Source organism: Lysinibacillus sp. COL-1 (genome assembly GCF_059814265.1).
The window spans coordinates 2,474,747-2,532,417 of record NZ_JCAWSJ010000004.1; the positions used below are offsets into that span (position 1 = coordinate 2,474,747).

General features: G+C 36.6%; 45 protein-coding genes (1 of these 45 cut by a window edge). 14 read left to right on the plus strand and 31 right to left on the minus strand.

What is annotated here, in order from left to right; all coding sequences use genetic code 11:
• Positions 1-165: 165 nt before the first annotated feature.
• Positions 166-1,107, minus strand: a complete 942-nt coding sequence (locus tag AC6BKE_RS20665; protein WP_058844179.1) for an LCP family glycopolymer transferase — start codon at positions 1,105-1,107, stop codon at positions 166-168.
• A gap of 296 nt (positions 1,108-1,403) precedes the next feature.
• On the opposite strand from AC6BKE_RS20665, the gene AC6BKE_RS20670 reads away from it, so the two are divergent.
• Positions 1,404-2,492, plus strand: a complete 1,089-nt coding sequence (locus AC6BKE_RS20670; protein WP_499857899.1) for a M24 family metallopeptidase — start codon at positions 1,404-1,406, stop codon at positions 2,490-2,492.
• A gap of 14 nt (positions 2,493-2,506) precedes the next feature.
• Positions 2,507-3,709 carry an aminotransferase class V-fold PLP-dependent enzyme gene (locus AC6BKE_RS20675; protein WP_058844177.1) on the plus strand — a complete coding sequence of 401 codons (1,203 nt, stop codon included), beginning with the start codon at positions 2,507-2,509 and terminating at the stop codon, positions 3,707-3,709.
• Between the two features lie 23 nt (positions 3,710-3,732).
• Here the strand turns inward: AC6BKE_RS20675 and AC6BKE_RS20680 are convergent, their stop codons facing one another.
• The 5 genes from AC6BKE_RS20680 to AC6BKE_RS20700 all read right to left on the minus strand — a co-directional run bounded on the left by AC6BKE_RS20680 (position 3,733) and on the right by AC6BKE_RS20700 (position 9,960).
• Entirely contained in the window at positions 3,733-4,506 is a 774-nt protein-coding gene (locus tag AC6BKE_RS20680) for an IclR family transcriptional regulator (protein WP_058844176.1), read from the minus strand.
• Between the two features lie 396 nt (positions 4,507-4,902).
• Complete coding sequence (locus tag AC6BKE_RS20685; protein ID WP_036120548.1) at positions 4,903-5,337, minus strand: MarR family winged helix-turn-helix transcriptional regulator; 435 nt, start codon at positions 5,335-5,337, stop codon at positions 4,903-4,905.
• A 25-nt stretch (positions 5,338-5,362) separates the two neighbouring features.
• Positions 5,363-6,118, minus strand: a complete 756-nt coding sequence (locus AC6BKE_RS20690) for an SDR family NAD(P)-dependent oxidoreductase (RefSeq protein ID WP_499857902.1) — start codon at positions 6,116-6,118, stop codon at positions 5,363-5,365.
• 369 nt (positions 6,119-6,487) lie between these two features.
• The gene (locus AC6BKE_RS20695; protein WP_271910116.1) at positions 6,488-8,221 is read right to left on the minus strand and encodes an ABC transporter ATP-binding protein; all 1,734 of its coding nucleotides are present in this window, start codon (positions 8,219-8,221) and stop codon (positions 6,488-6,490) included.
• Positions 8,218-9,960 (minus strand): ABC transporter ATP-binding protein, encoded by a 1,743-nt coding sequence (locus AC6BKE_RS20700; RefSeq protein WP_499857905.1) that lies wholly within the window; start codon positions 9,958-9,960, stop codon positions 8,218-8,220. Before AC6BKE_RS20700 ends, AC6BKE_RS20695 begins: the two co-directional genes overlap by 4 nt.
• Positions 9,961-10,679: 719 nt before the next feature.
• On the opposite strand from AC6BKE_RS20700, the gene crcB (AC6BKE_RS20705) reads away from it, so the two are divergent.
• Genes crcB (AC6BKE_RS20705) through AC6BKE_RS20715 form a run of 3 tightly spaced genes read left to right on the plus strand, consistent with a single transcriptional unit; the run spans position 10,680 to position 11,730 of the window.
• On the plus strand, positions 10,680-11,042 hold the full coding sequence (gene crcB / locus AC6BKE_RS20705; RefSeq protein WP_342543938.1) for a fluoride efflux transporter CrcB: 363 nt from the start codon (positions 10,680-10,682) through the stop codon (positions 11,040-11,042).
• Positions 11,039-11,368: a fluoride efflux transporter CrcB gene (gene crcB / locus AC6BKE_RS20710; protein ID WP_499857906.1), complete on the plus strand. Its 330-nt coding sequence runs from the start codon at positions 11,039-11,041 to the stop codon at positions 11,366-11,368. The genes crcB (AC6BKE_RS20705) and crcB (AC6BKE_RS20710) overlap by 4 nt, the downstream gene beginning before the upstream one ends.
• Positions 11,369-11,382: 14 nt before the next feature.
• Positions 11,383-11,730: a hypothetical protein gene (locus AC6BKE_RS20715; protein ID WP_036120563.1), complete on the plus strand. Its 348-nt coding sequence runs from the start codon at positions 11,383-11,385 to the stop codon at positions 11,728-11,730.
• 324 nt (positions 11,731-12,054) lie between these two features.
• Here the strand turns inward: AC6BKE_RS20715 and AC6BKE_RS20720 are convergent, their stop codons facing one another.
• The 12 genes from AC6BKE_RS20720 to AC6BKE_RS20775 form a co-directional block, all read right to left on the minus strand.
• Positions 12,055-12,810: a class I SAM-dependent methyltransferase gene (locus AC6BKE_RS20720; protein WP_342543939.1), complete on the minus strand. Its 756-nt coding sequence runs from the start codon at positions 12,808-12,810 to the stop codon at positions 12,055-12,057.
• 21 nt (positions 12,811-12,831) lie between these two features.
• On the minus strand, positions 12,832-14,217 hold the full coding sequence (gene kamA / locus AC6BKE_RS20725) for a lysine 2,3-aminomutase (RefSeq protein ID WP_499857908.1): 1,386 nt from the start codon (positions 14,215-14,217) through the stop codon (positions 12,832-12,834).
• The gene (locus AC6BKE_RS20730) at positions 14,207-14,995 is read right to left on the minus strand and encodes a thioesterase II family protein (RefSeq protein ID WP_499858330.1); all 789 of its coding nucleotides are present in this window, start codon (positions 14,993-14,995) and stop codon (positions 14,207-14,209) included. The genes kamA and AC6BKE_RS20730 overlap by 11 nt, the downstream gene beginning before the upstream one ends.
• A 2-nt stretch (positions 14,996-14,997) precedes the next feature.
• Positions 14,998-18,195 carry a condensation domain-containing protein gene (locus AC6BKE_RS20735; RefSeq protein ID WP_499857910.1) on the minus strand — a complete coding sequence of 1,066 codons (3,198 nt, stop codon included), beginning with the start codon at positions 18,193-18,195 and terminating at the stop codon, positions 14,998-15,000.
• 22 nt (positions 18,196-18,217) lie between these two features.
• Complete coding sequence (locus tag AC6BKE_RS20740; RefSeq protein ID WP_499857913.1) at positions 18,218-23,074, minus strand: amino acid adenylation domain-containing protein; 4,857 nt, start codon at positions 23,072-23,074, stop codon at positions 18,218-18,220.
• 22 nt (positions 23,075-23,096) lie between these two features.
• A complete protein-coding gene (gene fabD, locus AC6BKE_RS20745; RefSeq protein WP_342503701.1) occupies positions 23,097-24,350 on the minus strand; it encodes an ACP S-malonyltransferase in 1,254 nt (417 codons plus the stop codon).
• Positions 24,351-24,391: 41 nt separating this feature from the next.
• Complete coding sequence (locus tag AC6BKE_RS20750; RefSeq protein WP_499857914.1) at positions 24,392-28,240, minus strand: beta-ketoacyl synthase N-terminal-like domain-containing protein; 3,849 nt, start codon at positions 28,238-28,240, stop codon at positions 24,392-24,394.
• On the minus strand, positions 28,218-29,531 hold the full coding sequence (locus AC6BKE_RS20755) for an MFS transporter (protein WP_058844580.1): 1,314 nt from the start codon (positions 29,529-29,531) through the stop codon (positions 28,218-28,220). Before AC6BKE_RS20755 ends, AC6BKE_RS20750 begins: the two co-directional genes overlap by 23 nt.
• Positions 29,528-36,928 carry a condensation domain-containing protein gene (locus AC6BKE_RS20760; RefSeq protein WP_499857915.1) on the minus strand — a complete coding sequence of 2,467 codons (7,401 nt, stop codon included), beginning with the start codon at positions 36,926-36,928 and terminating at the stop codon, positions 29,528-29,530. Before AC6BKE_RS20760 ends, AC6BKE_RS20755 begins: the two co-directional genes overlap by 4 nt.
• A complete protein-coding gene (locus tag AC6BKE_RS20765) occupies positions 36,921-37,643 on the minus strand; it encodes a 4'-phosphopantetheinyl transferase family protein (RefSeq protein ID WP_340809148.1) in 723 nt (240 codons plus the stop codon). Before AC6BKE_RS20765 ends, AC6BKE_RS20760 begins: the two co-directional genes overlap by 8 nt.
• 489 nt (positions 37,644-38,132) lie before the next feature.
• Complete coding sequence (locus AC6BKE_RS20770; protein ID WP_036120593.1) at positions 38,133-38,711, minus strand: trimeric intracellular cation channel family protein; 579 nt, start codon at positions 38,709-38,711, stop codon at positions 38,133-38,135.
• Positions 38,712-38,962: 251 nt separating this feature from the next.
• Positions 38,963-39,883 (minus strand): substrate-binding domain-containing protein, encoded by a 921-nt coding sequence (locus AC6BKE_RS20775; protein ID WP_036120596.1) that lies wholly within the window; start codon positions 39,881-39,883, stop codon positions 38,963-38,965.
• Positions 39,884-40,045: 162 nt separating this feature from the next.
• Here AC6BKE_RS20775 and modA point away from each other — a divergent pair, with 162 nt between their 5' ends.
• Together modA and modB are read left to right on the plus strand one after the other, a co-directional pair.
• Complete coding sequence (gene modA, locus AC6BKE_RS20780) at positions 40,046-40,831, plus strand: molybdate ABC transporter substrate-binding protein (RefSeq protein ID WP_271910125.1); 786 nt, start codon at positions 40,046-40,048, stop codon at positions 40,829-40,831.
• 3 nt (positions 40,832-40,834) lie between these two features.
• Positions 40,835-41,491: a molybdate ABC transporter permease subunit gene (gene modB / locus AC6BKE_RS20785; RefSeq protein ID WP_036120602.1), complete on the plus strand. Its 657-nt coding sequence runs from the start codon at positions 40,835-40,837 to the stop codon at positions 41,489-41,491.
• A gap of 36 nt (positions 41,492-41,527) precedes the next feature.
• On the opposite strand, the gene moaD is transcribed toward modB, so the two are convergent.
• From moaD to AC6BKE_RS20810, 5 genes are read right to left on the minus strand one after another with little or no spacing between them, the layout of a single operon-like run.
• Complete coding sequence (gene moaD / locus AC6BKE_RS20790) at positions 41,528-41,761, minus strand: molybdopterin converting factor subunit 1 (RefSeq protein WP_141903735.1); 234 nt, start codon at positions 41,759-41,761, stop codon at positions 41,528-41,530.
• The gene (locus AC6BKE_RS20795; RefSeq protein ID WP_058844577.1) at positions 41,754-42,233 is read right to left on the minus strand and encodes a molybdenum cofactor biosynthesis protein MoaE; all 480 of its coding nucleotides are present in this window, start codon (positions 42,231-42,233) and stop codon (positions 41,754-41,756) included. The genes moaD and AC6BKE_RS20795 overlap by 8 nt, the downstream gene beginning before the upstream one ends.
• Positions 42,230-42,748: a molybdopterin-guanine dinucleotide biosynthesis protein B gene (gene mobB, locus AC6BKE_RS20800; RefSeq protein WP_036120624.1), complete on the minus strand. Its 519-nt coding sequence runs from the start codon at positions 42,746-42,748 to the stop codon at positions 42,230-42,232. Before mobB ends, AC6BKE_RS20795 begins: the two co-directional genes overlap by 4 nt.
• Entirely contained in the window at positions 42,718-44,004 is a 1,287-nt protein-coding gene (locus tag AC6BKE_RS20805) for a molybdopterin molybdotransferase MoeA (protein ID WP_499858332.1), read from the minus strand. The genes mobB and AC6BKE_RS20805 overlap by 31 nt, the downstream gene beginning before the upstream one ends.
• Positions 44,005-44,020: 16 nt before the next feature.
• The gene (locus AC6BKE_RS20810; RefSeq protein ID WP_499857918.1) at positions 44,021-45,037 is read right to left on the minus strand and encodes a thiazole biosynthesis adenylyltransferase ThiF; all 1,017 of its coding nucleotides are present in this window, start codon (positions 45,035-45,037) and stop codon (positions 44,021-44,023) included.
• A gap of 108 nt (positions 45,038-45,145) precedes the next feature.
• Between AC6BKE_RS20810 and AC6BKE_RS20815 the strand changes: the two genes are divergently transcribed.
• Genes AC6BKE_RS20815 through moaC form a run of 3 tightly spaced genes read left to right on the plus strand, consistent with a single transcriptional unit; the run spans position 45,146 to position 46,702 of the window.
• A complete protein-coding gene (locus AC6BKE_RS20815) occupies positions 45,146-45,640 on the plus strand; it encodes a MogA/MoaB family molybdenum cofactor biosynthesis protein (protein WP_036120634.1) in 495 nt (164 codons plus the stop codon).
• Positions 45,637-46,227 (plus strand): molybdenum cofactor guanylyltransferase, encoded by a 591-nt coding sequence (mobA, locus tag AC6BKE_RS20820; RefSeq protein WP_036120637.1) that lies wholly within the window; start codon positions 45,637-45,639, stop codon positions 46,225-46,227. Before AC6BKE_RS20815 ends, mobA begins: the two co-directional genes overlap by 4 nt.
• Positions 46,220-46,702, plus strand: coding sequence for a cyclic pyranopterin monophosphate synthase MoaC (gene moaC / locus AC6BKE_RS20825; protein WP_036120641.1), 483 nt, complete (start codon positions 46,220-46,222; stop codon positions 46,700-46,702). Before mobA ends, moaC begins: the two co-directional genes overlap by 8 nt.
• A gap of 49 nt (positions 46,703-46,751) precedes the next feature.
• Here the strand turns inward: moaC and moaA are convergent, their stop codons facing one another.
• From moaA to AC6BKE_RS20840, 3 genes are read right to left on the minus strand one after another with little or no spacing between them, the layout of a single operon-like run.
• Positions 46,752-47,768 carry a GTP 3',8-cyclase MoaA gene (gene moaA, locus AC6BKE_RS20830; protein WP_036120644.1) on the minus strand — a complete coding sequence of 339 codons (1,017 nt, stop codon included), beginning with the start codon at positions 47,766-47,768 and terminating at the stop codon, positions 46,752-46,754.
• Positions 47,769-48,587 carry a formate dehydrogenase accessory sulfurtransferase FdhD gene (fdhD, locus tag AC6BKE_RS20835; RefSeq protein WP_036120647.1) on the minus strand — a complete coding sequence of 273 codons (819 nt, stop codon included), beginning with the start codon at positions 48,585-48,587 and terminating at the stop codon, positions 47,769-47,771. It abuts the gene before it with no gap.
• Between the two features lie 12 nt (positions 48,588-48,599).
• Complete coding sequence (locus tag AC6BKE_RS20840; RefSeq protein WP_036120650.1) at positions 48,600-48,947, minus strand: Na-translocating system protein MpsC family protein; 348 nt, start codon at positions 48,945-48,947, stop codon at positions 48,600-48,602.
• 575 nt (positions 48,948-49,522) lie between these two features.
• On the opposite strand from AC6BKE_RS20840, the gene fdhF reads away from it, so the two are divergent.
• From fdhF to AC6BKE_RS20855, 3 genes are read left to right on the plus strand one after another with little or no spacing between them, the layout of a single operon-like run.
• Entirely contained in the window at positions 49,523-52,459 is a 2,937-nt protein-coding gene (gene fdhF / locus AC6BKE_RS20845; RefSeq protein ID WP_036120653.1) for a formate dehydrogenase subunit alpha, read from the plus strand.
• 4 nt (positions 52,460-52,463) lie between these two features.
• Positions 52,464-52,943 carry a helical membrane plugin domain-containing protein gene (locus AC6BKE_RS20850; RefSeq protein ID WP_058844573.1) on the plus strand — a complete coding sequence of 160 codons (480 nt, stop codon included), beginning with the start codon at positions 52,464-52,466 and terminating at the stop codon, positions 52,941-52,943.
• A 12-nt stretch (positions 52,944-52,955) separates the two neighbouring features.
• A complete protein-coding gene (locus AC6BKE_RS20855) occupies positions 52,956-54,002 on the plus strand; it encodes an Mrp/NBP35 family ATP-binding protein (RefSeq protein ID WP_058844572.1) in 1,047 nt (348 codons plus the stop codon).
• Between the two features lie 48 nt (positions 54,003-54,050).
• On the opposite strand, the gene AC6BKE_RS20860 is transcribed toward AC6BKE_RS20855, so the two are convergent.
• From AC6BKE_RS20860 to AC6BKE_RS20875, 4 genes are all read right to left on the minus strand, one after another.
• Positions 54,051-54,341, minus strand: coding sequence for a hypothetical protein (locus AC6BKE_RS20860; protein ID WP_036126901.1), 291 nt, complete (start codon positions 54,339-54,341; stop codon positions 54,051-54,053).
• A 136-nt stretch (positions 54,342-54,477) separates the two neighbouring features.
• The gene (locus AC6BKE_RS20865) at positions 54,478-55,584 is read right to left on the minus strand and encodes a PA2928 family protein (protein ID WP_036126903.1); all 1,107 of its coding nucleotides are present in this window, start codon (positions 55,582-55,584) and stop codon (positions 54,478-54,480) included.
• Positions 55,585-55,607: 23 nt separating this feature from the next.
• On the minus strand, positions 55,608-56,438 hold the full coding sequence (locus tag AC6BKE_RS20870; RefSeq protein WP_036126905.1) for a CbrC family protein: 831 nt from the start codon (positions 56,436-56,438) through the stop codon (positions 55,608-55,610).
• A 30-nt stretch (positions 56,439-56,468) separates the two neighbouring features.
• Positions 56,469-56,777: an antibiotic biosynthesis monooxygenase family protein gene (locus tag AC6BKE_RS20875; protein ID WP_089932612.1), complete on the minus strand. Its 309-nt coding sequence runs from the start codon at positions 56,775-56,777 to the stop codon at positions 56,469-56,471.
• An 87-nt stretch (positions 56,778-56,864) separates the two neighbouring features.
• Between AC6BKE_RS20875 and AC6BKE_RS20880 the strand changes: the two genes are divergently transcribed.
• On the plus strand, positions 56,865-57,551 hold the full coding sequence (locus AC6BKE_RS20880; RefSeq protein ID WP_089932610.1) for an ArsR/SmtB family transcription factor: 687 nt from the start codon (positions 56,865-56,867) through the stop codon (positions 57,549-57,551).
• Positions 57,552-57,579: 28 nt separating this feature from the next.
• Here AC6BKE_RS20880 and AC6BKE_RS20885 read toward each other — a convergent pair whose 3' ends face one another.
• On the minus strand, positions 57,580-57,671 hold the 3' portion of the coding sequence (locus tag AC6BKE_RS20885; RefSeq protein ID WP_036126914.1) for a DMT family transporter. The gene runs 775 nt beyond the window's last position; the window shows 92 of its 867 coding nt (coding positions 776-867); its start codon lies beyond the right edge, outside the window; the stop codon is at positions 57,580-57,582.

A 57,671-nucleotide genomic window follows, 5' to 3' on the forward strand; every position in this document is an offset into this window, starting at 1 on the left:
AACACAATACTTGTAGGCCTCTTATCGCTGATTGGACTGGATTTTTTCGCACTTTACGTTTAGGTACATAGCTTTGCATGCAATGATTCAGTGCTGTATACCTAAGCACCTGGGTCCTCCCATTCATTCATCTCCCTCCCTTCATGGCCCAAAGTTATAGCTAACTTACTTACTTTTTTGTAAATGATTTTTTAAATCCGTTTGTATTTCTTCAAGCTCTACCTCATTCGGAATGTAGTACCAAATATGGTTAATCCTTTGACCATCCCCCTCGTCAAATGACAACTGTTCAATATCTGCATCCATCTTTTTATAAAGACCTTGCAGCTGAATAAGATCTTTGACAGAAAAGTTCATACGCACATTATCACCTAGAACATTCAGCATATCTGTTGCTTTTAATAACGTAGATGGTGTAGAAGCTTTTTTCATTACAGCTTCAATAATTTGGCGCTGACGAATTTGGCGACCAAAATCACCGCGCGGATCTTCGTAACGAATACGTGAAAAAATCAGTGCCTCATTACCGTCTAACGTAATTTCTCCCTCTGGGAAATGATATTCATCAAAAGTTAAATCCATATCATTATTGATGGTTACGCCCCCAAGCGTGTCAATAATTTGTAGAAAACCCTCCATATTAATAAACACATAATAATCAATAGGTATATTTAGAAAATTTTCCACTGTATCTACAGCCATCGGAACGCCACCAAAGGCATAGGCATGATTAATTTTATCAACGGTATCATGACCAATAATTTCTGTACGTGTATCACGGGGAATACTAAGCATTTTCATTGTCTGTTTTTCAGGATTCACAGTAATCACAATCATAGTATCGGAACGGCCGCTATCATCTTTTCGTTCATCGACCCCAAGCATGAGAACCGAGAATGGTTCTTTTTTGATCACTGTTTTTTCTTCGAGTTGTGCAGCATCCGTTGTTTGAATAAGTGGTGTATTTATTTTATTCATAGTTTTTTGGATGGTAAAGTAAGCAGCACCTATAAAAATTAAAAATATTGCTAGTAGGCTACCGACTATCCACAGCCATAATTTTTTCTTGCTCTTTTTCTCTTTTGAGCGTTTCATATTTTTTTCCATACATTAGTCCTTTCTTGCTTAACAATTTTGCCCCTCTTTTTGACGTATTAAGTTGGAAAAAAGTTTATCTAGTCTACTTATATGCATAATGGACGAAAAAAAGACGTACACTAGTATTTACTAAATTAACAGCATACTATTCCCTCATTTGTAAATTCCCTTCCTATTAGAGCCACCTATTAGGCTGACGTCCACTTTATTTATTGAAAATTCATTATTATTAATATATAATTTTAAGATACACTGTATCTATAATAGAAACAATTAATGTAACTTATTTTAGGAGGAATGACCCTATGTTTCAAAATAGAAGAGAGAAACTAGTTTCCTATATGCAGCAACAGCAAATTGATGTGGCGATCCTTGTACCTGGGTCGAATATGTCTTATTTTACAGGTCTCCAGTTAAAGCAAAGTGAGCGCTTAACGTTAGTGGCTATCACGGCTAACGATCAATTATATTTTCTAGTACCACAAGTAGAACTAACAAAAGTTGATACGGAGTGTGCGAATGCTATCGTATCTTATTCAGATGAAGAGGGACCGACACAGGCCATCTGGCAATTAAAAAAAGAGCTGGGAGCGTCGCAAACACTTGGTGTGGAATTTGACACGATGCACGTAAAGGATCAAAAAGCAATCGAACACCTTACATATAACAATTTATGTGACATCGGTGAATCCATTCGTGAACTCCGTATGAAAAAAGAGCATCATGAAATAGCCTTGATGCGACAGGCTGTACAAATTGCAGAAGAAAGTCTTGAAGCAACATTGCCAACGATACGAGCTGGTGTTTCAGAAATGGAAGTCGCTGCACAATTAGAATATGAAATGAGACGACGTGGTTCAGAGGGAACACCTTTTGGAACCATTGTGGCATCAGGTTACCGAGGAGCGCTTCCCCACGGCAGAGCAAGCATGAAAAAAATAGAGACAGGCGAATTGATCGTCATAGACTTTGGGGCCATTTATAAGGGCTATGTGGCAGATATGACTAGAACGGTAGCTTTAGGGGAGATTTCTCCAACTTTAAAAACGATTTACAGCATTGTTAAACAAGCCAATGAAACGGCAATAGAAGCGATCAAACCAGGCATGACAGCACATGACATTGATGCTATAGCAAGAGGCATTATTCACGCCGCAGGCTATGGTGACAATTTCACACACCGACTTGGCCATGGTATTGGTTTAAGTGCACATGAGGAACCTTATATCATGCAGCATAATCAGCTAGTATTAAAACCTGGTATGGCATTTACAGTGGAGCCAGGTATCTACGTTCAGGATGTCGGCGGTGTTCGTATCGAGGATAATTTAATTGTTACAGAAAATGGTTATAAGAATTTAATGACCTATTCGAAAGAATTAATCATTTTATAAGGCTGGTGCGCACAATGTTAAATATGATGAAAATACAAAAAGATATGCCGCTACTAGAGCACTATATTTATTTAAACACGGCTGCTGCTTCTGCCATGCCCCAGCCAGTAGTGGATGTAATGACTAGCTATCTTCAAAAACAAGCGAGTATTGGTCCCTACTTACCCTCTTTTCGTCAAGAAATATATGCACAGGTAGAGCGTATACGAGAGAAAAGCGCATTATTTATCGGCGCCAAAAAAGAAGAAATTGCCTTTGTGCCAAACGGTTCAATGGCTATTAATTATATAGCAGGGGGCTTGCAATGGGAACAAGGTGATGAGGTCATTGTGCTCGATACAGAAATGTTAAGTAACTATGTGCCTTGGCTTGCCCTTCAGCAACAAGGTGTTCAGTTAAAAGTTTTGAAAACTAATGCGGAGTATCTAGTAGATTTACAAGAGCTGGAGCAACTCATCACGCCACACACAAGATTGATTGCCTTTGCCCATATGTCCAATGCTGCTGGTGCACTCCAGCCCGCCAAGGAAATTTGTCAGCTGGCACAGCAACACCATGTATTAACATTGATTAATGCCAATCAAACTGTTGGTTTAACACCGATACATGTTGCAGAGCTTGGCTGTGACTTTTTAGTTGCCTGTGGCCGAAAATGGTTGCGCGGCCCTGAGGGTTCAGGTATTTTATATGTGCGCCAAGCGCTTATCCCAGCACTCACACCTATTATGATTGGCTGGGGTAGTACCCAGTGGGATTATCAAAACGATGAGTATTCTTTTTTAGTAACAGCGAAACGTTTTGAGCCAGGCTGTCCAATCATCCCAAGTATTTTGGGATTGGGAGCAGCGATTGACTATGCCAACGCTATTGGTATTCACTCTATTTATGAAAGAGTACAACAATTAACGAACTATTTAGTGGAACAGCTCTCAACCATCCCAGGTATTGTGTTATATGGTCCGCAAAATAGTGCACATCGATTATCCATTACGCCGTTTAATATAGAAGGGATTTCTCCAGATGAGCTAACGAATGAATTAGCAGAACGTGGGGTCATTATTGAGGCTGGCACATTTATGGCCAATGCCATTATGGAACGTAATCAGATTAGTCAAATGGCTCGTTTTTCCCCACATTATTTTAATACGTTTGAAGAAATAGACACGGCTGTATCGTTCATGAAGGAAATCAGAGCAAAGGCCCAAGATAGATATTAACTATCTTGAGCCTTGTTTCAAGCTTATTCATGATACAGCTTAAAGCTATACTGATCGAAATAACGTTGAATATTCATCGCTCCATATTGAAGAACATTCACCATTTCAGGTAACTTTTCCTCTGTTGGTTTACGATAAATAGGTCCTGCAATCGTTAAAGAAGCAATTACTTCTTTTTTGCTGTTAAAAAGAGGTACACCAAGCCCAAAAACAGAATGAGCATATTCCCCCGTCGAGAAGCACCAGCCTTGTTGTTGAATTTTTTCTAAATCGGCTATCATTTCTGCGGGGTCAGTAATCGTTTCTGGGGTTAATCTTTTCATACCATGCTCCATAATCTCCTTCTTCCGATCCTCAGGTAGATAGGCCATGATGACTTTACAAGAAGCCCCAATATGTAGTGGTGTTCGTGTGCCCATTGACACCGAAAACTTAATTGTTTGAGAGCCTTCAGCTATTTCCACGGTGACGCCATCTTTGCCATCTAGCCAAGTTAGAAATACCGACTCTTTAATGGTTTCTGCAAGATTTTTCATAATTGGCAAAACAAAATCAGAAAGATTTAATTTATCTTTCACCATCTGACCATACTCTAAAAAACGAAGCCCTAATTCATATTTTTTTGTCTCAGGATTTTGAATCAGAAATCCATGACTCTCGAATGTAACTAAAATTCGATAAATAATAGAATGACTAATATTCATCTCCTTTGCTAATTCACGCACACCCCATGTAGGATTTTCTTTATTAAAATATTTTAAAACCTCTAATGAGTTATCCAATGTTTTTAATGTCATTTCACACCTCGATTGTCTCTATAATAGAACCGTATCTTGATTATAAAATGAAGCTGGACAATTTTCAATAAATTCAACTATTTTACAATTAGATTTTAAACAAAATATTGAGTTCGGGCACCCTATCTGTTTAGAGTGATTCTATTCGGGCAAATGGTGCGCTCTATCCTTCGGTTTGGATATCCTCTCCGTTCAAAGCCATTCTATCGGGCAAAAGATGAGTTCTATCCACCAGTTTTCTTGTTTTATCCTTCACATATTGAGTTCTATCCTTCACTTTGAGTATTCTATCCGTTCAAAGCCATAGACTTCTACCACCTATGACATTAATATAAATATCCAGCAAAAAAATCAACTCACCTCTATAAAATTTCTTAGAGGTGAGTTGATAATTAGCTAGTCATTTTTCTGTTGAATTCCCTGTACTAATTTCTCTTGAATCAGCAAATATTGGGCAATTTCCTTGTCATCTAATACTTCAAAAAGCTGTACAAAGACCTCTTTCCCGATGGATTGAGCCTTCGCCAAAGCTACTTTCCCCTCTTCCGTAATTTGCAAGCGAATGGTGCGACGGTCAGATGGATCATAAAGTCTTTCCGCTAATCCAAGCTTAACCAATTTTTCTGCAATGCTTGTCATAGCACCTTTCGTATAGCCAATGGTTTCAGCTAATTCTGCTTGTTTTTGAGGGCCTTTAACATGTAGCTCGTTTAACACTAAAATCGGTGAAATTCCTAAAGGATATGGAAACGCTTTTGTAAAGCGTATAATATTGGCATTATTCACCTGTTCAATCATATGAATGAGTTTAAAAATATTTGTCTGTTTCAAAAAAATCCTCCTCGAACGCCGAGAACTAATGAAGCATTAGTGAACCTCCATCCACCATAATCGTTTGACCCGTGATGTATCGGGAATCGTCAGAAGCTAAGAAAACAGCTACTCGACCGATATCTTGCTCAATATCACCAAAACGACCAAGTGGAATTTTACTTCTAACCGCTTCATAATATTCTGGTTGTGCTTTTGCCCATGCCTGTACACCTGGTGAATCCGCAAGTGGACTAATGATATTGACATTGATACCAAAACGTCCCCATTCATTTGCGGCAACACGAGAAATACCGCGGATTGCTTCCTTAGCTGCGGCATAAGCTGCCTGTGTCTCATGGCCTTGAATACCTGCCCCAGATGCAAAGTTAATAATATTGCCCTTCGTTTCTTTTAAATGTGGGAGTGCTGCTTGCATTAAATAGAAGGTTGGATAAAAACCTGTCCCAAACGATAAATCAAGATCTGCCTGTGTTGTTTCTTCGATTGTAACTTGTTTCGCAGCATGAGCGTTATTAACTAGCACATCTAGTTTACCGTATTTTTCTACGACTGTATCAATAATTTTTGGTAATTGATCGCGTTCCATTAAATTCGTCTGCAAAAACATAGATTTTGGTGAGATTTCTTGCAATTCTTTTGCCATTACCTCACCCGCCTCTGCATTTAAATCAACAATTGTAACGACAGCCCCTTCCTTTGCCATTGCTTTTGCCATCCCACTACCGATACCGCCTGCTCCCCCAGTAATGATAACCACTTTGTCTTGTAGTTTACCCATCGCTAACACATCTCCTTTTCTTTCATTCCTAAATAGTTTAACATTAAACTATTTAATTTTAAACTAAATTGCTTTACCTTTATCCGTCACTACTATCACTTTATAATCATTCAACTAGCTATTATTTTTTGTTAAACGAATAAAAAGAAAAGCCTATTTTGGAGAAAGGTTAATCCAAAATAGGCTTTTCAAAATTCAATTAACCCTGTCTGCATTCAACGCCGACTATCCAATAAAATTTTTATTGTAAAACCATTTAAATGCTTTTTAAGTTATCTATTTTCAATCAGATATTACGACACTTTTAATGTATGTATATCCTTGTAATGACAAAGCCCCACTTTTATGAAGTGGGGCTTTCCATAGATTTTATTGTAAGGAATTCGCTTGCATTTGATACATTTTGTTATAAATACCGCCAAGTGCTAGCAGTTCATCATGCGTGCCATTCTCTATAATTTGTCCTCGATCAAGTACAAGGATACGATCGGCATTTTTAATCGTAGACAGTCGATGGGCAATAATAAATGTTGTTCGTCCTTTTTTCAGGACATCCATTGCATGCTGAATAATTTCTTCCGTTTCCGTATCAATATTCGATGTCGCTTCATCTAAAATTAAAATCGCTGGATCGAAGGCAAGTGCCCGCGCAAACGAAATCAGCTGACGTTGCCCTGAAGATAACGTACTACCCTTCTCAATCACTGGCTCATCATAACCATTAGGTAAGTTCGATAAAACCCGTTCGCCTCCTACAGCATTTAAAGAAGCTTCTATTTTTTCGGATGATATATTAGGGTTGTTTAAGCCGACATTTGAAGCAATCGTACCTGTAAATAAGTAAGGATCCTGTAGCACTATTCCCATATGTTCACGCATCGTTTGACGAGGAACAGAGGTGATATCAATGCCATCAATGGTAATTTTGCCTTTTGATGGGTCATAGAAGCGGAATAACAAGTTCATAATGGAACTTTTTCCAGAGCCCGTATGACCAACTAAGGCAATCGTTTCACCTTGATGTGCCTCAAATGATAGGTTTTTCAGCACGTATTCATTGTCTTTATAAGCAAAGGAAACATCCTCGAAAACGACATTGCCTTTATATCGTGGGAGGCTTTTTTCAGAGACAGGCTCACCGTCTGTATCTAGCACCTCGAAAACACGTTTCCCAGCAATTAGAGAACGCTCAAGCTGAGAAAATTGGTTCACGATGTTCGTAATTGGATTAAATAGCTTTGTTAAATAATCGACAAACGCATACAAAGTACCCGCTGAAACCACTTGGGTTGCTGTAAATGATTGCGTACCAAAATAGAAAATAAAGACCGTAAACATAATTAGTCTTAACGTATTCACAAGGTTAAAGGATGTGGCTGAATCGAGCACTAATAGCTTACGTTCGTATGCATAATGCTCATTATTCATGTCATCAAATTCCTTCGTCATTTGCTGCTCACGACGGAATGCCTGAATAATGGTCATGCCTTGAATGGATTCATTAATCATGGCATTAATGTCAGCGATTTTTGTACGAATGACATCATTATACTTTGAGGCAAATTTTCGATACAAAATCATCCATACGTAAACAATAGGAATCATCGTTAAAGCTAGCATTGCCATTTTCCAGTTTAAAATAAAGAGTGCGATATATACACCAATGATGGAAATAAAGCTCGTAACAAAATTGGATAGCACCTGTACATATAAATTACGCACCGCTTCTGTATCATTTGTTACACGCGCAACAATTTTACCTGCTGGTAAATTATCGAAATACTGAATTGGTAAAGTTTGAATATGCTCAAAAACATCCTTACGTAATTTTTGAATGACGCGGTTTGCACCAATTTGTAAATAGATATACATAAAATAGCGTAATATAGCCGTTGCAATGGCTAACAGTAAATAAACGAGTAGTAGCCATGTAATCGGTTTGATTTCAATATGACCAATTGTCATGTAATTATCAATAATATGCTTGGCAATAAATGGCCCAACAAGCTCCGTAAATACGGCGATTGTAAGGAAGAATAAGCCTAGTAATATCGGCTTTTTAAAATGCATCGCATAGCGTGTTAAACGTTGACTCGTACTCATGAGGCACCCCCTTCTAGCTGCTGACGGTCAAATTGCTCTTTATACCATCCTTGTTGCGAAAGAAGTTCCTCATGTGTTCCCTGCTCTACGATTTGTCCATCATCCAACACGATGATAACATCCGCATGCTGAATACCAGATAGGCGATGCGTAGTAATAATCGTCGTTTTCCCATGACGTTCACGCTGAATATTTTCAATAATTCTTGCCTCTGTCTTGGCATCGACAGCCGAAAGCGAATCATCAAGCATTAAAATTTCAGGATCTTTAATCAGTGCACGAGCAATAGATACACGTTGTTTTTGACCGCCTGAAAGAGATACACCTTTTTCCCCAACAAGTGTTTCAAGGCCCATTGGTAAATTTTCTAAATCTTTTTCAAAATATGCGGCACGAATCGCCTGCTGTAATTCAGCTTGTGTCGCATCTTCTTTCCCAAATAATATATTTTCACGAATAGTACGTGAGAATAGCACATGATCTTGCGGCACATAGCCTATCCAATCAAGAATCTGCTCCTTAGTTTGAGAGGTGATGTCGATACCGTCAATGGAAAGCTGCCCCTGTCCGATTGGATACTCTCGCAATAATTGGCGAAGGAAGGTTGTTTTTCCCGCACCCGTCTTGCCGACAATGCCCAGCGTTTGACCTTTTTTCAGGGCAAGTGAAATTTGCCGTAAGTTTTTCACCTGACTCATTGGATATTGGAATGTTAAAGCATCAAAACCAATTGCATTAGGTGTCGCAATCATTTGTGGATTCGGAATATTTTGAACATCCGCATCATAGTTCAATGTTTCCTGCACACGATCCAGTGAGGCATTCCCTTGCTGCATAACATTGATGAGCTCTCCAATCGCAAAGATTGGCCAAACCGCTAATCCTAAATACACATTAAATGTGACCAGTTGCCCAACCGTCATTGCCTCTATCGCCACTAAATGAGCCCCGTAACCGAGTGCTACAACATAGCTAATACCTGTTCCGACTTTCGTAATCGGGCCGAATAATGCATTAATTTTAGCTGTATGAATATTTTTGGCATACACAATCTCACTCATATCCGCAAAATTAGCCTCATCCTTTTTTTCCTGCACATAGGCGCGCACCACTCGAACTCCAGCAACAGATTCCAGTACACTATCGTTCAGCTCACCAAAAGCGTCTTGAGCCTTCATATAGCGTTCATGAACAATTTTACCTAAATATTGTATGAGGATGGCCATAATAGGAACTGGTAACATCGCAAAAAATGTGAGCTTCCATGAAATCATATAGCCCATCGCAAAAATGATAAAGCCCATATAAATCGTTGAATCAATCAACGTCATAATGCCAAAACCAGCTGTCATGGATACGGCATTTAAGTCATTTGTTGCTCGTGCCATTAAATCCCCTGTACGGTTTTTCTCATAAAACGTTGGGGTCATGCGTAAAAAATGCTGCATTAAATTTCGACGTAATATTTTCTCAAGGTTTATAGCTCCTTCAAATAGTCGGAATTGCCACACAAAATTTAATAGATAGCCCCCAATAATAATCCCAATAAAAATGAATACATATTTTGTTAAAATAGCTGGTGTCATTTCTCCTGCAGTCAATAAATCGATAATGGAGCCTAATAAATATGGAGGAATGACCTCTAATCCACTGGCAATCATGAGTACCACAATGGCAACCGTATATTGCTTCCAGTATTTTTTAAAGAACCAGCCTAATTTACTTAACACATCAAACATACATTATAACCTTCTTTCTTCCATGCTGTTGTGGATGACTACCCACTTTCTAGAAATTCCTTTTTGAAAATCATTCGTTGTACTGTGTTTCTCATATACATACACTCCTTTTTAGTATTCACTACAACCTTTTTGGCATGAAAAAAGACACATACCCTAAAAAGAGCATGTGTCTCTTATAAAAGGCAGGATTGAACCCATACCTTTTTATGCAATCTTAAATAAGCGTTAGGCATGGACAATGTATGTAACTGTAATTGAATTTGATACTAATAAAATTAACATTGTCATGCCCTCCCTTGGTTTATTTGTTATAGTGTTCTTGAAGATTATCACACTATAGAAATATTTGTCAACTATCACCCTGTTATTTTTTTATCATTTTCAGGAAATAGTTAGTGCTTTAAAGCGTTGAATTATTGAAAAGAACCAAAAGGAAAGCATAGGCATAAGTGGTTGATTGACTTTAACATTACAGTAAATGTTAGGTCGCTTATATTGACCAAAAGGATGAAATGAACAAAAAGGATAGAGAGAAAGAAGGCTCCTTCACAAGATTCAAGCACTCAAGGCTTGTTTCTTTTACAAAGCTATTGGTCATAACAAAACGATTATTACACGAAATCATTTTATAGGAAGGCTAACAGAAGAAATATTTCTAAAATTTTCATCTCATGATACACTTTCAATATAGTCATTTTTAGTAAGGGGTCTTTACGTTGAAGACATTTTTAGCAGTTAGCATCGGCGGATTTTTTGGCGCAATCAGTCGATATGGTCTTAATCTGATTTGGCCAAGCACAAACGGTTTCCCTTATACAACACTTTGTATAAATATAGTTGGATGCTTTTGCTTAGCATGGCTTTTCACCACTTTTATAAAACGCACACCGATTGTAGTAGGACTTGGGACTGGTTTTTGTGGTGCTTTTACTACTTTTTCGACATTTTCCTTAGAGACACTGCTCCTCCTTGAAAATAATGAGTGGCTACAGGCTGTACTTTATGTTGCCGTAAGTGTTTTAGGAGGACTAGCAGGTGCATGGCTGGGGATACGACTTGCAAGGGGGCGCATGGTATGATTTTGGTCGGAATTGGGGGAATTTTTGGCGCTTTGTCAAGATTCTATTTAGGAAAATTACTTGCACATCCATATCCATGGGCAACTTTTATCATTAATTGTACAGGCTCCTTTGCACTTGGTTTTTTATTCGCCCTGCATGTCAGTGACTGGTTGTGGCAGTTGATAGGCATAGGCTTTTTAGGAGCCTACACGACATTCTCTACGTTTGGGTTTGAAACACTACAGCTTATAGAGCAACAAAAATGGAGACAAGCCATTAGCTATATTGCCAGTACCTTGCTAGTTGGAATTCTATTTGCTGCTATCGGTTATCTTGTTGTGTAAAGAGGTGATATGTATTGACACAACCATCAAATGAGCAACTCCAAGAACTTGAAGCTGAAATAGAACAAACACTCTATTCACTTATTGAGCTAGAATTAGAAGAAAATTATGCCGCAATGAATACACAATTTGCCTATTTACTAGCAAAGATTCAGGCAGCACGGCTAATTGATTACAAGCTGGATGTCCTCGTAGAACCTCAAGCTTATACAACGGAAACTTGTATTCTGCTACAAAGCTTAATTGAGGCCAAGACGAGGACAAATAAAAGGCATAGATTATTAACACACCGTATGATTTTAAAAATATGGTTACGTAAAAATCAACGATTCATGAGGGAATTTTTACCTCAAATGTTTTAGGCGCCTCCTAGTTTTATAAGGGCGCCTCTTTTAAATGTATACGTTCTTTTCCAAATAAAGTTGTCTGTTGTAAAATATCTAAATTAATATAGACGTTTTTCCTTCTATCATCATGGGCAGTTTTGGTTGACGGGATATACCTCAAGACTCGCCCCACCGCATGCTGTTGCCCTTAACCTACTGAAAATAGGAAGTACCCTACTACTTTCAGCAGAAAAGGAAAAAGTTCGATTTGGAAAACGAATCGTTCTCCAATCGAACTTTTAAGGGCTTTAAGAACAACCTTTTTTTATGTTGAGGTTCTATAAAAGTCGTTATTAACTGCTATTTTTTTATAGCTTCATACGTAAATACCTCTGAACCATTTGTTGGATATTTATTATACTCATAATCCGCAGAAATCGTAACATCTTTAAATCCAATATCTTGTAAAATTGCTCGAAACTCTTCTACTCCATACCACTTTAATGGGAAAACTTCTAACTCAGTGTCAATTAGTTTCGTATTTTGCCATTTCTGATATTTATTGTGAGTAATAGTAAATTGATTAATGTAGTCCACATCTACCAATACTTCTTCCAACGTTATAGAGTCACCGTCTTGATTCTTTAATATTCTAGTTGAAACATAACCCTTCTCAAACGACTCAGGAAGAAAAGTATCTACTATTAAACGGCCTCCATCCTCTAGGTGATCATAAAAACACTTTAAGGCTTTTAAAGAATCTTCTCTTTGATGCAATAATAGGAATGAGCCAGTCGGAATAATAATCGCCTCATATTTTTGTTCCAAAGAAAAATTGCACATATTTAATGAATATAGATTTGGTGAAAGCTCTCTTTCTGCACAATTTTTTTTGCATAATTGTAACATGTCATCAGAAAGGTCGAAACCTTCAATATTTAGCCCTTTATGCAATAAAGGTATTAAGATACGCCCATTACCAACAGCAGGCTCTAATATCTTTCCCTTAACGCCTTCTAACCTTTCTGAATAATACTCTACATCGCCAAATGTTTTACCAATATATTTATCTATATCATATAATTCTGTAGATAAACTACCATAAAAACTTACCATCTCTAGTCTCCTATCTAGCATTTATTTATTTATTTTCTGTGCTTGTACTATTTTCTTTTGTTTTAAAAGATCTCTATTTTCTCTTTTATCCTTTAATGTCTCCGCCCCCTCTTCTTTATATCTTTCTCTTAATTTATATCGCGGAAGATTTGCAGGTACTAAGCTTTTCGAAGGTTCAGCCTCTAAAAGCTTTGAAACGCCTGTTGATTCGTATGATTTTAAATCATACACTTCAGAGAAGTAACTATCGGCTGTATCTGATTCATAGTGCTTTATCTCTGGATAAGAAGAAATAACCCCTTCATAATTTCTTAAAACGACTTTCTCAGGACTGTGAGAAATTATATAATTTGGCTGTAAAGCTATCTTCCCACCTCCGTTTGGTGCGTCTACTACGAATGTTGGTACAGCATAACCAGAAGTATGTCCTCTTAAAGATTCAATTATTTCCAATCCTTTAGAAATAGGCGCTCTAAAATGGCTAATCCCTTCAGACAGATCACACTGATAAATATAGTATGGTCTAACCCGGATTTTAACTAAATCATGTACTAATTTTTTCATTATTGGCACGCTATCATTTATGCCTGTCAGAATAACAGATTGATTCCCAACTGGAACCCCCACATTGACCAATTTCTCACAGGCTTCTTTCGCTTCATCGGTTAATTCTATCGATGTATTGAAGTGTGTATTTAGCCATACAGGATGATATTTCTTTAAAATCGTACACAAATCATCTGTTATTCTTTGAGGAAATACTACTGGTGCTCTAGTACCAATTCGAATGATTTCAACATGCGGTATGTCTCTTAAACTGCTTAAAATATATTCGAGAATTTTGTCATTAATTAATAAGGCATCTCCGCCCGATAATAAAACATCTCTGACTTCTTTATTATTCCTAATATAATCAATAGCTCTATCAAGCTGCTTTTTAGGTACTGCCATCCCCACCTGTCCAGAAAACCTTCTTCTTGTACAATATCTACAATACATGGAGCATTGATTGGTTACCAAGAACAATACTCTATCAGGATACCTATGAGTTATACCTGGTACAGGAGAATCTTCATCTTCATCCAACGGATCTTCTAGATCATAGTGACTCTTCATAATTTCAGCAGATAATGGAACAGATTGCATGCGTATTGGACATCGTACATCATCTGGATTCATTAAAGATGCATAATAAGGAGTTATATTCAAAGGTATCGTTTGTAGAGAAATTTTCACTCCTTCTTCTTCTTCAGCAGTTAAGTTTACAACTTTCTTTAAATCATCTAACGTTTTAATAGTGTTCGTTAATTGCCAATGCCAGTCATCCCATTGCTCTTGGGTAATATCTTTCCAAAGTTCAATTTCCCTATAATGTCTTCTTTCACCTGGTTTAAGTTTAGTCTGCATGAATCACCTCTCCTTTGATGTTGGTATAAATAGTCATGAGTTCCTTTGTCAATTCTTTCGCAGGCTCCTCATTCTCATTTAAGTAAAAATGACCACCATTAAAATACTTACACTTATAGTCATTGAGCGTCATTTTCTCCCATAGCTTCACTTCCTCATCAGGAACTGCTGAATCTTGTGCACCTAGCCAAAGTTCCATTGGATAGTTGATAAATGCTTTGTCATCGAATTTAAATGTATCAAGTAAATGAAAATCTCTGCCTGTAACATCAACGATTGAATTAAACAGCTTCGAGTCAGACTCAAGCTCATTTGGCACTCCACCTAGCCTTCTAATATCTGCTATGACACTTTCCCTCGTTCGCCTCGTAAACGGAGCTTCAGGATGCGTCGCATTATTAGATACAGTTATAGGGGACCTAGCAGCTGAAATGATTAATTTTTGAATATATTGACTTTTATCATCCAGTAAACTTGATAAAGCATAGACAAATAGTCCACCTAAACTATGACCAAATAAAACGGCTGGGCGATCAATATAATGAAATACTGTTTTAAAAAGATATTCTTTTGCCTCACAAAATGTTGATAGAAACGGTAAATCATTAGTCATTCCTCTACCAGGTAATTCGAACAAACATACTTCTATATCTTCAGATAAATCTCTCACTAAAGGAACCATCGAAAGTGCCGAACCTCCAGCATGATGAAAACATAGCAATTTTAATTTTGCATGTGGATTTGGGTTATATACTAGATATCCTTTTTCTTGTTTCATCTTCACAATCTATGACCACCTATTATTTTCATAGCTTCCTCCACTGAAAGCTCGCCTTGTTTCACTTTTTCAAGTACTTCAATTTTGCTGTAAGATGGAACAGTACTTTCTTGGATAGGCACAGCTTCTTTTCTAGCCGTAATTTCTTCTACAAACCGATTAATCGTTGGATATCTGAAAAGATCACCAACTACAAACTCATACGAAGGCAACACTTTTCTAAGTAAGTTATATAATTTCAGTACAATTAAAGAATGGCCACCTTGATCGAATAGGCTACGATTCAACTGTACCTTTTTTCCTAAAACTACTTCCCATGTCTCTCTTACAATATCAACCATATCTCCTGACATTGAGATAGTCGATGTATCGGTTAACTGATTAAGTAATTCTTCAGCTTGTTTCCTTAGCAAAACTCTATCAATCTTGCCATTCGTATTGCGGGGTAGCCTTTCTAAAGGAACAATAATATTCGGAATAGCAAAATCCGGAAGTATCTTAGAGATACTACTATTAATGGTCTCAATACTTTGGTCTGTTCCACTTATAAAGGCAATTAAAGTATTTTCACCGTTATTACTTGGAAGACAGATAACAAAACATTCCATACCTGGTTGAAGGGATAATAACGCGTTCTCTACTTCTCCTAATTCTAATCGATAGCCTCGAATTTTTACTTGCTGATCACTGCGCCCATAAAATTCAATCACTCCATTAGCGTTCAACCTAACTAAATCACCAGTCCGGAAGTAGTTAACATCATTCAGAGTATAACTATTTGAGGTAACTAAACCCTCCTCGGTTACATAGCCTTTTGTTACTTGTTTCCCTCCAATGTGTAGTTCACCTATCATGCCAGGGGCTACCGAATTACCTGATTTATCAACAATTCTCACCATTGTTCCTGGTAATGGTTTACCTATTGGACAAAGTCCGGATTTAGAACTGTCATGATTGTTATTACACGTATAAACTAGAGACTCAATTGTACATTCACTTAGACCATAACCATTGTAAAAATTGACGCCGTCCCAAAGCATGTCACATATTTCATTCTTTTCTTCAAGTCTGAACGTATCAGCACCTACCACTATCGTTTTTAAATCTTTTAAGATAATATTTACCTCATTTAAATAGTGAATAAATTCCCTTACTAAAACAGGTGTTGACTCCAAAAACGAAATTTTATATTTAGCTGCCATTTCTGCTAAATATGCCATATCAATTCTTTTATCTTCCTCGCAAACGAACAAGCAGCCATTCGTTGACCATGCCTTCAGCAAATCACCTAAAAAAACATCGGATGTCCAACTCCCTAGTTGAAGAACATGTTGTTCACTAGAAAGGTCATAAAATTGTTTCCAGCTTTGGATTAGTTGTAACAACCCTTCTGCTTTCAATGAAACGATTTTAGGTTCCCCTGTACTACCAGAAGTAGAAATATAATATGCCACATCTTCCGAATTAAATCTGTAAGCCTCGCTCATCATTTCTTTCTCATCCATACTACGTTCAATAATGGTTGGAATGTTATCTAGGAATAATGATGTTTTTGGCTGCAATATGTCTAATGTACGTTTAGTCCTTGCTTCAGGTATACTCGTATCAATAGCACACCATGCCGCACCTATTGTCCAAGCAGCAAAAATACCGATTGCTGTTTCAATACTTTTCTTTCCTACCAGTGCAACTGTATCCCCGCTCTGTACTCCTTCTTCGAGCAGTTGATTTGCCACAATATTGCTATATCTTTTGACATCACGATAACTTAAATTTCTTTGACCATCTGAAATGGCTAAGGAATCATCCCTATGGTCTCCTAAAATGGATTGAATTGAAAAATTTTCAGACGTAGTAGAAAATTCTGTCGTCAAAACATTTTTTAAATATAGCTCTTCGCCTTGTGTTAAGTTAATATTTTGGACCAACATATTATTATAGTTATCTATATTTTCAAATATATACTCAAGTGAATCTAGAAGTCTTAGAAGCTCCGTTTTCTCATAACGTTGTTGATCCCAACCTAATCGTAAGCATATGGAGTCTTGCGTAATATCAAATGTTACCGATAATGGATCAGAGCTTGTTCCATATTGGTGAACCAAATCACCATTCTTTTTATTATTTAAAGTTCCCTTGAAATTTTGGAAAATAACAGAGGTTTTAAAGATTTCTGTATCTCCAGACACCCCACCAAACTGTAATAATTTAGAATACGGAACTCCGCTGTTTTCAGAAACATCTTGCAGATGATCCATTGTCTGTAGACATACTTCTTTTAATGTTAGTTCATCTTCTATATCTATTTTGACGGGTAATGTGTTTATAAGCATTCCATTCATATCACTCGACTCTATTAATTGATATGGTCTTAATGCAAAAGTCGATCCTACGTATAGCTTATTCGTATGTTGATATCGATTGATTAACACGCCCCATATTGTTAAAGCAATACTTGAAGTTGTAACTCTATTCTTTATGCTATAGGCATGAAGATTTTCTGCCGCTCTCTTGCTTAACTCTTTATCGATATACATGAATAATGGCTTTTGAGTAATATGTTGTGACTTTTCTATAGCTAATGTTTCGGCTTCAGCTAAATCACTTAATACATTTCCCCAATATTTTTCCAGTCCTTTTTGATACATTGGATCACTAATATAATGTAAATAAGGTTCTATATCTGGACGAATGGCTAATGAAGTGACATCCTTATTTAACAGCTTAAAGAAATCTTCAAGTGTTTGAGCAATTGACCAACCATCCATAATGATATGATGATGCACCCATACTAATAAGTTTTTAGATGGTTTCCAATTTTGAATAAGATAAAATTGTTGCGTCTTATTCAGCATCTTTTGCTGTAGCCTACCAATCTCACTTTTAAACCAATTCTCTATATTCATAAATTCATCTTGAATCCTTAAATAATTAACCTCGACTACATTGATGTCTTCTACATTGTTTTGAATAATTTGGATTGGTTCTATCTCTTGCTGCCACTCAAATTTTGTTCTTAATGCTGGGTTGGCTTTGGCAGTATTTAACCAAGCATCTTGAATCTCTTCGAATGTAAATGAATTAGGAATTTCATAAGATAAAATTTGCCAATATGCATCTGATGTTGGGTCCTTTAACGTTTCCATTAACATAACTAGCTGCAATGGTGTTAACGCGAGTTTCTTATCATTTTGTAGCATTCTATACTAACCTCCTTCCATATTATTTAAGTATGAGAGACATTTCTGATACCGTCGGGTGCTTCAAAAAGTCTTTCGGAGTAATGTCAATACCATTGGTACGCAATTTAGATACTATTTGAAGAGATTTAATGGAATCTCCACCGATTTCAAAAAAGTTATCATCAATACCTATTTCATTAACCTTTAGTACTTCAGCCCATATTTCTACAATTGATTTTTCCAGTTCAGTTGTTGGCTCCCTGAAATTATTTTGAGCACCATCGGAAAGGTATTGTGAAGCTTCTAAGCTAAGTAGTTTTCTGTCTCTTTTTCCGCTAGATGTTAATGGTAATCTATCTAACTCAACGAACATTGATGGGATATACGTTGCCGGTAAATCTTTAGAGACAGCTTTTTTCAAGTCATTTCTACTTAGACTATCTTTTAAATTTAAAGTGTAGAAGCAAACTAAACATGGTTTGTTATTTTGATCATTCCCTAATACTACCGCTGCATCATTAACTTGTGGTTGCTGTATTACACACGCTTCGATTTCTTCTATCTCAATCCTTACACCGTTTACCTTAACTTGTGAATCCTTTCTTCCTAGAAAATCTAAACTGCCATTCGCTGAAATTTTTACCAAATCACCAGATTTGTAAAAGGTTTTACCATTTCGCTCTACAAAAGCTTTACTTGTTTCTATTTCATCCTTGAAATAACCTTTTGCTAAAGAAGGCCCTCCAATCATTAATTCACCTGGAAAACCTTTTGGAACTGGTAGCCCAGCTTCATCGACAACTTCTATTTCTACATAAGGTAATGGAAAACCAATATTATAGTGATCTTTTGTTACCTGTTGAACAGTAACTTCAATCCCTGCCTCAGTTGGACCATATAAATTGAATGCTTCGACTTGTGGTAACAACTCATTTATTTTTTTAGCTAATGGAGCTGGCAGAGCTTCCCCACTTAAATGAAGATATTTTAATGGTAAATTGTAATCTTTTTGAGAGTCCATTTCATTGAGCATTAATTGCAACACAGAAGGGACAAAATGACACAAGTCAATTGACTTATCACTAATAAAATTCAATAAACCTAAAGGATCCCGATGCAAGTCTTTAGGAGCAACAACTAACGTAGCACCTGTACAAAGGGTATAAAATATTTCCCAAACAGATACATCAAATGTATATGGCGTTTTAAACAATGTTTTATTACCAGGTTTAATCTTATTTTGGTTTTTTTGCCATTCAATGCGTAAAGAAGCCCCTAAATGTGGACATACTACACCTTTCGGCTCACCCGTCGATCCAGAAGTAAACATAAGATATGCTGAATCATGGACAGAGACACTCCTCATTGCTTTTATATTATTTTTAACGCTATTTTTTTCTAAAGTATTTACAATTTCCCATTCTCCATAGGGTATTTCATCTATTGTATTTACCATTAAAACTTTTGGATTTAATCTCGCTAATAATTTCTGTGTTCTTGCTATAGGATGCTCCGTATCTAAAGGCACATATACTGCGCCTGCCTTCAGAACACCTAGTATTACTGCGATGACATCAATTCCCCTGTCCATATAAATAGGCACATAATCACCTTTTGCAATACCCATTGATAGCAGTAATGAAGCATATTTTTCTGCTTCTTGATTGAGTTGTTCATATGTTAAAGCTCTATCCAGCTCTTGAATGGCAATATAATCCTTATATTTTCTCGCTGCCTCTTCAAATTGACAGTGTAGTGGCTTAGCCTTTTGTATTAGTCCTCCATTATCGTTAGCGGATATAATGGAACCTTTTGTAAATGCAGAACTCCACAAATTATCTGGTTCATTAATTAATGAAGCAAGTAATCTAAAATAATTCTTCGCCAACAATTGAATCTCTATTTCTGTGAAATGAGCAAATGAATATTCTATATGTCCTTTTACTTCTCCGTTCTCCACATTGAAGAAACAACTTAAAGGAAATCTTGATCCACCAGTATCTTGCTCGATAAAACTTGTGTTGATATTCTTTAAATCCATTTCAAGATTCACTTTAAGACTGAATGTATTATTTACTACATCAAAATACTCTCTTTTATCAATGTTAGCCGCAATATCAACAATAGAGAAATCTCCATGAGCAATATTTTCATGTACAGTGTTACTGATTTCATGCAGGAGCTCTTTAAAGGAGGCATTTTTATTTAATGAAAGCGTTAAAGGAACTAAATTAACAAACATGCCAACATCATTTAAATTTTCATTTGTCCTACCATGATAAGGAACTCCTATCGTTATTGTGTCCTGCATACAATATTTTGCTAAATTTAGTGCCCAAGCAGTAAGTAATATTGTAAACTGACTCAATTTCATCTCCTGTGAAAATTGATCAATTTTTTTACCTAGCCCTCTATTGCTTTCAATCTCAAAAATCTTTCCAATTCTTATATATTCTTCGGATTTCTCTCGAATAGGCAGTTGAGCGAGTTTAAATGTCTTAGATTGCTCAACCCAAAAATCCTTTAAATTTTGATCCTTTGATTTATTAACCAATTTATTTATATTATTATATAAATTTTCAGAACTACTTGATTTGATGTCATCTCTAGTAATTTCCTCATTATAAACTTTAGCTATATTTTGAAGTATATTTTTTAAAGATAAGCCATCACATACAATATGATGAGAGACAAGTACAAAAACGGCTCCAGCATTCTCTGTATGAATGACTGCCCCTCTAAACAATACATCGCTCTCTAACTGGAAAGGTTGATTATAAATTGTCTTTGCAAGTGAGCGTGCCTCCTCCATATTTTTCACCTGTAAGATTTGAATGTGATGATCCACGTGCTCTGCTATCTCATCTATATTTCTAATTTTTTGTTCAATTCCATAGGAGGCATTTTCTCTAAAATTCACAAAAAAGGCAGCATTTTTCTTAATGTTATGCACAAAGGCACTATAAAACTTACGTTCATCGAAAAGACCGTTAATATGAAAAGTAGCACCTACATTATAAAATGGATTTCCTTCATTTGTTTTCCATAAATACCAAAGCCCTTTCTGCATACTCGTTGCAGGGAACCACTCGTTTTTATTATATACAGTAGGTTCATTGTTTGTTGATAGGGCTGGTAAAGTAGAAAGAATATCCAATAAATTACATGGTTTTCTCTGTTGCTGTACTTGCCATGGTAAACAATCAACATGAAACGCTTTTGACACTTTCACAGCAATTTCTGCCGCATCTAAGGAATTTCCTCCAACTTCAAACAAATCTGTTTGTGATGAGCATTTTAAGTCTAAGGTAGAAGAAAAAATATCAATAATCTTCTGCAAAGACTCACTTATATTCGTTGAAGATTCACTTAATTGTTTTCTGTTGAAATAGTCAATATGCTGTTTGTTCAACAATTCTCGATCTATTTTCCCGTTTCTAGTCAACGGTAAATGTTTATGAAAAATAAGTTGAACTGGTATCATATTGTTAGGCAGCTTGTCTTTTAAATAGCTAAATAATTCGAGTTCTGAAATAGAGGATTCCTCTTCTAATACAATGGATGCTGTCAATAGCGTATTTGAAGCTATATGTATTGGTAATGCTATAGCTTGACTTACTCTATTATGTTTTTGAAGAGTACTCTCTATATCCCCTAATTCAATTCTCACTCCATTAATGCTTAATTGAAAATCTTCCCTACCATGGAAATGGAACTTCCCTTGAAGATCTCTGCTGACGACATCCCCAGTGTTGTAGGCTCTTACATTTTCACCGTCAATGTCTAACTGTTTAAATTTTTCATTTGTCTCATGCGGCAAATTAATATATTCTCTTGCTAATCCCTCACCAGATATCCATAATGTTCCTTTTCTATCAACTTCATGAATGATTTGTAAATTTCGATCTAAAATAAAACACTTTACATAAGGTAAAGCAGAGCCTATATGAGGTAGCTTTTTCGCCTTACCATCCGCTCTCTCCACAATTCCAGAAGTACTTACAACAGTCCCTTCACTTGGTCCATAATTGTTTACTACATGAAAAGGTAAATCTTTTGAAGGGTACTTTGTTAGTTTATCTCCCCCTACCAAAAGATATTTTAAAGCTACATGACTATGATCCCAGCCGAGTTCCATTAGTCGCTCTGCAATTGGCGTAGATACAAATGAATGCGTTACTTGATGCTTTATCCAAGTATTTTTTAATAGCTCTGGGTTCAGTCTTTCATCTTTTGTCGTCATATAAATAGATGCTCTTGAAGCTATTGCTCCCCAAATCTCCCATATGGAAGCGTCGAATCCAGGTGAAGAGGTTAAAGATACTATTGAATCTTTTGTCACATCAAACGTTTTTGTATGCCAATCGATTAATCGATTTAAAGATTGCCACTCAACGACTACACCCTTAGGTTTGCCTGTAGTACCTGATGTAAAGACAATATAAGCAGCTGATTTTACAGAAAAATGAATATTTATGTTAATTTCTTTATGATCCAAGTTAAAATGTTGAAGAGCATCATCAAGCTTAAAAGTGATCTGATCTTGAAAAGCATTTGCCTTATAAATATCCTGATGCGTAATTATTATGCTAGGTTTGATATCGTCAATGATGTTGTCGATTCTGTCCTTTGGTGTCTCTGGATCGATACAAACAATAACCCCACCAGCAATAAATGTGGATAAATGTGCAACAAGAAGAGCTGGTGACCTTCTAAGAACAATCAAAACATTTTGTTCAGCACCCGGTTTAATCCCCTTCTCTTGCATTGCGGTTGCTAATTTAAACGCTTTATTAGCCAGTTGTTTTAAACTGTATTTATTTTGATTGAACCATAAGCTTTGTTCGTCATAGTAATTGATTTCTTCACTAAAAAAACTTTCATAGAAATTTGACATTCTATTACCCCAATCTAACAAATTATTTAGAAGCATTAATTTTTAGATATTTAGAATATAAATTTGGATTTGCGATTGATAATTTTAGAAATTCCAGTGTTTCATTTTTAGGAAACCCTTTATGCATTAAAATGGAAAAAAATTGTTGAGATAAACTTGCAACTCTGTGAGATTCCACTGTCATTTGTTTGCTCTCTTTCATCTCTTTTAATTCCTGTTTAATGATCTGATAGGGAGAATGGATTTCTTTCTCAAAGTCCTGCTTATCGATTTTTTCTTTAAAAGGAGTCCCAATAATAACTCTTAAACACGCTTGTAAAAAGTGGATAGTTTCTTCTACTTTGAATGTATTTTCATTAAGATTATTTAAAATAGAATGGATGCCATTTTTCTCGTTAACCGGTATTGCCCGATAGTCAGGATATTCCATCTTCATAATATCCGTTAGAATCGTTTTAGGACCCATCTCAATAAATGTGCCAACGTCTTTATTAATGAGTACGTCCATAACTTTTGGCCATCTCACACTTTCCGTAAGTTGTCTACTTAATTGATCTGCTATTTCGTCAGCCCTACTATATAGTTGACCTGAAGCACAGGAAAATATAGGATATCGACAATCATTCATCTGTGTTTGTTGCAGAGCTGCTTGAAATCTTTTTTCTGCTGGCTTCATGAGTCTACTATGAGCAGGAACACTAACAGGTAATATCTTTGTAACCGCTCCCTTTTTCTGTAACTCAATAGAGGCCTGCTCCAATGCATTTTTATGACCACTTAGTACGATTTGATTTGTCGAATTAAAATTTGCAACAGTTACATGATTATTGTCAGTATCTATTCTTTGACATACTGCCTCTACTTCTTCTCCAATAAGTCCAAAACAAACAACCATACCACCATCTTGAGTACATTCACTCATAGCAGTTGCACGAAGCTTTACTAATTCAACTGCCTTGGCAAAAGGGATTCCGTCGGCAGCAACTACTGCCGACAGTTCACCTAGACTATGTCCAGTTAAATAGAGTTGTTTTACATCATTATTTTTTTTAAATATCTCCCAGCAGGCAATGCTATAAACTAGAATTGCAGGCTGAACTATTACCGTATTACGAAGTTCTCCATTGTTATTTTCACATGCTTTCAATAAATCATAGCCTAATATATCGCTAGCCTCATTATACAGATCACGAGCTATTTGATAATTTTTGTATAATTCTTGTCCCATAGAATCGTATTGTGAACCTTGACCCGGAAATACAATTGCAGTGTTCAAACGATATCCCTCCCAATGTTAATAGTCATTTTCCTTTCAACTCAATGCTTATTCAATAGTAGAGATAGTGCCTCTTCTGATGAAATGTCATCACTTTCAAATGCCTCTAGAATATCGCTTAATTCATCTTTGGCATTATAAAAATGATCGCAGTATACAATTTGGTCTTGGAATGTAGGATTACTATATAAATCAGAGATTTCAAATTTTAAATCAATGAATTTATTTTTAAATAAATGAACAAATCTTAAAGCACTTAAAGAACTTCCTCCTAAACTAAAGAAATTATCAATTTCTTTAATCGTTGAAATACCTAAAACTGTTTTCCAAATTTCACGTATACTCGCTTCAATCTCAGATAGTGTAAACTCACTTTTCACTACTACTTCTTCCGTTGAAATACTTTCGTTTTGATTATTTTTTGACTGATTAAAGCGCTCTACTTCGTTCCAAAAACGCTCGCCAAATGGAATTTTAATAACTGGTTTAAGATAATGGACTTGCTCTAAATCAAAACGTGAAATCAGACTCCATTCATAGCCTTTAGTGAAAAATAAGTTCAATGAATTTTGGAAATCTACAAAATCAATTGGAGGTATGGCCGTATCACTCCCAAAATCTTTTTTATCGTCTAGTATTAACGTAAAGTTCATCGTTTTACCGTTGATTCCTTTTTGATTCAAATACCCAGCCATTGAGTCTAAATATTGATTCACAGCGCAGCATTCACTTGCAGATTTTGTACCCATTAAAGAAGAGATTGAAGAAAATAGGATAAAGAAATCTAATGGCTCTGGATTTAATTCTTTTTCCACTAAATAAGTGCCGATTACTCGGTTATGAATACCTTTTTTGAATTGACTAAGCGTTAATTCTTTTATCCATAGATGGTAAAGTTGTTTGACTAACATGAACGCTCCATTGATTTCACCAAAATCCTGTCTAATTTTCGCAAATGTTTCTTTAACAGCATGTTCATCTGTCACATCACACTGCAAGATTGTAACTGTAGAACCTCGACTTTCAATCTCCATAATTGACGTCAGTTTATAAATCAACATTTCATCTTCTGCTTGATTATTCTCAATAATCTTTGCCCATTCCATTCGGTCTGGTAATAAATTTCTAGCTAATAAAATTATATTGACATTTTGCTTTTCACTTAAAAACTTCCCTAATTGAACACCTAAATATCCTGTACCACCTGCAATAACATAGTTTCCATTCTCTCTTACTATAATTTCATTACCATTAAAATCATCGCTTTGTCTTTCAATAACTTTTGTATATCTTTTTGATTTTCTAAATGCCACTAATTCTGGGCGAAGCTCTTTATCTTGTTGTAACTCTTTTAATAATTGTGTAGCAATGTCTTGAGAACTTCCGTCTAAATCATGATCGATCGAATAGGATGAAATAGTCGGCTGTTCCTGTGAGATAACTTTCGCTAAGCCAAAAGTTGTTACCCTAGCAGGAATTATTTTTTCATTGTACTGAACTTGCTCTGTTAATGACGACATGACATTTAATTGAATTGGATGCGTAACTTCAAACTCTAATAACATCTTTGTTATATTGAATAGTGAGAAAATACCTTCTTCTTGGGATTTCTCCATATTTTCTTTTGTTTCCATTGTTTCATCTAAGTGCTTGAATGTGTAAGAATGGATAATCCCTTTTAAATTCCTTAATTCATCCACACCTATATTTTCAAACAGCTTATACATATCTTTTTCGGAATTTATGTCAATACCATATTGTTCCGTTGTATATTTTACAAATTTGTCTGATTCAAGTACTTCAATTATTTTTATACCTAAAGCAGCCATTCTATTTTTTAGCTCAACTATATTTTCATCATCTTTATTCACAAAGAAAAGCCAAGTTGATCCTGCTTTTAATGCTACATCAGTAGTCGTATTATCATAAGGATAATATAACCATTTCTTTTCGAAAAATAGCTCTTTCGTCTGATTTTGGAATGCCTCTTTACTAGATGGCCATATTCTTCTTGTATTAAAAATACTGACTGGCAACGGAAGTAATTGCCCATCTTTAAATAATTCGCGACATTCCTCTGTAACATTGTTACCTTCTAAGTATCGCTGCATTAGCGCTTTATCTGCTGATGATGAAGCGGTAAATTCATCTAGATTTTTAATACTATCAACTTGTGTTTCATGTTCATCAGCTAAAAATATGCCTTGTGTATAAAAATTCTTCGGGACCTTTTCAAATGTTCTTACATTTAATAATCTTTCGACTTTTCGAAGTAGTTCATGACAATCGCTTGCAAAAATACATACTCTAGACTGTTCATGGCTTCTTCTATTATTTAATGTATAGGCTAAATCTTGAATACTGTAATTTTCATTATTTTTAAGATGACTAGCTAAGGTTTTTATTTGATCCCAAAGCGCTCTACGAGTTTTACTTGAAATAAACAACGGTGTCAGTTTTTCAGTTACTTGCTCCTGTTTATGATGTCGATACTCCTCTAGTACCACATGAACATTCGTGCCACTTATGCCTATTGAATTAACACCTGCTCTTAAAATTTTATGCTCATCAAACGTTTTATTTTCTGAGCTGACTTTGAACGGTGTTTCTTTGAAGCTTATTTTAGGATTTTCTGCTACAAAATGATTAAGACCTGGAACTGTTCTTTTTTCGATGGATAGTACAGCTTTTATTAATCCTGCAATACCTGCAGCATCACCCATATGGCCAAAATTCGACTTAATTGAACCTAATTGACATTCAACAGTCTTATTTGATTTTTGTAGATAGGCCTTTTTAAGTCCCTCTACTTCGAGTAAATCACCTACTTGAGTACCTGCGCCATGCGCCTCAACAAAATCAATATCATTAAATGATAACTTTGCATCTTCCAGAGCATCCATGATTGCTTTAGATTGAGCGTCAGGATTCGGAACTTGCATCCCATTTGATGCACCATCGCTACTTATACTTGAACCCTTTAAGACAGCATGAATGTGATTGTTGTCGTTTATGGCATCAGATAATCTCTTTAGAACAATAGCAGCAACCCCTTCACCTCCGATAATTCCATCTGCACTTTCATCAAATGGTGAACATCTATATTTTGTGCTTCTTACAACATAATCAGGCGCTTCCTCTTCCCAATAAGGAAATAAATTCAAATTCACTCCAGCGACTACCGCTAAGTTACAATCCCCCTGCTTAAGCGCATTTTTAGCAACATGAACAGCGGCTAAAGAAGAGGAACAACTCGTATTAATTGTCATAACTGGACCTTTAAGATCGAATGCATATGATAAATGGTAGCCCAGATTAGCAGGTATATTTGAAATAAAAGCCCGCTCATCTTTTTCTTCAAATAAATTTAAATAATCAAATGCAGGATGAGGAGTATGCGCTATAAATACGCCAGTATTTGAATCCTTTAGATGATTTTCCTTGTATCCTGCCATGTACAAGGACTCTAATGCAACCTGTAAAAACAAACGCTCCGCTGGCCCCATAAATTGAGCTTCATGTTCATTCAATCCGAATTGTTCAGGGTCAAACTGTTCAATGTTCGTTAGCCATGAGCCATACGATCTTGGATCATTCGTTAGATTATTTTTCAAATGGTTATACATGTCATGCAATTTAGGGTTAGAATTAACAATTAAATCAAAACGCTCTTTTGAAAATTCAGTCACAAAATCCTTTTTATTTATGAGACCTGTCCATAGATCATCCAGGTTTGAGACATTAGGAAATCTTAAAGACATACCAACAATTGCGAGTGGTTCACTTGTTTCTTTTTCCATTTCATCTAGTAAATTTAATGCTAAATTTGTATCCAACTTATTTTCTTCTACTAAACTTAATATTTTTTTAGACATTGTGCTGTACATCATTTTCTTCTCTCCTATCAAAGTCTTTAATGTATTTTAGTTGAGCGAAAATTGCCACAGTTAATATAATTAAGCCTCCAGCTAGTAGGAGTAGTGTCCCATACACTCCTCGTTCTCCACTACCTAAATAAGGGATAATATTTACGTTTGAGGCAACTAATTTATCAGCAAGTATTCCTCCTAAAATGTAAGCGACGGGTAATGAAATCCAAGCGAATGTTCTAGCAATTGAAAAAACTCTTCCTAATAAATTGGGCTCCGTATGAAGTTGAATTAAAGTTAGTGTACCTGTATTAACCACTGGCAGTAATAACCCTAAACCTCCCCAAAAAACGGCAATTAATAGCATATTATTGAATAACCCTGTTAACGTTATAAAAACACCAATACCAAAATTCGAAATTAGTACTAACCATATGATGTGTTTCTTCAATTTGATGAATGACATTAGTATTCCGCCTAATACCATCCCTCCTCCATATATAGAGCTTAGTAAACCAAATTGTTCAACAGTTCCAAAGCTCAATATATACGGCTGTCCAACTACTTGATTGAACCCTAGTGCAAAATTTAAAACCGTAAATAGTAACACTAACGTAAGAAGTGATTTATGCTTGATTAAATAATTGAAACCATCTTTTAGATCACCTAAAATGGAGTTATTTTCATTGCTATCTTCATTGTCACTGTTCTCTTTCACGCTTAATTTTGTCCAAAGTATTAAGAGAATAGGAATGGCAATACAATAAGTAACTAGCTCTGCCCCAATGATATAGATAATACTTCCAAATCCCATTATTACACCACCAATAACAGGACCCAGAACATCACTAGTCGATGATGCCATGGAAAATACACCATTAGCTCTAGATAACTTTTCCTTTGGCACTAGGTTAGGTGCTAATGTTTGTAATGCTGGTGTTTGCATAGAGCTAACTATAGAAAGAGATATAGCACCAGCAATTACATGAACCATACTTATATTCCCTAGTAAAAGGGAGGAGAAAATTATTGAAGAAATAATTAGTCCAATAATATCTCCTAGTAATATTAATAATCGTGGACCTTTCCTATCTATCCAAATTCCTATAAAAGGCGATAACACAATTGCTGGTAGAAATCCCGCAACTAAAACGACCGCAAAACTAGATACTTGACCTGTACTTTGGTAAGCCCAGACACCAAGCCCAAACCTTGCAACAGAAGAACCTAATAAAGATATAAAATGAGTAGCTACAACCATTAAAAAGATTGTAAATCCTCTGTTTGTTGGTTTGCTAAAATAAGTTATCATGTACTTTGGGGCTCCTTTGCATTTCCACTACATTCAACCAAAGCTTCTTCAAACTTAGATAAGAGATGTTGAGCTTTTTCATTACTAATCACTTGTGTATCTACCTCTAAGCTTAGATTAAGTTTTCCATCCAAAATAAAGATGTTTATTTCCAAAATATTAGAAAGTTCATTATCAGGATGAATAGCAGGGGCCTGAGGAAGATTTGAGGAGTACTGTAGCACTCCGTTCCCTCCATTTTTACTATTTGTGGAAGTACTAATATCGTTATCAAAATCCCCTAAATAATTGACCAATATTGATGGTTGAATATGCTTAATGTTGTTATTTTCTTTGATCCACCTTGCTATCATAAAGTCCAGTCCACTGCCAATTTCGCTCAATGCTTGTCCAACTGTGTAAAGCATTTCTTCGACAGTATTTATTGTCACCTGTAGCGGATACATCGTAGTAAACCAACCTATTGTTCTACTAAGATCTAATGCTGATTGGCGACTATCTCGTCCATGCCCTTCAAAGTTAAATAACACATCTTTTTGACCGAATATTTGACTAAACGCTTGAGCAAATGTTACGGCAATAAGAACATCAGGTTTATAAATTTCTGAATGTTTTCTAGCATTTAAAAATTGCTTTGTACTTTCCTCACTTAGCGTTTTCGTTACATGATATCGATCCTTAAATAAATAATCTTTTCTGACAGGCTGAATGCATAATGGATGTACATTTTCCACATCTATATTTTCCCAATAAGAATAATTCGTGTGTAATTCTTTTTTATACAATTCTCCTATCCAATCCGAAAATTGCGTCATAGGGAAGCTAATCTTATCTTCACCATTTACAATAGCTACATAATTATTTTCTAATTCCTCTAATAGAACCCTCCATGAAACTCCGTCAACGACTAGATGGTGAATAAAGAATGTTAAAATAGGCTTCTTAGCTGTTAGGAACACTACTGCTCCTATTGGTAATACCTTTCCAAAATTAAAGTTATTTTGTAATTGGAATTGAATCTTTTCAATTTCTTCTTTTAACATACTTGGAGGTGTTAATTTTAGATCTTTCACAATTAGCTTAAATGTGTTGACTAAGCTTGGTTCAACAAAAGCCTTTGGTTTGCTCTCGTTCACATCAAACCATGTCAGCAAGCTCTCATTAACCGAAATAATTGATTGGAAAGACTTTTCTAAAGCAGCCACATCCACTTTCTCAGGCAATTCTACTGACATTAATAAGTTCCAATAGTGGGCATGTTTAAATGTTTGTTGGAAGAACCATCTTTGCATTGGAGCAAGTGGAATCTCCTTAGAACTTAATTCCTGCCATTCTTTTTGAATGTCCATTTCTTTAGTAGTGTTCATAGCGATTTTTCGAATACTTCTACAATTAAAGATATGGTCAATTTTCAAATTAATATTTTTTTCCTTTGCCTTTGAGATAAACTTTAATGCCTTGATGGAGTCTCCTCCAATTTTAAAGAAATCAGAATCAATGTTAAATTGACGGTCACTTAAAATCCCTTTTAGTATAGACAGCAACTCTCTTTCAACCTCTGTCAAACTACTAATATCATCTGTCTGAACTATTCTGTCGTCGTATAATTCAGGGCTTGGCAGTGAAAGTCTATCTACTTTTCCACTATTAGCCATTGGAATTTGTTCTATTTTTTGATAATACGTAGGAATTAAAGATTCTGGTAAATATCGTAAAAGGTACTTTTCAATATCTCTTTGATTAATCTCTTGTTGACTGACTAAGTAAGCACACAGCTGTTCACCAGATTCATTTTTATATAATTTAACCACAGCATCTTTAATACTTGGGATTTCTCGCAAATATCTTTCGATTTCTTCTAGCTCCACTCTATGGCCACGAATTTTAACCATATTATCTTTACGTCCATAACAAACGATTTTTCCGTTAGGCAATACTTGCCCCAAATCACCTGTCTTATATAAATAGCCTGAGTGTAAATGTTTAATATGATTAGCTATAAACTTAGTTCTAGTTAAATTAGGCTCTCCCAAATAGCCTAGGGCAACACTCTCACCACTTAATACGATTTCACCAACACCATATGAAGGGACTAGCTGATTCTGATTGTTCAAAATGTAAACAGAAGTGTTATGAATCGGTAATCCGATTGGCGCATGGATATAATCTGAATGTAAATCTTCTTCTGTTACTTCATGATAAATCGTTCCAACAGTAGCTTCAGTTGGCCCATATTCATTAATGATACGAGCATAAGGGAATTGATCTCTCAACGTTTTACATAATGATATATCTAAAGCTTCTCCCCCTAGGATGAAGCACTCTACATTTGGTGCAAATCTCTCATCCTCAATTAAATACTGGATCTGTTTAGGTGTGCCTTTTATCGTTATTGTTTCTTTTATTTTGGCTACACTTTCAAAAGCCTGATCGATTTCTCCTTCACAGCATATTATTTTTCCACCCGTTATTAACGGAATAAACATGGAAGTAATCGTTAAATCGACAGATATTGAAGTGAAAAATGGCATATTTAACGATCTTCCAGTAGATGAATAGTATGCAGTAGCCCAGTTCAAATAATTATTAAGGTTTTTACCTGAAACAACTACACCTTTTGGTTTTCCAGTACTACCGGATGTAAAGAGAATATATGCAGGAGAAGTTTTAGCAAAAGAATTTAACTCAATCTCTACATGCTCGTCTAGATGAATTGCTTCACTTAGCATATTTTTAGAGCTGCTTTGTTTATATTTTTCGCTCTTCTCTTTAACAATGATGACAGCATCAAATCTATATTGATTTAGCTCATTGCTTACAGTGTATGTCTTCTCAGAACATTCAATTTGTATATCAGCACCGATATCACTGAGAAGCTCTTTTAAAATTTCTTCATTAATAAATAAATCTGTATCCCAATCTAATTTAGTATTCTTATCCATATTTTCTTCTTTAAATGCTTGTAAAGAAGAGACAAATTCATCTTTTTTATCGATATTTAATAAATCTCCCAAGAAGATGATTCCGCCCTCTTTTAAAGAGTCAATAGCTTTTTGAAGTACCACCTTTAAATAGCCATAGCTCGGGAAACAATGAATAACACTATTAATGACAACCGCATCTAATGCTGTTTCAAACTTCTTAAAGGCATGAGCCTTGGAAATGTCAAATTGAATATTGTTAAAGTTAGATTTTTGGGCAATCTGTTTATTCCTCTCGATAATGGAGGAAGATAAATCCATAGCTGTATATGTTTTCGTATATGGAGCAAGAGCAAAAGTTGTCAAACCTGAGCCACATCCAAGCTCTAATACATTTGAATCTTGAGGTAAATACTTTCTTATTTTGTTTACTGCATTTTCCGCATACTCTTGCATTTCTAAGGAACTGAAAGCTTCACCTGTATAACTACTATTCCAACCACTAGCCTCTATTTCTGTTTTCTGCCCTTCTGCAAAATAGTTCCACAAAGATTCGTTCATTAATTCACTTGAATCAACAACAGCACACTGATCTAAATCTGTTTCTCCTAACACCATAACCGTTTGAATATTGTCATTTTCAAATAACAGCCTATTACACAATGAATAGAATTTCTTTTCTGAAATAATAACGTTAGCTTGACTTTGTTTGATAATAGATTCAATTCTTGCTTTTGGATTTTTAGGTGATACAGGTATAAATGTGACATTACTCATTAAACAAGATAAAATACCTAAAATGGCTGTTCTATTATTGTCAGAAATAATGACAATATTTTTGATTTCACTGTTGCTGTTCAATAATTTTCTTGCTATTGATTTACTTCTATCTACCAACTCTTGATATGTTAATGAACCTTCGTTATCTTCTAATGCTGTTTTTTGTGGGTTCTTTTCTGCCATCATTAAAATGGTATTTAAAAAGTTTCTGCCATCTTCGACAAATTGACCATTTATAACACTTTTACTATTTTCTACATCGGTGTTATTTAATTCATGCTCATGTAAAACCATTTCTAGTATTTGTAAATACGTTTCAATTAATGAATCAATAAATTTAGATGAATATACACCGTCATAATACTCAAGGTTGCAGAATAACTCTCCACTTGGTAATTCAACGAATTCGAATTCAAGATCCCATTTACTAGTTTTGTGTTCAGAAACAATAGGTGTTAATTCTGCATCGTCAAAAGCTGATGTCGTATTTTTAAATTTAAAATTTTGAAGTGCCACGTTTATATTAAATAAAGGTGAACGACTAGTATCTCGAGGTAAATCTAATTTCTCCACTAATAAATCGAAAGGATATTCTTGATGCTTAAAGCTATCCAATAACATGGTCTTGACATTTCTTAATAATGTAAGGAAATCATCCTGTTCTTCATAATTAATCCTTAATGGGATAGTATTTGTGAATAAACCAATAATTTTCTCTAATTCTTCATTCAATCTTCCAGATACTGGTGTCCCGATCACCATATCCGTATCTCCAGTCATCTGATTAATAAGTTTAAATACACTTGAAACTAAAACCATGTATAATGTACTTTCATGTGTATTAGCAAAAGTTCTTAATTGATCTGCTAATGTAGCACTAATATCAAACCTTTTTAGCTTTCCTGTATAGCGGAAAGTACTTGGTCTTAATTTATCGCCTGTGATTTCGGTAATCGGAAGACTTCCGCTTAATGTATGAAGCCAGTAATCTTCATGTTGTTTAAATCTACCACTTTCTATATTTTCACGTTGCCATGCAGCAAAATCTACATACGTATTTTCTATTTGTGGCAATGTTTCATGTATATTATTACTATTGTACAAAGTGAAAAGTTCATCCGATAATAGCGATAATGACCAGCCATCTACTATAATATGGTGCATCATTAAAGCAAACAGACTTTTATCTTTTCCTGTTTTATATACAAATACTCTTAAAAGGGGTCCCGTTTCCAAATCATACGGAGTTTCTTTCCAACGATTTATTTGATCCATAGCTTTTGCTTCAGCATTATCTTCTAAATGAAAATCTTTGTATTCAAATAAATAGTTTGGTTTTTGCAGTATTTTCTGTTTATTTCCATTCTCATGCTTTACAAAAACTGTTCTTAACGATTCATGTCTCTGTGAAAGTAAATCGAATGTTTGGCGTAATCTCTCAATGTCAACTAACCCGTTAACTTTAAAAATAAACGGAGTATTGTAAACCATTTTTTGATCTGTTAATTGTTCTATAATGCTTAATCTGTTTTGACCGTATGATAATGGATATTCATGATTTTCTACACTAATTTGAGGTATTTCCTCTGTTGATTTTGAATGATCATTGTTTAATTGTTTACTTAGTTGTTCAAATGTAAGGAATACATCATCTAATACAAAGTCTCTCTTAAATTGTTTTTTCAAACGAGTAATAAATTGTAGCCCTGAAAGAGAATTTCCACCTACTGATATAAAACTATCCGTCTGCTTAATATTCTCTGTTTCTAGGATTATTTCTGCTAAACGAATGATTTCTTCAAGATTTGTTTTTCCTTTTACCTCTATAGCCTTTACGCCAGCCTCACTCTGTAACCAATAAGATTTCTCATCAAAGTAGTATGTAGGTAAAGAAATTTTATGATTCTTCTCATCTTGGAATTGTTTATGCCAACTACATTTTTCACCTGTAATAAAATCTTCTGCCAATTTTTTGATATTGTGATCGTCATGGGTTGTCATATCAATAATTTTTTCCCAATTAGCCATATCAAGATTGATTAAATTTTTACATGCGGCTATTAGATCGTCTATTGTCTCAGCAATAATGGCTACTCTTATTTCATGATGCTCCCTACCTGTACACATCGTATATGCTAAATCACTTATATTAATCATATCCCCAGTTAAATTGGAGAAATGTTCAATAGTCCCTCGCAAAGATAATTCAGATTTAGCAGAAAAAGGAATAACATATGCTTTTTTATTATGATCTTTCTTATGGATTTCAGTCTTCGTTGGAGCTTCCTCTAATAGTAAATGTACATTTGTACCATTAAAGCCAAAACAACTTACACCAGCTACAATAGGTTCATTTTCTTTTTTATTTTTTTTAATATTAAATGGTAATGTCGGAATAAAAACTGGAGAATTGACAAAATCAATATGTGTATTTGGTTCAACTAAATTTATTGTAGGTGGAACTATTCCTTTTTTTATTACATGTAGCGCTTTGATTACACCCGATAAACCTGCAGCTCCATCAAGTAAGTGGCCAATATTTCCCTTCACAGAACCAATTGGCAAAAATTGTTTATCATTATTACTTCGTTCAACTGCTTCTTGAAGGCCTCGTATTTCAATAGGGTCACCTAAATGAGTACCTGTCCCATGCGCTTCAATATAGTCAATTTGCTCAGGCTTAATGCCAGCTAAATCCCAAGTTTCGGCTAATAAATCTGCATGTGCTTTAGGATTTGGTGCAGTAATACCTGCTGAAGTACCATCATTATTTACTTTAGAGGCAATTATAACAGCGTGGATATTATCATTATCTTCTATTGCTTGATCTAAAGGTTTTAATAACAGCGCTACTGCCCCTTCTCCTCTTCCTATCCCACTTGCTGAGTCGTCAAATGGCTTACACTTTTGTTGCTCAGACATAATACCCGCAGCATTCATAAAAAGTTTTTCACTATTTATTGGATAAGGAAAAATATTAACACCACCGACTAATGCCGTTTCACAATCATTATTCATTAAACCCACACAGGCTTCGTGAATTGCCAACATTGAAGAGGCACAGGTAGCATTCACAACATAAGACGGTCCTTTTAAATTAAAAATATAAGAAATTCTTGAGGCCGTAAAAGCAGGAATATTACCTGGAACACTTAATGGTGTGAATTCAGCCAATCCTTCAGAGTAATTGGTCATAGCTGCTGAAATGTAAACACCTGTATTTGAATTTTTTATACGACTCCCTGCATAACCAGCATCTTCAAAACATTGGTATGCAATTTGAAGGAATCTACGCTGTTGTGGATCCATCACTTTTGCTTCAGCAGCTGAAATATTAAAAAATCCAGCATCAAATTTATCAATTTCATCTAGCCATGCTGCATCCCAAAACGGCTTCTCCTTTGAAATTTTAAGTTTTTCCATATTATTAACAAGGAATCCCTCACACAACGCTTTCCTACTATCACTTAATTCTGTTATTTTGTCCTGTTCATTGCTTAAAACATTCCAAAATTCATCAAAATTTTTAGCACCAGGTAATTCCGCAGAAATTCCGATAATTGCAATCTTTTTATCTACTTTCGGTTTAGACTCACTTTTAATTTCATTCACCGATTCAATGATTTGTTTCGCTGCATTTTTTGTTAGTTCTTTATTTTTAAGAAGATTTAAAACTTGAGGTATTAATTTACTCATAATATTTATCCTCCTCTAATATCAGATTATTCAAAAAATATTTTTCTAAGGCCGAAAACTCTTTTATCTTTAGTTGTTGCTCTGATGGAAATTCATTCATTTTACTGCATACGGAAATTTTATAACCATTAATCAAGTTATATTGCTTGAAATAATAAGGATAAGGACTAATATTTTGTTCAATTGAAATTTCATTATTACTAGTCTCTATGGAGAAAGAATCTAAAGGAATGCTTAAACCTAATCCAATATTTTTCACAAAAGCTTCCTTCAAAGTCCATAAATCATAAAAATGTTCTTTTTTCCTTTCAGTTGGCGTTTGATTGTACGAAGCGTATTCTATACGTGAAAAATAATTTTTAATTATTTCATCATCGTAATTAGCTTTCATCTCTTCAATATCAATTCCTACATCACAATTGCCAATGACACATATGACCCATTCACCTGAATGAGAAATGTTAAATTCATAATCTCCATTGATACAGTATGGCTTCCCATATGTATTCGTTTGGATATTTATTTCAGAAGGATGACATTTTAAATGCTTCATCAATAAATATTTCATCAACAATTCAGCTATTAAGGATCTATATGCATCTATTTTATTTAAGTAAGCTTCTATTCTTCTTGCTTTTTTTGTACATACAAAATTCATTAGTTCAGAATAATTTGAAATATGTACAGGTACTTTAATTAAACAAATTTCTATCACATATCACGCCCCCAAAATGTTCTCCACAACCCCAGAGTAAAAATTCCTTAAAATTACATTAAAGGATATTTACTTATAAAAACAAATCTATTTTCCAATTACAATATTAAACACCCTGGAATAAATAGTCAATAAATAACCTGCCTTATTTTATAAAAAATACCAATTATGTTATATTTACCATTCGTTGTTCTTAGTCTATGAGTATTTACATAGAGTCTTGTTAGAACTACTAAAAATCACAAAAAAAAAGGATTCTTCCCTATAGAAGTCCTTTTAAAACAAAATTATACTATGTTGATATGTATGTTTATTAGGAAGTTTTCTATACCCAACACATTCAATCACTCAGATTAATTTCCAATACAAATCAGCAGAAGAATATTCTTCATAAAGAAACACAACATACTAAATTGAACAGCTTAAAACATTCCTTCAATCACCTACTTTCAGTGTCCTGCTAAAAAACTTGGACAAGTCCAACAATTTTTAAGGAAGCTTCAATTTATTATTCACAGATAACATACGGATGATCACAATCAAAATAACAATGACTGACAATTGAAGTGGGCTGCTCCACCCTGCCCAGATGCAAAGCCCACACAAAAATGTTAAGACAGCATGGATTTCTTCTCTTAGTGCGAGCGGCGTTCTCCCCGCTAACAAATCTCGGATCATGCCACCGCCAACACCAGTAAACATAGAAGCTAGAATAATAATACCTAGATCATGATGGAGGCTTTGCGCTAACAATCCTCCTTGTATTGCAAAGGAAGCAAGGCCAATCGAATCAAAGAAATAGCCCCAGCGGTTCCAGTGATGAATCCAATTCCTTTTGACAAATAAAATAGTCGTCAGCGTGACTAAAACAACTAATAAGGATTGCCGCTCCCATATATCTGATACTGGTATATCCAGTACGACGTTGCGAATAATGGAACCTCCATAAGATGTAGTAAGTCCAAGCACAAATATACCAATAAAAGAATATTTGGCCTGTAACGCCACAAATGCGCCACTTATCGCATAAGCAATAATACCAATGACATGTAATACTGACCAGGTCACATGATTCAACTCCTCTTTTTTATACCTATATACATAAAAAAGCCCATCATAAAATAGTTGCGTGGTTACTACGCAAGCTATTTTATGATGGGCTAATATTCTAGCAGTTTTACCTACTAATTTATCCATCTCACCATATATACGTTCAAAATTCCATAGAAGCTATGCAATATTACTATGACATAACGACCATAAAATTTCCCAGTAAAATTATAATCGATTTCGTTGTTAAACTCAATATAAAATTTTGATTACAGTGTTTCATACATAATTTGGCCCATTTGGGAAATGTCATAATCACCTAATGCAGCCACCTCAGCTTGGAAATCTGGTGCGTTTAAAATTTCCTTCACCGCCTCAATTAGTTGTTGATTTTCAGGCGTTTTTAATAACACAATGTCGTAACGCTCTCTGACAGCGGGTATAAAATCGACAGGGATGAGCTTGGCGATTTTTTCAATCCCAATTCCAACGTCTGCATATCCATTTGCTACAGCAGAGGCAACGTCGAGGTGGCTCATTTCTTCATGGGTATACCCTTTAATCATGGATGGTGCGATTTCATGAATACGCAATTGCTCGTCTAATAAAGTGCGAGCACCTGAGCCTTTCTCACGATTAATAAATGTAAATGACTTTGTTTTAAAATCTTCAAATGTGTGGATTTGCAATGGATTCCCTTTTTGAACATAAAAACCTGCTCTACGTGATACAACATTGATGAGGACAAAGGCATGACTCACAAAGATTTTTTTTACATAAGGCGTATTATAATCTCCTGTATCTCCATCAAACATATGTAAACTCGCAATATTACAGTCGCCATGATACATCGCCATGACACCATTAAAACTACCTTCATGTGAACGTAATACTTTCATTGTTTGTCTTTTCTCAAGATATTTTGCTACTATATCCAACACTAAATCTTGCCCACTAATAATAATTTTCGACTGATTTTTAGGTGAAGTAGCTACAGGGGACATAGCTGGAGTGGTACCTGTTTTACGTTTTTGTATATAGGCTTGCAAGTCCGCACGATCTACTCGCATTTGCCGCCCCACACGGAAAACTGGCAAATCTCCCTTTTTCACCAAATCATAAATGGTTAATTTCGAAACCTTTAATAATTGTGCAACCTCTTCAATCGTATAGGATTGATCTTGTGACATATAAACATTCTCCTCCTATAAACCTCTCTTTACATGGTAACGCATTTATAGCTTGATGAACATCTTGAAATTTTCTTCCAATACTATCTTTCTTTTTTACTTATAACTGATTATAATTAGTTATGTCTTGTTATAACGAGTTATAAAAGGAGTACAATCATAGTGAAAAAATTTTATAGTTTATTTGCGACACTATTATTACTAGTTGGTCTATTAGTAGGCTGTGGTAACCAAGAAAAAGAGGTGGCAGCAAACAAACCCGTTGAATTAACAATTTCTGCGGCAGCAAGTTTACAGGATGCCTTAGAAGAGCTTAAAACAACTTATGAAAAAGAGCATGATACGATTAAAATCCTCTATAACTTTGGTGGTTCAGGTGCATTGCAACAGCAAATTTTACAGGGTGCTCCTGCAGATCTTTTCTTTTCTGCAGCGGAAGATAAATTCGATGCACTTGTAGAGAAAGAAATGATTGATCAAAAGCAAGGAATGGATCTTTTAGCGAATGAATTAGTCTTAATCGTTCCAAAAGACAATGAAAAACAAATCCAATCCTTCGAAGATTTACAACAAGCAGGGAAAATCGCGCTCGGTACACCTGAAACGGTTCCTGCTGGACAGTATGGTGTGGACACATTAAAGCATATGCAACTTTGGGATTCACTTGAATCTAAAGTGGTGTATACAAAAGACGTACGTCAAGTACTTACGTACACAGAAACAGAAAATGTGGATGCAGGAATCGTCTATAAAACGGATGCCCTAGTATCTGATAAAGTCGATGTCATTGCAACTGCAGATGATGCTACACACGCACCAATTATTTATCCTGTAGGTGTGCTAAAAGCGAGTAAGCATGCGCAAGAAGCAGAAGATTTTTATCACTTTTTACAAAGTGATGAGGCTATGAATGTCTTTAAAAAGTATGGGTTTAAAGGAGCTCAATAAAAAATGAGTACCGATTTCTGGTCTCCACTTAGACTTTCCATTGAGATTGCCTTCGTCGCAGGCATTATCGCGATCATAGCAGGTATTTTCATGGGCAAATGGATGGCAACCCACCATTTTAAAGGCAAGCTAGTACTAGAAACCGTATTATTGTTACCCTTAGTATTACCTCCTACTGTAGTAGGCTTCCTGCTCATCGTCATTTTCGGGAAAAATAGTCTATTAGGAAATTTTATTATTTGGCTATTCGATCAGCCCGTCATGTTCACATGGTGGGCGGCGGTTATCGCTTCTACCATTGTTGCCTTTCCATTAATGTATCAATCGGCTAAAACAGGCTTTGCCTCTGTTGATCGCGATATTGAACATGCGGCACGTGTGGATGGGGCTAATGAACGGCAGGTCTTTCTTTTTGTATCAATTCCTCTTGCATTAAAGGCACTCGTGTCTGGCGGGATTTTAAGCTTCACTCGAGCTTTAGGTGAATTTGGGGCTACCTTAATGTTTGCGGGGAATATTCCAGGGAAAACACAAACAACACCGCTCGCTATTTATATGGCGATTGATGCGGGTAACATGACCCTTGCCTGGACATGGGTTTTGTGCATGATGGCTATTTCCTTCCTTTTGCTACTTAGCATTCATCTTCTAAAAGTATAAAAGAGGTAGTTGGATTGAACCAACTACCTCTTTTTCTCATCCCCCACTGATAGGTGGAATAAAAGCGATTGTGTCACCAGACTTAATGATCGTTGTATCCGTTGCAAATTCCTCATTAATCGCTGTCATCATTTGCTGTAATGATAGCTGTGGATAGTGCTGTTCCATCCACTCTTTCAATTCAGCCACTGTCACATCTGACAGCTCTACAGTTAGCTTAGGCGCACCAACTGCTTCCTGCAAGTGAGCAAATAATAAGATATTAATCACGATTTTCCTCCTTCTGAATGCCTGGTTCCCCTTGCGGATAGGGGACATTTTCTAATTGATCGCCGATCCATTCCGTACCGTCCTCCCAATGCTCTTTTTTCCATATTGGCACAATTTGCTTAATACGGTCAATCGCATACTCATTCGCCATGTAAGCGACTTTACGATGTGGTGATGATACGGCAATGACTACAGCAATATCAGCAATATCTAAATGACCTACACGATGGGTAATGGCTACTTTCGCTTCTGGCCATTGCTCTTGTATTTCCTGCGCAATTTGTTCAAACATTTTAATGGCCATCGCAGGATAAGCTTGATATTCCAAGTGCAATGTTTTTTTACCATTTGTGATTTCACGCACGGTGCCAATGAACAGTGTAATGGCTCCAGCATTTCGACTCAGAACCTTTTGTCTAACTTCCTCTACATCAATGGGTTTATTGATAATTTCAAATAACGCTGTCGTCATGATTCTCTCCTCATTTCCTTCCATAAAAACTCCATATATTGCGCTTCTTCATGTATCGAAAAGGCTGGGACAGTGGGTGAGGAATCCAGTGGATAACTTGGCCAATAGAGCACACAAATGATCTGAGATACTTGCTGTAATAAAGCTTGATCCTGTGCAGTTCGTACAAGCACAACCTTCGGATAATGTTCATTTTTATACCCTTCAACCAGAATGATATCCATTGGAAGGGACGCATAAAGCGCAAGTATTTGAGACAGTTGCCAGCTATTTTGCTGAATACTCATACGTAAAGTACCCTCCCCCTCCACTGCTGTGACACTCGCACCTGCCAGCTCATGTCGACTACTATCCTTCGAAGCTTCTATCATCGGCACACCACCGTGACCATGATGCTTGATGGTTCCTACTCTTAACCCTTCCGTTGTCGCTCTCTTAATCAATTGCTCCATCAATGTCGTCTTACCACTATTTTGATAGCCAACTATCTGTAAGATTTTTCGATGTTGTCCCAAGGCCACTCACTTCCTTGCAAATCTTCTAACAATAAGACCGTTACTGACATGCCTTTTTCATAGCCACGCGAGCCACCTGGTAAGACGATGAGCGCATTAGCTGATGCTAAAGAGGAAACTGCACTCGACTTATCAAAACCAGATGGCACAGCCACTAACTGACCTTTTTCATAATAAGCATGTGCTCTTACAAAGCGTGTAAATGGATTAGCCTTTGTGAAATCCTTACCTAAAATAGCTTGCTCTCTACGTAAATGGGGCTGTGAATTACTGTAGGCAGTGCGAATAATCGGACGTACAAAAAGCTCAAAGCCAACATAGCAAGCTGAAGGATTTCCAGAAAGTCCAAATAATAATTGTCCCTCTCGAGCAGCTACTGTAGTCACACTACCTGGGCGCATTGCCACTTTGTTAAACAATACCTTTGCATTTATCGCTTCGTAAATGGCTGGTAAGTAATCGTAATCCCCTACGGAAACGCCACCCGTTGTAATTAACATATCAACTTCCTGTAAAGCTTTTTCAACATTCTCAATACATAATTCAAGATCATCGCTAAACTTGCCAAAATATTTAACTTCTGCTCCAGCGCGCTCAATTTGAGCCATCATCATATACGCATTACTATTGCGAATTTTGCCTGGCTGTAAAGGTTCACCGGGATCTAGTAATTCGCTACCAGTGGCCATCACACCAATGACTGTTTTACGAAAAACAGGTACTTGTTCATAACCAAAAGTAGCGAGTAAGGCCATCACCCCTGGATTAATATATTGACCTTTTTCAATGAGAACAGCGCCTTGCTGCACATCTTCCCCTTTATACGAAATATTGGTCCCCGCTTCAAAATTCCGTTTAATCGACATACACATTTGTTGATTTTCTTCGAAAGTATGGGTTAATTCTAGCATGACTACTGCATCACACCCTTGTGGGATTGGCGCACCTGTCATTATGCGGACAGCTTGTCTATGACCAACTACTTCGTCATAGACATAGCCTGCGCCAATTTCCCCCACAACCTGAAAGCGGACTGGATGTTCTGAGGAGGCTTCTTTACTATCAATGGAGCGAATAGCGTAACCATCATAAGGAGAACGATCAAATGCGGGCACATCATGATCAGCTCGAACAGCTTCTGCTATAAAACGTCCATGGGCCTGTGTTAATGGTACAAGCTCTTTTTTTGCTGGGAAGGCATAGTCCATTACACGATGAACCGCTTCTGCCACAGGGATTGGTTGTCTTTTTTCTATCATTTGGCACACTCCTTTATCCTAATAAACGATAATAAATGCTTTTCGCTTTTTCTATATTTTGTATACCATGTATCACTACGCGCCCATCCTGGAAAATCACAATTCGGTAATCGTCAGCTTGGCAGGAAAGCAAATAAGGATTTACCTGAATTTCACCATAGGGACGAAGCTGATTTGCCAACTGCTCAAACGAATAGTGAATTGGCTTCGGAGGGCGTATTTGTACTGCGTCTCGTCCACAAAGTATCTGTAATTTAGTTTGATTTTCATAGGATAAATAAGGGTATGTTGGTTGATTACCACAAGATGGACAATCAGCTTGCCGTATTTTTTCCACATTGATTTCATAGTGTTGATTTTGCCAAACATCAAACGTTAAATAGCTTTTTCGCAAGGCTTTCTCATCACCAACGAGCAATTTTAAAACCTCTGCCACTTGATAAGCTGCAACGATTTGAACTGTTGGGCTAATAATACCTACCGTATCACAAGTCATTCCTGTATGTGGCATGACATGTAACAAGCAATGCAAACATGGTGTTTTGCCTGGTACAATCGTATAGGTCGCACCATAACTACCAACGCAAGAACCATATACCCAGGGAATACGAGACTTTTGTGCAAGGTCATTCATGAGAAAACGGACATCAAAATTATCGGTTGCATCGACTATCACATCGACATCTTCTAATAATGGCAGCAAGGACTCTGTACAAGCGTCCATAATAGCAGTATTGATTTCTATCTCTGAGTTGATGCTGTGAAGTCTTGTTTTAGCTGCGATGACTTTTGGCATTTTTTCTTGTGCATCTAGCTCTGTATATAATTGCTGTCTTTGTAAATTACTCCACTCTACGTAATCACGATCAATGAGGGTCAGCTTGCCAATACCAGCGCGCACAAGTGCTTCTGCGTTAGCACTCCCTAATGCACCTACACCAATGATTAGGACGTGTTTTTGTTGAATGGACTGCTGCCCTGTTTGTCCGATGGGATGAAATAATTGTTGTCTAGAATATCTATTTTGCATAAGTATGAGGCCTTTCTTTCTTTGAATTTTCGTTTGACCTTTTCATTTATAGCATTATAATAAAAGCAATGTTTTTCAGCAAAATACGTTTGAAGGAGGTCTTTTACTGTGCATCCCACACATCAACAGCAACTAATCCAAGTAGCTGTTTTAACGGTCAGTGATACACGCACTAAAGCAGATGATCATGCTGGTCAGCGCATTCAATCCTTACTTCAAGAAGCTACATTTGAAGTAGTCGACTACCAGCTAACAAAGGATGAACCACTGGATATTGCCAATCATATCAAGAAATGGTGCAGTGATCACACAATCAATACCATTATCGTCACGGGTGGAACAGGATTTACACCAAGAGACCAAACCTACGACACCATTCTGCCTCTTTTTGAAAAAGAAATGATGGGGTTTGGTGAATTATTTCGAACTCTCAGCTATGAAGAAATTGGCCCAAAAGCAATGTTTAGTCGAGCCACTGCTGGAAGCCGTCAGCAAACCGCTATTTATGTTTTACCAGGTTCTACAAATGCGGTGACATTGGCTATGATGAAGCTCATTCTTCCTACTGTCCAACATTTTGTCGGTGAGTTGAATCGCCTATGAAAATTGCTGGAGTTGTATTAGCTGGTGGTCAATCCTCTCGCTATGGTCAGCCTAAAATGTTTGAGCTGTTTGCTGGGCAGCCTTTATATAAACATAGTCTCACAGCCTTGCAAAAAAATCGGCTAGATCCTATCATTATTGCTACGAACGCGCACTTACAACATCAATTTGGGCAGGAAAACGTCCAATGGATCATCGAAAAGCAGCCACATCAAGGCCCACTTTTTGCTTTGCATTCTATCATGACAGCCTACCCTGATGTGGAATGGTTTTTTGTCGTAGCGAGCGATATGCCTTATATGAATGCCAATTTTATCAAAAAAATAGTAGGGCTGATTGATGACGCCTATGATGCTATTGTTCCTACGCAAGCGCTACGGGATCAACCATTGGCGGCATTATATCGACGTACAGCTTTACCAAGGGCAAAGCAATTAACGGAACAAAACAAGCGAAGTATGAAAGTGCTGTTAGAGCAAATTCGTGTTTGCTACGTTCCTTTTGATGACAATAGCCCAACATTTGTCAATATCAACGCACAACAAGATTGGTCACAAACGACTAAAAAGGAGTTTAACGATGAATAATTTTACACATTGGAACGAAGAAGGTCGTCCTAAAATGGTCGATATATCTGCAAAAGAAATCACGACACGTACAGCTATTGCTCGCAGTACGATTATTTTATCGGATGCAGTCTATGAAGCCATCCAACAAGGTGGCATTAAAAAAGGTGATCCGACGCAAGTTGCTCAAATTGCAGGGATTATGGGTGCTAAAAAAACGGCCGATATCATTCCTATGTGCCACCCTATCATGCTACAGGGCACAGATTTCCAGTTTGACTATGAAAAGGCGGAGAATGGCTATGAGCTCCATATTCAAGCCACTGTCAAATGTAGTGGGAAAACTGGTGTTGAAATGGAAGCCCTTACTGCTGTGTCGATTGCTGCCTTAACTTTTTATGATATGTGCAAAGCCGTTGATAAAACAATGGTCATTAAAGAAACCTATCTTGTTGAAAAAACAGGTGGAAAAAGTGGCACCTTTGTGCATAAATAAACAGAAAAATTCGGCATCGTTTTGCCGATTTTTTCTGTTTTTTTACACACTACCCCCCAATGTGAGACATTTCAATTTTTGAATTTTTCCTTTTTGCCATTGTTTGTTCATTGCGTTCATCTGAATAACGATCATTTCTTGTTTCCCAAACGTTCGTAATACATTTGATGATGGCTGCATCATCTTGCCCTGATCGTAACAGCTCTCTTAAATCAGTGCCTTCAGTTGCAAATAAACAAGTGTATAATGATCCTTCTGCTGAGAGACGAGCACGGGAGCAATTGGAGCAGAAAGAATCTGTCACAGACGAAATCACACCAACCTCACCTTGTGCATCTTGATATTGAAAGCGCGTTGCCACTTCCCCCCTGTAATTTGGAGCCACTGGCTGTAATGGAGAAAACTGATGGATATGCTCAATGATATCTTTTTTGGACACCACATCATCTAAACGCCAACCGTTCGAATTCCCTACATCCATATATTCAATAAAGCGTAAAATATGCTGTTTTTCTTTAAAAAATTGAGCCATTGTAACAATGTCTTGGTCATTCTTGCCTTTTTGAACAACCATATTAATTTTTACTTGTAAACCCGCTTCTGCTGCCTTTTCAATTCCCTCTAACACCGGCAATACCTTGCCCCGATGACCATTCATCTCGAAAAAACGTTCTTCATCAAGTGAATCTAGACTAACTGAGACTCGAGATAAGCCTGCTTGTGCCAATGGCTGTGCATATTTTTTTAATAAAGAGCCATTGGTTGTTAAAGCAATATCTTCTACACCCTCTATATGGTGAATACGGGCAATTAATTCGGGCAAATCACGACGTAGCAATGGCTCGCCGCCCGTAATTCGCACCTTTTTCACGCCTAATGAAACAAAGATTTTTACTAATCGTTCTATCTCATCAAAATTTAATATTTTATCAGACGGTAAAAATGCATAATCTGGACCAAATACCTCAGCTGGCATACAATAGCGGCAACGAAAATTACAGCGATCTGTTACGGATATTCTTAAATCTCTTAACGGTCTGTGTAATTGGTCTTGTAGATTCGTCATTTAATCTCCTTCTTTCAGTACATTCTGAGCTGGTAATAGGATGCGGTGTGGATGTGTATAAATATTCAATGAATGCTGTCGGATAAAGCCTACCGTCGTAATGCCAAGCTGCTCAGCCAATTGCAAGGCTAATTCAGTTGGAGCTGATTTAGACAGCACAATGGCACAGCCTATTTTGGAGACTTTGAGTAAAATCTCCGACGATATTCGTCCGCTAAAAACAATTATTTTATCTTGCATACGGATGTTATTGCGTAAGCAATAGCCGTAAATTTTATCTAAAGCATTGTGGCGTCCAATATCCATACGACTTAACACAATGCCATTGACATCACATAGTGCAGCATTATGCACACCACCCGTTTTCTTAAAAATGTCGGCACCATCCTGCATCGCATGCATTAAACGGAAGCAATCCTCAGTCGACATTTGCACCTGAACGTCTTCCATTTTTTTTGCTGCTAATGCATCATTCGTAAAAACAAATCCTTGTCGACTCATCCCACAGCAAGAGGTAATATAGCGTTTGTTTTGCGTCTGCTGATAATAAGGATTGACATGCTTTGTTTTAATATGCACAAAGCCTTCTTTTTCTTGGTGCCAAATTTCCTCAATATCCTCAAAGCTACGAATCACTCGTTCAGAAGCTAAATAGCCGATGACCATATCTTCTACATACTCTGGTGTACATACCATCGTGACAAATTCTTGCTGATTAATTTTTACGGTCACCGCGTATTCTGAGACGATTAAATCATCCATTTCTTTCACTTGCTGTCCTTCAACTCGCACAATTTTCCTTGTTATTGCTCGCTCCATAAGGCATCCCCTTTATTCACTGATATTCTTTTCAAAAACAAAGACGGAAATCGCAAAATCCTCTTCAATTTTAATATCTGAAAATAGGTGGAGTAGTTTGCTACCCATCAATTCTTCCATACCCTCTGGTGGTGATTGCGTATATAAATCCTGAATCATACTCGTCCTTGCAGCATGCACCATTTTTAACCCTTCTGGTGTACTGGCAATAAATTTTTCTGTCGGTGTGATATTACCGTATAAAGTAGATACAGCCATATTCTCGACAAAAACGGTATGAATACGTTCAGGTCCTTTACCAAATACTTCCTTGCGTAACTTTCGAATCATGTCATTAAATTCGTGTATTTTTTTAGACATAGCAACGATTCTCCCATCGTAATTAAACTTTTTTAGGTAAATGATTATGAGGGTCACCCTTACAGTTTGTTAATGATATAGCAACTTTTAAAAAAATAAAAGAGAAAATACTTTTTGATAATAATTCTCATTTAATAAATTTTATGATAAATATTGTTCATTTTGAAGGAAAGAGCTATAATATTCATATCACAAATGGAATTGATTTATTTTGATCCCTATGTCACGATGTTGCATAGTGTTTTTAATATTTAAATTCTATTGTTATTAAAAAATAAAAGTAGATTGAGTTTTTAGCAAGGCCTGCTAAGAATTTTATCCACCATGAATCATTAGCATGTCTTGGACATGTTATTTCATGGTGGATTTTTTATTTTTTTTAAAACCGAGACATGGATAACTTGTTATGATCTAGCAATTTGCCTATTTTGAGGTAGCTTCAAGAACAATTGGGAATTACAATGATAACAAGACAATCTTTTCAAAAATAACCAACTCGATTTGTTATTCCCTTTTTGTCTTAAGCTGCAACATGTTGTCCGATTAGTCTCAAAGTGCAAAAGGAGGAAGTTATCTTGACTCAAATTAATATTAATGGCGTATCGTATGATGTAAAAGAAGGAGCTACAATCCTTGATACCATTAATCAGCATGACATTCCACATCCACAGATCTGTCATGTGCCTGCTGTTGATCCAATCGAAACATGTGATACATGTATCGTGGAGGTGAACGGTCAATTAGTTCGTTCCTGCTCCACAAAGGCAGTAGACGGCATGAATGTTTTATTAACTTCTGACAAAGCAAAAGCAGCACAAACAGAAGCGATGGATCGTCTACTCGAAAATCATTTACTGTACTGTACAGTTTGTGATAATAACAATGGAAATTGTGCATTACACAACACGGCTGAAATGATGGAAATCGAGCATCAAAAATATCCTTACCAACCGAAAGTGGAACCTCATGAAGTGGACATGTCACACCCGTTTTATCGATATGACCCTAACCAATGTATCGCTTGTGGTCAATGTGTAGAGGTTTGTCAAAATTTACAGGTGAATGAAACATTATCCCTCGATTGGGAAGCCGAAAGACCACGCGTCATATGGGATACTGGCGTAGCAATTAATGATTCTTCCTGTGTAAGTTGCGGTCAATGTGTAACCGTTTGTCCATGTAATGCCTTAATGGAAAAATCCATGCTTGGAGAGGCTGGATTTATGACTGGTCTGAAACAGGATATGTTAGATCCAATGATCAGTTTAATTAAGGAAGTTGAACCGGGCTATAGCGGTATTTTTGCCGTTTCTGAAGTGGAAGCAGCTATGCGTAGTAAACGTACTAGAAAAACAAAAACAGTATGTACTTTCTGTGGTGTAGGTTGTTCATTCGAAGTTTGGACAAAAGACCGTAAAATTTTAAAAGTACAACCTTCCGAAGGTCCCGTTAACGCAATTTCTACTTGTGTCAAAGGGAAATTTGGTTGGGACTTCGTTAATTCTGAGGAACGAATTACTAAACCTCTTATTCGTAAAAATAATGAATTTGTTGAATCATCATGGGATGAGGCACTCGATTTAATTGCCACAAAGCTTGGTGGTATTCAGCAGCAATTTGGTCCTGGTTCTGTCGGCTTTATCTCATCTTCTAAAATTACAAATGAAGAGAATTACTTAATTCAAAAAATGGCACGTCAGTTATTTGGAACAAATGATGTCGATAATTGTTCCCGTTATTGTCAATCCCCTGCTACTGACGGTTTATTACGTACAGTAGGTTTAGGTGGTGACGCGGGTACGATCAAAGATATTGCCAAGGCTGGTCTTGTCATCATTGTTGGGGCTAACCCGGCTGAAGGACACCCTGTTTTAGCAACACGTGTGAAACGTGCACATAAATTACATGGTCAGAAATTAATTGTTGCGGATATTCGTAAACATGAAATGGCTGAGCGTTCTGACATCTTTATGCGTCCGAAGCAAGGTACTGACCAAGTTTGGTTAATGGCCGTTACCAAATATATCATTGACCAAGGTTGGCACGATGAAGCCTTTATTCAAGAAAACGTCCTTCATTATGATGATTTTAAACAAGTACTTGAAACATATACACTTGATTATGCGCAAGAAATGACGGGTATTAGTAAAGAAACATTGATCGAAGTGGCTGAAATGATTCGTGATGCAGATGGTACATGTGTGCTTTGGGGCATGGGTGTAACACAAAATACTGGTGGCTCTTATACATCCGCAGCGATTTCAAATTTACTTTTAGCAACTGGGAACTATCGTCGTCCAGGTGCGGGTGCCTACCCTCTTCGTGGTCATAACAATGTGCAAGGTGCCTGTGATATGGGTACACTACCAACTCTCTTGCCAGGTTATCAAAAGGTAACAGATGAGGCAGCGCGTGCAAAATTCGAAAAAGCTTACGGTGTCCCAATTCAGTCGCAACCAGGTCGAACTAATATGCAAATGTTAGATGCGATTATGGAAGGTAAAATGAAAGCCATGTATTTAGTGGGCGAAGATATGGCGCTTGTTGATTGTAATGCCAACCATGTAGATGAGGTGCTTTCACAACTAGACTTTTTTGTTGTCCAAGATTGTTTCCTATCACGTACAGCACAATATGCAGATGTGATTTTACCTGCTGCGCCTTCCCTTGAAAAAGAAGGTACATTCACGAATACAGAACGTCGTGTTCAACGCCTCTATCAAGTATTACCAACACTTGGTGAATCGAAAGCAGATTGGGAAATCTTGCAAGCGGTTGCTCGTCGTTTAGGAGCAGATTGGCATTATGATCATCCAAGTGACATCTTTGATGAAATGACCAGCCTGTCCCCCCTCTTCTCACAAGCTAACTATGATGTCTTAGAAGGCTGGGGTAGCTTCTGCTGGGGTAGCCATGATGGTAAAGATACACCTTTACTATATGAAGATGGTTTCAATTTCCCTGATAAAAAAGCTCGTTTTGCTTTAAATGATTGGGTGCAACCTGTGGAATATGAGGCACAGTACGATTGTCTTATTAATAATGGTCGTATGCTTGAACACTTCCATGAAGGAAATCTAACAAATAAATCAAAAGGTATTCAATCGAAAGTACCTGATATTTTCGTTGAAGTATCACCGGAACTGGCGAAGGAACGAGGTATTGCAGATGGAGCCTTACTTCGTTTAGTATCTCCTTATGGTGCATTAAAGCTAAATGCTCTTGTCACAGATCGCGTGCAAGGAAACGAATTATTTTTACCGATGAACTCCGTTAATAAAGATTCAGCTATCAACTTCTTAACGGGCCCTGCAGCAGATGTGAATACATCAACACCAGCTTATAAACAAACAAAAGTACGAGTTGAAGTGCTAAAAGCAAAAGGAAAATCACCACTTCCTCGTACGAACCCACGCTATAAAAAGCGTCATCCTCAAAATGGTGTTGAGGTTCATCGGAAATGGAATCGTCCTGGCTACGTTCACTTAACAACTATTAACGAAAGAGAGTGAGAGCATGGCTGTACCTATTACAAGCATTAAAAAACAACAATTGACGGAAGAACAACTAAAGGAACAAAAATTAGACAATCTAAAAGAACTGCTTTCTGATAATGAAGAAGCCGTTAATCAAGTGTTTAGTATTATGGCTGAATTGAATGATATAGGTGCACTAGAAGCAGCAATGAAGCTACTAGAAGCGAAAGAGGATGTGGCCCATATTGCACTTGGACAATTAACTCGTAAGCCTGTAACCAATATTATTAATAATTTAATGGGCGTTGCAGGAGCATTGACGGAGCTCAATCCAGAAACAACGACTAAGCTAATTGACGGCTTAAATTCAGGTGTAGATGAAGCGAGCAAAGCACTTGAATCCAATGAAAAAGTAAGTGCCTTTAAGCTTATGAAAATGTTAAATGATCCAGATGTCAATCGTGCGCTCAATTTTGGAGTCCATTTCTTAAAGGGACTTGGCAAAGGCTTAAAAGAATAAGGTGGTTCCGACATGTTAGTAAAAGAAGATGTTATCAACGCATTACAACAAGTAGAAGATCCAGAGCTTCATCAGAGTATCGTCAAATTGAATATGGTGCGTAATATTCAAATAAACGGCACCCATCTATCGCTGGATATTATTTTAACCATTCCAGGTTGTCCTTTAAAAGCGAAGATCCAGCATGATGTGGAAAAAGCATTACAAGCGATTGGTGCCTCCAGTGTTGCCATTACCTTTGGGGCTATGACAGATCAGGAACGTCGCACATTAACTGCGTCTCTACAAGCGAAAAATGTGACAGAGCAAGGAATGCCGAATATGCTACTGCTTAATTCTGGTGTGCAATTCATTGCCATCACAAGTGGTAAAGGCGGTGTTGGGAAATCGACTGTGACCATTAATTTAGCAGTCGCCCTTGCCCGTCTCGGCAAACGGGTAGGAATACTTGATGCGGATATCTATGGCTTTAGTATTCCTGCTATGATGAATATTGACCAAAAACCTACTATGCTTGACCAAACAGCTATTCCAGTAGAAAGTCATGGGGTTAAATTAATGTCGATGGGCTTTTTTACCAATGACAACCAGCCTGTTATGTGGCGTGGCCCCATGCTCAACAAATGGATTCGTAATTTCCTTGTCAACACATTATGGGGAGACTTGGACTATCTTCTGATAGATTTACCACCAGGGACAGGCGATGTGGCCATTGATATGGCAGCCATGATTCCTCAGGCACAGGAAATCATTGTAACAACACCACATCTTGCTGCTTCTCACGTCGCATCCCGTGCAGGCTTGATGGCTCAACATACGAAACATACTATTCTTGGTGTTGTTGAAAACATGGCTTATTTTGAAGGAGCAGATGGTCAAAAAAACTATCTGTTTGGACAAGGTGGAGCCGATCAGTTAGCAGATTTACTGCAAACACAAGTAATCGCCCATGTTCCTTTTGCTCAGCCTGAAGAAAATACAGGCTCATCAGTATATGAGGAAGAAACGATTATCGGTGAGATATTTACTAACCTAGCAGAAGATTTGCTTTACCAATAAAACAAAAATCCCTTGATTTGCTTTTACACAAATCAAGGGATTTTTCTGTCACAAATAGCCTGCCTTTTTTAACACTTGCATGAAATAAAAACGGTACGTATTTTGAACGAAGGTATCTAAAGGTAGTCCAACATTGACCTGATATTTCGTAAAAATAAAATAAAACCGTTTATCCCATTTTAAATGCAGGAGCTCCCCTGCCTCTTCACCATATTTCATAGTAAATTCCTCAATCAAAGGCTCAATCATCTCATAACAATAGTCTTTTAAATGGGCGAGTGCTTCAATATCTTTATCCCTTTGAAAGCGTATAATCCAATCCACTAATTGCTCATTCATGTTTGTACGTCATCCTTTTACATAGAGTTTCTTCCTATTAAATTATACTCCTTTTTTACAGAATCGAAAAATGAACAGTTTTTTCAAATAGATGGTTTTAACTTGTTGTCAAAAGGATAAATATTGGCATTCGCCACTAATCAATAGGTCGATTCCACCGCAGATGATATTGAACATTCCTATTTTTCGTTTCTTTATCCAATACTAATAATCTGTCACCTGCTTGAATAACATAGGTCTCCTCTAATGTACGTATACCAGGTTGTTGTTGGTCAGGATTGATAACACCTATATTTTCTTCCCACAATACTTGATGATTATTCATATCATAAAACAAAACCATATGGTCAGCACTTTCCCGCTGTGTTTGACGATAAGACACGAGAGCTGTTTTTTTTGCGATATCCACATCAATCACTTTAGGTTCTAAATTTTGGTAGGCTTGAATGGCAGGCTCTGTTAGAACAGCCTGACTAAAATCTTGAATTACCTGATAGTCCTCTACAGACTGTGGGTGTGTGGCAAAATATCCAGGCAACCCTGTCTCAATGAAGAAACGAGCTGTTAGGAAATCTTGAGCTTTTGGGTTCTCACTTAAAGTTTCACCATCAAAGTGATAGAATTTGCCATCGACACCCTCCAAATATAAATTATTTTGTAAAATAACCATCTGATGTGCACCATTACTTAATTTATCTATTAATGGCTGATATTGCTGACGAAATTCTTGTTCAGAAAGTATTTCCTTTCCTGTTGCTATATCTAACAGTGACAATTGACCAAACTCATCATCACGATGATGAACAAGAAGACCACCCATAAAATTCCCAATCAATGTATCTTTATGGGAAGCTGATTTTGTCCATTGCTTTTCACCTGTCTCTAAATTCACAGCCACAATGAGATAATGAGCAAGCAAATGCGTAATGCCATTCGATGTTCCATTATTTTCAGAGCCCTGCACCATTTGGACAGCGATGTGTTGTGAATCATCTGTATAAATGGGCGAATCAGATTTTATAGGAAAGCTTCTCCCCGCTAAGCCAAAAACAATCATGACTAGATTGCTAACCACTATAAATACAACTAGTAAAATGCTAGAAATAACAAGGCTTTTACGTTTAATGACGATAAACAATAACAGTAAAAATCCTAATCCCAACACGATACATAAAAAAATATCATGCATCAGCCAGCCATTCAAACGCCATGAATACATATATCGTTGAAGAAATTGTTCCACCTCTCTACCTCCTCTAACAGCGATTAACTAAAATCTGAATAGAGCACATAACGGTCACATTCCAAGCACTGAAATAAATAGCCTTGATGATGACCATTGTTCATTAACGATGCTGAAAGCTCATCTTTCGAAAAGCCTGTATAATTATCAAATTGATCCTCAATACCTAGCTCCACTATATCACTCCAGCCAACATAGCCGATAAACGCACAATAGTCCGAACAATGAGCTACCCAATTATTGCCCTGCCAGCTTACGTAGCCGGGCGTTCGATAGAGAATTTCTTGTACAAAGGCAGGGTTAGTAACCTGTTCATCATCCATTAAATCTTGCTGGAAAGAGCCATCATATTTTTGGGCAGCCTCTCCACTGTGGATGCAAGAAGGACAAAGATAATCTACATCCTCAATAGCGTAAATACCTCCTGTGTAATAGACATCCACTTGCTGTTGACAGCAATCACAGACAACGATTTCACCTGTTTCAAAAATTTTCGCCTCAAGCGGTTTAGGAACATATTTAAAGGTTGGAATGATTGTTTGAGTTGGCTGTTGGTCGTTTATTTTTCGTGGTAGCAGAGGATTCACCAAATTTGGTTGATTTATGTAGGTTTGCAGAACACCATATTTTTTTCGATCTTTTTTATCAGCTTTATTCATAATGGTCGTAAAAAGCTGATAAGCCTCTAGGTACATCCTAAGCAAGCAATAGACTTCTACTAGTAGCCTTAACGTTTCTTCCGTTTGCTGCTCCTGCTTTAATCGCTCTTTGAAAACATGCATCTGATTAATCGTTATCGGATCTGAAGGATGAAATTTTTGTCTTAGCTCATGCCATTCCTCAGCAATTGTCATAAAAAATAGACCTCCTTCTCACTCGTCATTTTATTTCACAAAAGAGTAATCTTTTATCATTTGGCAAATTTCCACCTTATAGTTCGCGTACCATTTATCTTGTCCCAATTGTTGTGCGGTTAAATGTTTGGCATTATCTTTCCATGCTTGAATAGCCTCTAGCGATTCCCAATAGGACACCGTAATGCCTTTTCCTTCCTCGTTCCTGACACTTTCAACACGCAGAAAACCAGGCTGTTGCTGTGCTAGGGCATCGATGAGGTCAGCCATTTTGCCATAGCCCTCCCCATCCTGTTTAGTTCTTTGAGATGTAAAAATCACTGCATAATAGGTTTCCATTTATTTCTCCTCCTCTATTACTTTTATTGTAAACGATAATGAAATTAACTAAAATCAAAATATAGAAAACTGAAAGGATTGTGACATATGGGAATTAATCCAAACATGGCGGAGGTAGCGGCACTTCTTGGCGAAAGGTCAAGAGCAACCATTCTTGCTAGCATGATGGACGGGCGTTTTCATACAGCTAGTGAACTGGCGTATATGGCTGCCATTAAACCACAAACTGCTAGCTTTCATCTTGCTAAATTAGTAGAAGGAAAGCTGATTAAAGTTGAAAAACAAGGGCGGCACCGTTATTTTCAATTAGCTGGTGAGGACATTGCTCAATTTCTTGAGTCTTTTCTCGTCATCTCACCGCCACCTGAAGTACGTTCTTTAAAACAATCTAGCCAAATGAAATTATTGCAGGATGCTAGAACTTGCTATGACCATCTAGCTGGTAAATTAGGTGTCCAATTAACAGAGTCAATGGTGGATGCAGGCTATCTAAAATTAGAGGACAAACAATTTATCCTGACAGATGAAGGCACTTTATTTTTTACTACATTCGGGATGGATCTAGCTGCTTTAAAAAGAAAACGACGCTCCTTTTCACCTGCTTGTTTAGATTGGAGTGAACGACGTTACCATTTAGCAGGTGCACTAGGCAATGGTCTATTAAACCAATTATTAAACCTCGGCTGGCTTACACGTGTACCATCTATTCGCGCCATTAAAGTGACTGAGAAAGGTAAAAGAGGTTTTAAAGAGGTATTTCATTTAGACAGCTAGAAGAATAGAGGGCTTTTGGATTGCCCCACTAGCCCTTTATTCTACTAAAAGTACGATTTACTAAATAAATCCCACTAATGATAAATAACCCACCAACCACTAACGATTCATGTAACGTTT

Bases quoted from the DNA above. Each gene is read 5' to 3' on its own strand.
- AC6BKE_RS20665 (WP_058844179.1), bottom strand. From the start codon at position 1,107: ATGGAAAAAAATATGAAACGCTCAAAAGAGAAAAAGAGCAAGAAAAAA.
- AC6BKE_RS20670 (WP_499857899.1), top strand. From the start codon at position 1,404: ATGTTTCAAAATAGAAGAGAGAAACTAGTTTCCTATATGCAGCAACAG.
- AC6BKE_RS20675 (WP_058844177.1), top strand. From the start codon at position 2,507: ATGTTAAATATGATGAAAATACAAAAAGATATGCCGCTACTAGAGCAC.
- AC6BKE_RS20680 (WP_058844176.1), bottom strand. From the start codon at position 4,506: ATGACATTAAAAACATTGGATAACTCATTAGAGGTTTTAAAATATTTT.
- AC6BKE_RS20690 (WP_499857902.1), bottom strand. From the start codon at position 6,118: ATGGGTAAACTACAAGACAAAGTGGTTATCATTACTGGGGGAGCAGGC.
- AC6BKE_RS20695 (WP_271910116.1), bottom strand. From the start codon at position 8,221: ATGAGTACGAGTCAACGTTTAACACGCTATGCGATGCATTTTAAAAAG.
- AC6BKE_RS20700 (WP_499857905.1), bottom strand. From the start codon at position 9,960: ATGTTTGATGTGTTAAGTAAATTAGGCTGGTTCTTTAAAAAATACTGG.
- crcB (WP_499857906.1), top strand. From the start codon at position 11,039: ATGATTTTGGTCGGAATTGGGGGAATTTTTGGCGCTTTGTCAAGATTC.
- AC6BKE_RS20720 (WP_342543939.1), bottom strand. From the start codon at position 12,810: ATGGTAAGTTTTTATGGTAGTTTATCTACAGAATTATATGATATAGAT.
- kamA (WP_499857908.1), bottom strand. From the start codon at position 14,217: ATGCAGACTAAACTTAAACCAGGTGAAAGAAGACATTATAGGGAAATT.
- AC6BKE_RS20730 (WP_499858330.1), bottom strand. From the start codon at position 14,995: ATGAAACAAGAAAAAGGATATCTAGTATATAACCCAAATCCACATGCA.
- AC6BKE_RS20735 (WP_499857910.1), bottom strand. From the start codon at position 18,195: ATGCTACAAAATGATAAGAAACTCGCGTTAACACCATTGCAGCTAGTT.
- AC6BKE_RS20740 (WP_499857913.1), bottom strand. From the start codon at position 23,074: ATGTCAAATTTCTATGAAAGTTTTTTTAGTGAAGAAATCAATTACTAT.
- AC6BKE_RS20750 (WP_499857914.1), bottom strand. From the start codon at position 28,240: ATGATGTACAGCACAATGTCTAAAAAAATATTAAGTTTAGTAGAAGAA.
- AC6BKE_RS20755 (WP_058844580.1), bottom strand. From the start codon at position 29,531: ATGATAACTTATTTTAGCAAACCAACAAACAGAGGATTTACAATCTTT.
- AC6BKE_RS20760 (WP_499857915.1), bottom strand. From the start codon at position 36,928: ATGAGTAAATTAATACCTCAAGTTTTAAATCTTCTTAAAAATAAAGAA.
- AC6BKE_RS20775 (WP_036120596.1), bottom strand. From the start codon at position 39,883: ATGTCACAAGATCAATCCTATACGATTGAAGAGGTTGCACAATTATTA.
- modB (WP_036120602.1), top strand. From the start codon at position 40,835: ATGAGTACCGATTTCTGGTCTCCACTTAGACTTTCCATTGAGATTGCC.
- AC6BKE_RS20795 (WP_058844577.1), bottom strand. From the start codon at position 42,233: ATGACGACAGCGTTATTTGAAATTATCAATAAACCCATTGATGTAGAG.
- AC6BKE_RS20810 (WP_499857918.1), bottom strand. From the start codon at position 45,037: ATGCAAAATAGATATTCTAGACAACAATTATTTCATCCCATCGGACAA.
- mobA (WP_036120637.1), top strand. From the start codon at position 45,637: ATGAAAATTGCTGGAGTTGTATTAGCTGGTGGTCAATCCTCTCGCTAT.
- moaC (WP_036120641.1), top strand. From the start codon at position 46,220: ATGAATAATTTTACACATTGGAACGAAGAAGGTCGTCCTAAAATGGTC.
- moaA (WP_036120644.1), bottom strand. From the start codon at position 47,768: ATGACGAATCTACAAGACCAATTACACAGACCGTTAAGAGATTTAAGA.
- fdhD (WP_036120647.1), bottom strand. From the start codon at position 48,587: ATGGAGCGAGCAATAACAAGGAAAATTGTGCGAGTTGAAGGACAGCAA.
- AC6BKE_RS20840 (WP_036120650.1), bottom strand. From the start codon at position 48,947: ATGTCTAAAAAAATACACGAATTTAATGACATGATTCGAAAGTTACGC.
- AC6BKE_RS20850 (WP_058844573.1), top strand. From the start codon at position 52,464: ATGGCTGTACCTATTACAAGCATTAAAAAACAACAATTGACGGAAGAA.
- AC6BKE_RS20855 (WP_058844572.1), top strand. From the start codon at position 52,956: ATGTTAGTAAAAGAAGATGTTATCAACGCATTACAACAAGTAGAAGAT.
- AC6BKE_RS20860 (WP_036126901.1), bottom strand. From the start codon at position 54,341: ATGAATGAGCAATTAGTGGATTGGATTATACGCTTTCAAAGGGATAAA.
- AC6BKE_RS20870 (WP_036126905.1), bottom strand. From the start codon at position 56,438: ATGACAATTGCTGAGGAATGGCATGAGCTAAGACAAAAATTTCATCCT.
- AC6BKE_RS20875 (WP_089932612.1), bottom strand. From the start codon at position 56,777: ATGGAAACCTATTATGCAGTGATTTTTACATCTCAAAGAACTAAACAG.
- AC6BKE_RS20880 (WP_089932610.1), top strand. From the start codon at position 56,865: ATGGGAATTAATCCAAACATGGCGGAGGTAGCGGCACTTCTTGGCGAA.